Raw genomic sequence first — 56,562 nt, 5'->3', positions numbered from 1 at the left:
GGCGTCGGTGACGCCACGCGATGATCGCGGTTCAAGAGCTTCACGCCCATCTCGCGCTCGAGCTGGGCGATGCGCTGGGAAATCGCCGGCTGGGTGGTGTTGAGCCGTTGCGCGGCGCCGCGGAAGCTGCCGAGCTTCACGACCCATAGGAACGTCTCGATCGACCTGAAGTCCAGCATTGGAAGGATTTTCCCGATCGATAAATCAGATTTATCGATATTGATTAGAAACGAAGATTAGACTTTATAGCACGCTTGGTGTTGGCTTGTCTTTGTCGAGTTTATAGGCAGGTCGATCACATGACTGTTTTGGTGGCAGCGCAGCAAACTGAAACACCCGACAACCTCCCGAGCCGCAAGGCCCGGCTCGCCTATCGCGAAGGGCTGGTCGCCTCCACCGCCGGCGTCGCCCCCGGATACGTCCAGGGCAATCTGGCGATCCTGCCGGCGGAATATGCCGGTGCCTTCCACCGCTTCTGCCAGCTCAATCCCAAGCCGTGCCCGATCATCGGCATGTCCGACGTCGGCAGCCCCTTCATCCCCTCGCTCGGCGCCGATCTCGACATCCGCACCGACGTGCCGCGCTACCGCGTCTGGCGCGACGGCGAGGTCGTGGACGAGCCGACCGACCTGAAGAGCTACTGGCGCGACGATCTCGTCACCTTCGTGCTCGGCTGCTCGTTCTCGTTCGAGGAGGCGCTGCTCGAGGAGGGCATGCCGATCCGGCACATCGAGAAGAACGTGCGCGTGCCGATGTATCGCACCAACATCGCTTGCGGCGAGGCCGGTCCATTCGCCGGCCCCATGGTGGTGTCGATGCGTCCATTCAAGCCGGCCGATGCGATCCGCGCGGTGCAGATCACCTCGCGCTATCCGGCCGTGCACGGCGCGCCCGTGCATCTCGGCCATCCGCACCTGATCGGCATCAGGGACATCGCCAAGCCCGACTACGGCGATCCGGTGCCGGTCGCCGACGACGAGATCCCGGTGTTCTGGGCCTGCGGGGTGACGCCGCAATCGGTCATCAACGCCGCCAAGCTGCCGTTCGCGATCACGCATTCGCCCGGCCTGATGCTGGTGACCGATCTCAAGAACAGAAACATGGCCGTGATTTAGTGGGCAGCGTCTGCTGCTTCTTCAGGCTTTACCGCATCCACCAATCGCTTCATTCGATCAGCCAAATTCAGGAACAGGGGACTTTGCCATGACGATCACTCGCCGCGACGTGTTGTTGGGAGCCACCGCCACTGCCGCCCTCGTGCCGCTGGCAGCGCGCGCACAAACGACGGAAGTCGTGATCGGCGTGATCTATCCGTTTTCGGGCGGCAGCGCGCAGCAGGGCGTCGACGCGCAGAAGGCCTATGAGACCGCGCTCGAAGTCATCAACAAGGACAGCGATTTCGACCTGCCGCTGGCAAAGGGCGAAGGTCTGCCGGGCCTCGGCGGCGCCAAGATCCGTCTCGTGTTCGCCGACCACCAGGCCGATCCGCAGAAGGGCCGCGCCGAAGCCGAGCGCCTGATCACGCAGGAGAAGGTCTGCGCCATCATCGGCACTTATCAGAGCGCGGTGGCCGTCACCGTCAGCCAGATCTGCGAACGTTACCAGGTTCCGTTCCTGTCCGCCGACAATTCCTCGCCGAGCCTGCACCGCCGCGGCCTGAAATATTACTTCCGCGCCTCGCCGCACGACGAGATGTACTCGGCCGCGATGTTCGACTTCTTCGACGCCATGAAGAAGAAGGGCACCAAGATCGAGACGCTGTCGCTGTTCCACGAGGACACCATCTTCGGCACCGATTCCGGCAATGCCCAGACCAAGATCGCCGGCGAGCGCGGCTACAAGATCGTCACCGACATCAAGTATCGCGCCAACTCGCCCTCGCTCTCGGCCGAGGTGCAGCAGCTCAAGACCGCCAATGCCGACGTGCTGATGCCGTCGAGCTACACCACCGACGGCATCCTCCTGGTCAAGACCATGGCCGAGCTCGGCTACAAGCCGAATGCGATCGTGGCGCAGGACGCCGGCTTCTCCGAGAAGGCACTGTACGATGCCGTCGGCGACAAGCTCGAGGGCGTGATCTCGCGCGGCACCTTCTCGCTCGACCTTGCGCAGAAGCGTCCGATGGTCGGCAAGATCAACGAGATGTTCAAGGCGAAGTCGGGTAAGGACTTCAACGATCTCACCTCGCGCCAGTTCATGGGCCTGATCATCCTCGCCGACGCCATCAGCCGCGCCAAGTCGACCGATGGCGAGAAGATCCGCGATGCGCTGGCCGCGACCGACATCCCCGGCGAGAAGACCATCATGCCCTGGAAGCGCGTCAAGTTCGACGAGATGGGTCAGAACAACGACGCCGATCCGGTGCTGCTGCAATATGTCGGCGGCAAGTTCGTCACCATCTTCCCGCCGCAGGCCGCGATCGCCGAGGCGATCTGGCCGATGAAGTGAGCGGGCAGGGATCAAGCACTTTGGCGGTATAGCCAATCGACCTGCCTCCCCGCGACGTCATTGCGAGCGAAGCGAAGCAATCCAGAAATGTATCCACGGAGACAGTCTGGATTGCTTCGTCGCAAGGGCTCCTCGCAATGACGGAGGAGGTGGCTTCGGCTCTCATTCTCAGCGCATTTCGGGGGACAGACTTTTGACAGCCCAAGCCATCATTCAGAGTCTCGCGAGCGGCCTTCTGATGGGCCTGCTCTACGGATTGATCGCGGTCGGCCTCGCGCTGATCTTCGGCCTGATGGACGTCACGAACTTCGCCCATGGCGAGTTCCTGATGATCGCGATGTATCTGTCTTTCTTCCTGTTCGCGTTCTTCGCCATCGATCCGCTGCTGTCGGCGCCGCTGGTCGCAGCGGCGCTCTTCATATTCGGAGCGGTCGTCTACCTGCTCCTTGTACGCTTCGCCATGCGGGCCAAGGCCAATGCCGGCATGGTGCAGATCTTCACCACCTTCGGGCTCGCCATCGTCATGCGCGGGCTGGCGCAGTATTTCTTCACGCCAGACTATCGCAGCATCCCGCAGTCCTGGCTCGGCGGCAAAACCATCTCGATCGGCGGCATCTTCCTGCCGGAGCCGCAGCTGGTCGGCGCGCTGGTCTCGATCGCGGCTTTTGCGGGTCTCTACTTCTTCATCCACCGCACTGATTTCGGCCGCGCGATCGAAGCCACCCGCGAAGATCCCGGCGCGGTGGCCCTCGTCGGCATCGACAAGAACCGCGTCTTCGCGTTCGGCTGGGGCCTCGGCGCCGCGCTGGTCGGTCTCGCCGGCGCGATCATGGCGGTGTTCTTCTACATCTATCCCGACGTCGGCGCATCGTTCGCGCTGATTGCCTATGTCACGGTGGCGCTCGGCGGCTTCGGCAGCGTGTTCGGCGCCTTCGCCGGTGGCATCATCGTCGGTCTCGTCGAGGCGATCACCGCGCTGGTGCTGCCGCCATCGCTGAAGTCGGTCGGCATCTACTCGGTCTATCTGCTGGTCGTCTTCATCCGGCCGCGCGGCTTGTTCGGATCGATCTGATGGACAAGGAATTTGCAGCGCGGCGCCGCCGCGATCTCATCATCGCCGCAGCGCTCGCCGCGATTGCCGCGCTGACGCCGTTGTTCGTGAAGGACGTCGTCGTCCAGAACATCCTGATCCTGACGCTGATGTATGCGGGACTGTCGCAGAGCTGGAACATCCTGTCCGGCTATTGCGGCCAGATCTCGCTCGGGCACGCGCTGTATTTCGGCCTGGGTGCCTACACCACCGAGCTGCTGTTCACGAAGTTCGGCGTGCTGCCCTGGTTCGGCATGCTCGCGGGTGGGGTGGTGTCGGCGCTGATCGCGATGGGGCTCGGCTATCCCTTCTTCCGCCTGCGGGGCCACTATTTCGTCATCGCGACGATCGTCATCGCCGAAATCGGTTTGCTTCTGTTCCACAACTGGGAATGGGCAGGTGCCGCGATGGGCATCACCATTCCGATCCGCGGCGACAGCTGGCTGAAATTCCAGTTCCTGCGCACCAAGCTGCCATACTTCTATTTCGCGCTGGCGCTGTGCTGCCTCGCCTGGTTCGTGACGTGGTGGCTGGAAAACTCCAAATGGGGCTTCTGGTGGCGCGCGGTCAAGGACAACCCGGAGGCGGCCGAGAGTCTCGGTGTCGACGTGTTCAATTCCAAGATGGGGGCGGCTGCGGTCTCCGCCTTTCTTGTCGCCGTCGGCGGCAGCTTCTACGCCCAGTTCGTCTCCTACATCGATCCGGAAAGCGTCATGGGCTTCCAGTTTTCGCTGCTGATGGCGCTGCCGGCCGTGCTCGGCGGCATCGGTACCCTGTGGGGGCCGGTGCTGGGGGCCGCCATTCTGATCCCGTTGACCGAGCTGACGCGCTTCAAGTTCGGCGGCTCGGGGCGCGGTGTCGACCTCATTGTCTACGGCACGCTGATCGTTCTGATCTCGCTGGCTCTGCCGCGCGGCCTGCTCAGCCTGTTTTCACGCCCGAAGAAGACGGGAGCTGCCCGATGACCGCGCTGCTCGAAACCCGTGGCGTCTGGCAGCGCTTCGGCGGCCTCGTCGCCAACAGCGACGTCTCGATCTCGGTCGGCCGCGGCGAGATCGTCGGCCTGATAGGTCCCAACGGCGCCGGCAAGTCGACGCTGTTCAATCTCATCGCCGGCGTGCTGCCGCCGACACAAGGCTCGATTCTGTTCGACGGCGAGGACGTCACCAAACTGCCGGCGGCCGAACGCTGCCGGCGGGGCATCGGCCGCACCTTTCAGGTCGTGAAGAGCTTCGAGACCATGACTGTCATCGACAACGTCATCGTCGGTGCGCTCGTGCGCACCACCGTGATGCGCGAGGCCCGCCGCAAGGCGCATGAGGTGCTGGAATTCACCGGCCTTGCCGCGCGCGCCGACGTGCTCGCCAGCGACCTCGTGCCAGCCGAGAAGCGCCGGCTCGAAGTCGCGCGGGCGCTTGCGACCGAACCGAAGTTGCTGCTGCTCGACGAGGTCCTCACCGGCCTGACGCCGACCGAGGCGCAGACCGGTGTTGCGCTGGTGCGCAAGGTGCGCGACGCCGGCATTACCGTCTTGATGGTCGAGCATGTCATGGAGATCGTGATGCCGCTGGTGGACCGTGCCATCGTGCTCGACCTCGGCAAGGTGCTGGTCGAGGGCAAGCCCGCCGACGTCGTGCGCGATCCCAAGGTGATCAAGGCATATCTGGGAGATCGTCATGCTGTCGGTGCGTGAAGTCACCACCGCCTATCAGGGCCTGGTCGCGATCTCCGCGGTCTCGATCGAGGTCGAGAAGGGCGAGATCGTCTGCGTCGCCGGCGCCAATGGCGCGGGCAAGTCAACGCTGCTGAAATCCATCGCCGGCGCCGAGCGCCCGCGTTCGGGCACCGTGACGTTCGACGGCAAGCGCCTCGACGGCATGGCGCAACATCACATCACCGCCACCGGCATCGCCTACGTGCCGGAGAACCGCCGCCTGTTTCCGCGCCTGTCGGTGCGCGACAACCTTCGCCTTGGCAGCTATCTCTACAGGGGCGAAGCGAACCGCGAAGAGCCGCTCGATCTCGTCTTCAAGCTGTTCCCGCGTCTTCAGGAACGTCTGGAGCAGCGCGCCGAGACGCTCTCCGGCGGCGAGCAGCAGATGCTCGCGATCGGCCGCGCGCTGATGACCCGTCCGCGCCTCTTGATGCTGGACGAGCCCTCGCAAGGCATCATGCCGAAGCTGGTCGACGAGATTTTTCAGGCGGTGAAGCTCATCCGTGACTCCGGCATGACTGTCCTGATCGTCGAGCAGCGCATGGCCGAGTGCCTCGAGATCGCCGACCGCGCCTACATCCTGCAAACCGGCCGCGTGCTGATGCAGGGCTCGGCGGTGGAGATCAAGGGCAATCCCGACGTGCGGAAGGCGTATCTGGGGCTGTAACTGCAGAGAACATTTCGTAGGGTAGGCAAAGCGAAGCGTGCCCACGCCTTCCAAAGACGTGGGCACGGCGCTGGCGCGCCTTTGCCCACCCTACGGTATGATCGCAACGGTGATGTACGTGGCCTAATGCCGGTGCCCGTGCTCCGGCAACGCCACCCCGAACACCTTCACGAGATCCTTCACCTGCTCCGGCGAGAGATAGCGCGGGTTCACCCCGCGCAGCAGCAGGTACAGCTTCGCCGTTTCCTCCAATTCCTCCGTCGCGAACACCGCGGCTTCCAGCGTATCGCCGGCGACGACAGGGCCGTGATTGGCGAGCAGCACGGATGAATATTTCCCGGCCAGGCCCCTGATCGCATCCGCGACCGCGGGATCGCCGGGACGGTAATAGGGCACGAGCGCGGTAGCGCCGCATTTCATCAAATAATAGGCCGTCATTGGCGGCAGCGCGGCGCGTGGGTCGATCTCGGGTAGCATCGACAGCGCGACCGAATGCGTGGAGTGCAGATGCACGATCGCCCGCGCACTCCCCCGCGTGTCGTAAAGCGCATTGTGTAGTGGAACTTCCTTGGTCGGCGCGTCGCCCGACACCAGCCGGCCCTGGCTATCCAGCCGCGACAGCTTCGCCGGATCGAGGAATCCGAGCGAGGCATTGGTCGGCGTCACCAGCCAGCCGCCGTCGTCCAGCTTGACGCTGATATTGCCCGAGGAGCCCGGCGTCAGCCCACGCTCGAACAGGGATCGTCCGAAGCGGCAGATATCCTCGCGCAGCAATGTCTCATTGCTCATGGCCGTCATGCCTGCTTGTCTCACGCTTTGGCAGCGCGGCCAAGCCGTGTTATTCGGTTGCCAAGCTGCCGCGAAGGGCGGCTATTTGGGAAACGTTCGCAAGGGTCAGTTGCATATGTCCGCCTCCACGTCACAAAGTCAGCGTATCGCCGTTGTCGGGCTCGGCTCGATGGGCTTTGGCATGGCGACCTCGCTCAGGCGCGCCGGGCATGTCGTGACCGGCTGCGACGTCTCGGCGGATGCCGTCGCGCGTTTCGTGAAGGACGGCGGCGCGGGGGCCAAGACGCCGGCCGAAGCGGCCAGGGACGCAGACATCGTCGTCAGCGTGGTCGTCAATGCGGCGCAGACCGAAACCATCCTGTTCGGCAAGGACGGCGCCGCCGAGACCATGCCGAAGGACAGCGTGTTCGTCTCCTCGGCGACCATGGACCCGGACGTGGCGCGGCGTCTTGCCAAGCAGCTGGAGGCGACCGGCCGGCACTATCTGGATGCGCCGATCTCCGGCGGAGCGCAGCGCGCTGCGCAAGGCGAATTGACGATCCTGGCGTCCGGCAGCTCCGCCGCCTTTGCCAAGGCGCGGCCGGCGCTCGATGCCATGGCGGCAAAGCTCTACGAGCTCGGCGATGCCGCCGGCCAGGGCGCTGCCTTCAAGATGATCAATCAACTGCTCGCCGGCGTTCACATCGCCGCCGCCAGCGAAGCGATGGCGTTCGCGGCCAAGCAGGGCCTCGACATCCGCAAGGTCTACGAGGTCATCACGGCCTCGGCCGGCAATTCCTGGATGTTCGAGAACCGGATGCCGCACGTGCTCGACGGCGATTACACGCCGCGCAGCGCGGTGGAGATCTTCGTCAAGGATCTCGGCATCATTCAGGACATGGCGCGCAGCGCCCGATTCCCCGTGCCGGTCTCCGCCGCCGCGCTCCAGATGTTCCTGATGACGTCGGCCGCCGGCATGGGCCGCGACGACGACGCATCGGTCGCGCGCATGTATGCGCAGGTCACCGGCGTCAAGCTGCCCGGCGACAAGTAACAGAGGATCTCCAATGCCCCGTTTCGCCGCCAATCTCTCGATGATGTTCACCGAGGTGCCGTTCCTCGACCGCTTCGACGCCGCCGCGCAAGCGGGCTTCACCGCGGTGGAATTCCTGTTTCCGTACGAGCATCCCGCCGAGGCCGTCGGCGAACGGCTCAAGCGCAACGGCCTGACCCAGGCGCTGTTCAACCTGCCGCCGGGCGATTGGAACGCCGGCGAGAAGGGCTTTGCCGCGCTGCCATCGCGCTTCTCCGATCTCAAGGCGAGCCTGGAGACGGCGCTGCCTTATGCCAAGGCGACCGGGGTCAAGCGCCTGCACCTGATGGCCGGCATCGCCAACCGCGGTGAGCGCGCCGCGATCGAGGCCTTCTACAAATCGGTGGCCTGGGCCGCCGAGTTCTTTGCGCCGCACGGCATCGATATCGTGATCGAGCCGATCAATGCGCGCAACGTGCCCGGCTATTTCCTCAACGATTTCGGCTTCGCGCGGGATCTGATCCAGGAGCTGAGGCTTGCGAACCTGAAGCTCCAATTCGACATCTATCACTGCCAGATCATCCACGGTGACGTCACCATGCGGCTGCGCGAGATGATGCCGATCGTCGGCCACGTCCAGATCGCCAGCATTCCCTCGCGCAACGAGCCCGACGGCGAGGAGCTGAACTATCCGTTCCTGTTCGAAGAGCTCGATCGGCTCGGCTATGCCGGCTTCGTCGGCTGCGAATACAATCCGCGCGGCAAGACCACCGAGGGCCTCGCCTGGTTCAAGCCCTATGCGGGAGTGAAGCCGTGACCCTTGCAGCAAGAATCTCTCTTGGCTGCATCGCCGACGACTACACCGGCGCGTCCGATCTCGCCAACACGCTGACCCGCGCTGGCCTGCGCACCGTCCAGACCATCGGCATCCCTGCCGACGATCTGGCGCTGCCCGAGGTCGATGCCGTCGTGGTGTCGCTGAAGAGCCGCTCGATCGAGGCCGGCCTTGCCGTGTCGCGTTCGCGCGCGGCGGAAAAATGGCTGCGCGGCCGCGGCGCGGGTCACGTCCTGTTCAAGATCTGCTCGACCTTCGATTCCACCGACGCCGGCAATATCGGCCCGGTCATGGACGCGCTGCGCGCCGATTGCGGCGAGGGAGCCGTGCTGGTGACGCCGGCCTTTCCGGAGACCGGGCGCACCGTCTATCAGGGCAATCTGTTCGTCGGCGCCGTGCCGCTCAACGAGAGCCCGCTGAAGGACCATCCGCTCAACCCGATGCATGATTCCAACCTGGTGCGCGTGCTGGCACGCCAGAGCGGGACGCAGATCGGCCTCGTCGATCTCGCCACCGTCGCGCGCGGCGCGGAGGCCGTGCGGGCACGGCTGGCCGAGCTCGCCGCCAGGGGCATCGGTGCTGCGATCATCGACGCCGTGTTCGATCGCGACCTCGAGACCATCGGTCTCGTCGCCGCCGAACATCTTCTGTCGGTCGGCGCGTCCGGCATGGGCCTCGGGCTTGCGCGCGCCCTGGTGTCGACGGGCAAGGTGAAGCCGGCGCCGAGCGGCGAAACCGGCGCGGCCGTCGGCGGCCTGGCGGCATGCCTTGCCGGCAGCTGCTCGCAGGCGACGATTCAGCAGGTCGCCAGCGCCGAACGCATCATGCCGGTGCTTCATCTCGATCCGGAGCGGATCGTCGCGGGCGCCGCCGAAGCGGAGCGTGCGCTGGACTGGGCAAGGCCGCGGCTTGCGGAAGGTCCGGTGCTGATCGCCTCGAGCGCGACGCCGGACGCCGTTGCCGCCGTGCAGGCCCGCCATGGCCGCGATGCCGCCGGACACGCCATCGAGCAGGCCATGGCCGGGATTGCGGAGGGGCTGGTGCAGGCCGGCGTTCGGCGCCTGATCGTCGCCGGTGGCGAGACATCCGGCGCCGTGGTCGATCGGTTGAAGATTCCCGGATTTCTCGTCGGAGTAGAAATCGCGGCGGGAGTTCCGGTGCTGCACGCGGTTGGCGCAAGCTCCGGCGAGATGTTGCTCGCCCTGAAGTCCGGAAATTTCGGCGGTGCCGAGTTCTTCACGGATGCGCTTAGGCTCATGCGCTGAGCGCAGGGCATTTTTAGCTGCCTGTTCATTTGTTTCGGGCTCCGTACTTCGCACGGAGTCGTCGCTGACACCTGCACGGGTGCTCTGCTGTCGGATGTCGGTGCTGCTCCCCTTTGGTTGATTCGTAAAACTTCTGGGCGCGGCACCGCCGCCAGCACAAAGAGATCCGATTATGCTCGCCAACATTTCCATCCGCGCCAAGATCATCAGTGTCGTGGCGTTCCTGCTCGTCGCGATGGCCGGCATGGGCCTGCTCGCCGTCATGAAAATGCGGTCGATGAACGCCAATACCGCCGACATCACGATGAACTGGATGCCCAGCGTGCGGGTGCTCGGCGAGCTTCGGGCGAGCGTCATCACTTATCGCAACGTGGTCCGCCAGCACATGCTTTCCGAGACGCTGGACGAGAAGCTCGCCAACGAAAAGACGGCCGTGACAGTGCTCGAGGCGCTTGCCAAATTCCGTAGCCGCTACGAGCCGATGATCACCTCGCCGGAGGAGCGGGCGCTCTACACCCAATGGGCAAAACTCTGGGACGATTATAAGAAGGGCACCGAAGAGGTGATGGCGCTCTCGCGCAAGGAAGCGGGCAAGATCCCGCACGAGGCCCGGGAGCTGAATACGAAGACGGTCAACAAGCTCGGTCTTCAGGCAGACGAAGTCCTGACCAAGGACATCGAGCTCAACACCAAGGGCGGAGAGCAGGCCGCTCAGGACGCCGCCGACAGCTACGCCTATGCCTTCATGCTGGTCTCGACCATTCTCGGCGCTGCCATCGTCGTCGGCATCGGCGTCGGCTTCTATCTCGTCCGCGACGTCTCCAGCGGCATCAACTCGATCACCCTGCCGATGCAGGCGCTGGGCCGGGGCGACCTCTCCGCCGAAGTCCCGCATCGCGGCGAGAAGACCGAGATCGGCGCCATGGCCGACGTGCTCCAGATTTTCAAGGAGGCGCTAATCGCCAAGAAGGCGGCCGACGAAGCCGCCGCGGCCGATGCCGCGGCCAAGATCGAGCGTGGCCGCCGCGTCGACGACATCACCCGCGAATTCGAAACCATGATCGGCGAGATCGTCCAGACCGTGTCGTCGGCCTCGACCCAGTTGGAGGCCTCCGCATCGACCCTGACTGCGACCGCCGACCGCTCGCAGCGGCTGGCGACCACGGTGGCCGGCGCTTCGGAGGAAGCCTCGACCAACGTGCAATCGGTGGCCTCGGCGACCGAGGAGATGGCCTCGTCGGTCGGCGAGATCAGCCGTCAGGTGCAGGAATCGGCGCGGATGGCGGGCGATGCCGTCGGCCAGGCGCGCGCCACCACCGAGCGCGTCAGCGAGCTTTCCAAGGCCGCCTCCCGCATCGGTGATGTCGTCGAGCTGATCAACACCATCGCCGGCCAAACCAATCTGCTGGCGCTGAACGCCACCATCGAGGCGGCGCGAGCGGGCGAGGCCGGCCGCGGCTTTGCCGTCGTCGCCTCCGAGGTGAAGGCGCTCGCCGAGCAGACCGCGAAGGCGACCGGCGAGATCGGACAGCAGATCTCCGGCATTCAGGCGGCGACCAACGATTCCGTCGGCGCCATCAAGGAGATCTCCTCGACCATCGAGCGCCTGTCGGAGATCTCGTCGGCCATTGCGGCGGCGGTGGAAGAGCAGGGCGCCGCGACGCAGGAGATTGCCCGCAACGTGCAGCAGGCCGCGCAGGGCACCCAGCAGGTGTCGTCCAACATCACCGACGTGCAGCGCGGCGCCACCGAGACCGGCACGGCCTCCTCGCAGGTGCTGTCGGCAGCGCAGATGCTGTCGAACGATTCCGGCCGGCTGAAGAGCGAGGTCGGCAAGTTCCTGACCAGCGTTCGGGCCGCCTGAACTCTCGAATATCCGTTGCGATAAAAAGAGCGGCGCCGCATAGCGCTTCTCTTTTTCTTTTTCAGGGTCGGTAGCCCAGTGTCGCCTAAAGGTAGCATCATGAGGGTGGCCCGTATACTTACGGGCGGCACGTTTCACCGATAGTTAAAGTCGCTTTACGAGAATCGCGCAAAGACGACTCCAACAGTGGCCGTCCGAATTGGAAATGAACAGATAATCAATTCATCTGGGGCCCAGGATGCGCAAGAACCTCCCTGTCACCGCAGTCGAATATCCCGTCAGCGACGAGACGTTGATCGTTTCGCGGACCGATCTGAAGGGCAAGCTCACCTACTTCAACGAGGACTTCCTCGCTGCCGCCGGATTCACCTCGGCGGAACTGATGGGCCAGCCGCACAACATCGTCCGCCACCCCGACATGCCGCCAGAGGCATTCGACAATCTCTGGGACACGCTGAAGGCCGGCAAGCCCTGGCTCGGCGCAGTCAAGAACCGCCGCAAGAACGGTGACTTCTATTGGGTGCTGGCGACGGCCTCTCCGATCCGCGAGAACGGCGAGGTCAAGGGCTACACCTCGATCCGCACCAGGCTGCCGGCCGATCAGCGCAAGCTCGCCGAAGAGGTCTATGCCGCCATCCGCGAGAAGAAGCCGCATGGTTATCGCATCGACGCCGGCATCATCCGTCGCCGCTCTTGGCTCGACCGCTTCGGCATCTTCACCGGGACGCTGAAGGCGCGCCTGGTCACGATGATGGTGCTCCAGACGCTGTTCATGCTCGCGCTCGGCGTCGGTGGCGCAGTCTCCACCGGCGGTTCGACCAGCCTGATCTTGTCGCTGCTGGCCGTCGCTGGGGCCGCAATCGCCGGTTTCGCCGGCTTTGCGACCATGCGTGCGATACAGGGCCCGATGCGGCATCTCAACGACACGCTGGTCAACCTCGTGCAGGACAAGCTCGACAACCGCATCATCATCGACCGCGACGACGAGATCGGCGAGGCGCTGCGTAACCTTCAGACCGTGCAGACCATCATCCGCTTCAGCCGCGACGAGGTGCAAGCGGTGCAGCGCCGCGCCGAGGCGCAGCGCAAGGCCGACATGACCAAGCTCGCCGACGGTTTCGAGGCCGCAATCGGGGAGATCGTCGAGACCGTATCCTCGGCTGCAACCGAGCTCGAGGCTTCGGCCTCGACCCTTTCGACGACAGCGGGCCGGGCCCAGGAGCTGGCCATGGTGGTCGCGTCGGGCTCGGAGGCCGCCTCCAGCAACGTCCATTCCGTGGCTTCGGCTGCCGAGGAGATGTCGTCCTCGGTGCGCGAGATCGGGCGCCAAGTGCAGGATTCCTCCCGGATCGCGAGCGAGGCGGTCAGTCAGGCGCATGCCACCACCGAGCGTGTCAGCGAGTTGTCGCGGGCTGCGGCGCGGATCGGCGATGTCGTCGAGCTCATCAATGCGATTGCCGGCCAGACCAACCTGCTGGCATTGAACGCCACCATCGAGGCGGCGCGCGCGGGCGAAGCCGGCCGCGGCTTCGCGGTGGTGGCCTCCGAGGTCAAGGCGCTCGCCGAGCAGACGGCCAAGGCCACCGGCGAGATTGGCCAGCAGGTCGGCGGCATTCAGGCGGCGACGCAGGATTCGGTCAGCGCCATCGGCGAGATCAGCGGCACCATCGCGCGTCTGTCGGAGATCGCCTCGGCGATTGCGGCGGCCGTGGAGCAGCAGGGTGCGGCGACGCAGGAGATCGCCCGCAACGTGCAGCAGGCCGCCCAGGGCACCCAGCAGGTCTCGTCCAACGTCGGCGACGTGCAACGCGGCGCCTCTGAGACGGGATCAGCGTCCACGCAGGTGCTGTCGGCGGCCCAGATGCTGTCCCGCGATTCCAACCGCCTCAAGCTCGAGGTCGGCAAGTTCCTGAACTCGGTTCGCGCCGCCTGAGGTAGACAGCGGACGGGACTGCGATGTCGTGCCCCGGACGCAGCGCAGCATGACATGATGCGTTGCTGAGCCGGGGCCCATCTCTCCTTCTGTGCCCGTATTGCTTTCCTGGGTCCCGGCTCTGCGGAGCGGCACTTCGCGCCGCGGCGCGTCCGGGACAGGAGAGCGAGCTTATGCCACCCGCCACTCCGGCACGCCATCTTCTGCCATAGCGATTTCGCCGAGCGAGCCGACCGGAGTGCGATCCATGGCGAGCAGATGCGCCAGCGTCGCGCCATCGCTCGCCGGGATCCGCGCCAGCGTGCGGCGATCGTCCCGCGTCCGCAGCATCACGACGCCATGCTCGACATCGCCGCCGCGGCCGTAGAGCACGGTGAAGCTCTCGACCTTGCCCTTGCCCGTGGCCTCGTTAACGAACTCCGGCACCGCGCGCTTGTTGAGGTCCGCCTCGTCCTGCACGCTCGTCTCCTGGGCCAGCGCCTCGCGCGGCGGCGTCTTCGACACCACCAGCGCGTGGTGCTTGGTGACGAAGCCGCCCTGGCCATAGAGCAGGCCGAGCCTGCCGCCGTCGCGTAAACGACGCACCATCGCGCAGGCCGCATGCGTCATGTAGGTGTTGAGCGGCGCGCCGAAGAAGGTGAGGCCGCCCGTCACGGTCGGCTGCACATCGGGGCCCAAGCCCAGCGTCCGCCGCGCCATCTTGGGCACGCAGGGGAAGCAGCTGTAGAGCTCGATCGCGTCGAAGGTCTTGCCGTCGCCGCCGGCAAGGTCCAGCACCGCTTTCAGCACGGCGTTCTGCGGGTGGCTCTCGTAAAACTGGTCGCGCATCAGATAGTCGCGCGGCTCTTCCGCGGAGGCGCCGCCGAGCGGGTAGACCAGTTTGTCTTCGGCGATCCCGGCCGCGCGTGCCTTGGCGAGACTGGTGAGCAGCAGTGCGCCGCCCATGTTGACGCTGGGGTTGGCCACCATCAGCTTGTTGTAGGGCCAGGCGATCAGCCGGTTGTCCGCGGTCGGCGTCGTGATCTCCTCCGGCGCATAACGCCGCTTCAGCCAGGCGTTTGGATTCTGCGCGGCGGCTTCCGAATAGCGCGACCACAGCGTGCCTGATTCCGACATGGCCTCGCGCGGCGTCTGCCCCCAATGCGCGGAGGAGGCCGCTTCATAGAACGGATAGACGGTCACAGGCCGAAACACACCGAGCTTCACCGCTAAGGGCTTCTGGAACGCCGCGCCGCGCTTTGGCTCCTCGACGTCATGGGCGAACGGCGTCCACGTCAGCTTGACGCCGGCGCGTTCCGCCTTGGTCGCGGTCGACTGCGCCTCCGCGCCGCACACCGCCGCCACGCTGCACTCGCCGCGCGCGATGCGCTTGGCCGCCTCGTGGATGAAGCGGATCGGGCTCTCGCCGCCGACCGGCCCGTAATGGCAATGCGCGGGCGAGATGCCGAGGCGCTGCGCCAAAAGCTGCTCCGGATCGCGATAGCGCCAGCTCAGGAAGTTGACGACGTCGAGCGACTGCACCTCGCCGAGCAGCTTTGTGCCGGCGTCCGCCTCCGCGCGCCTAAGTGCTTGTTCGAGCAGGTCGAGCGGTTCGAGACCCTCGGCGATCTCCTTCGGGCGATCGACGATCTCGCCGACGCCGACGATGACGGGGATGCGGTCTTCGGGGATATTGTTCTTCTCAGTCATAATCTCGATTCACGACGTTAGTTGCTTCGTCATTGCGAGGAGCGAAGCGACGAAGCAATCCAGAAATGGATCCGCGGAAGCAGCCTGGATTGCTTCGCTGCGCTCGCAATGACGACGTAGTGGCTACTCCGCCACCAGCGCGTTCATATGCTCGACGGCTTCGGCGAAATCCTGCTTGAACTCCTGTACCACGGCGCCCGCCGATTTCACGCTGTCGATCAGGCCGACGCCCTGGCCGACGAAATAGCTGACGAGATCGCGTGCCCTCGCGTTGCCGCTTGCGGCGGCTCGGTCGATCGAATGGAACGCGTCGCGGCTGATGATGCTTTGCAGCGGCATCGGCAGCGCGCCAGGGCTGTCCGGCGCGCGGTCCCACGCATCGGTCCAGACCGAGCGGAGCTGCCGCGCCGGCTTGCCGGTGCGGCCCTTCGAGCGTACCGCATCGCGCGAGGAGGCCGCGATCATCTTCTCGCGAAAGATCTCCGTGGTCTCGGCCTCCACTGTCGCGAGCCATACCGAGCCGGTCCAGGCGCCGGCCGCGCCCATCGCCATGCAGGCCGCCATCTGCCGCCCCGTCATGATGCCGCCGGCCGCCAGCACCGGCACGTCGCGGATCTCTTTGATCGCCTTGATCACCTCCGGCACCAGCACCATGGTCGAGACCTCGCCGCAATGGCCGCCGGCCTCGGTACCCTGCACCACGAGGATGTCGACACCGGCCGCGACCTGGCGCAGCGCATGCTCCTTGGCGCCGACCAGCGCGGCGACCGGTACGCCATGCTTCTTGCCCATCTCGATCATCGCCTTCGGCGGCACGCCCAGCGCATTGGCGATCAGCCGGATCGGATGATTGAAGGAGACCTCCAGCAGCTGAAGCGCGGTCTTCCCATCGAACGGCTGCGGCTGGTTGTCCGCCACTTCAGTCGCGGTCAGCTCGATGTCGTACTTCTTCAGGAGGTCACGCGTGTAGTTGCGGTGCTGCTGCGGAACGCGCGCTTCCAGGCTCTTCCAGGTGACGTCCTTCTCGCCCGCGGTCGAGATGTTTTCCGGGATCAGCACGTCGATGCCGTAGGGCTTGCCGTCGACGTGATCGTCGATCCACTTCAGCTCACGCTCGAGCGTATCCGGCTTATGCACGGTCGCGCCCAGCACGCCGAAGCCACCGGCGCGGCTGACGGCGGCAACGACGTCACGACAATGGCTGAAGGCGAGCAGCGGGAATTCGATCCCCAGCATGTCGCAGATCGGCGATTTCATGGTTGTCTCCCGGCGGCCTTCGCATTGCTTCGCTGGTGAAGCATAGCCGCGCTCGTCGATCGATGACATGCCGAATTCGACAAGGCATCTTGTGTGTAGGCGTCGCACTTGGCGTCCCAGGCGACGCCGTCATTCCGGGGCTCGCGCCAGCGAGAACCCGGAATCCATCTTTCTGGGCATTCCGGGCCGAGGGATGGATTCCGGGTTCGCCCTGCGGGCGCCCCGGAATGACGAGGGGGCGCCATGACAAAACGTGAAGTTGCCACGCCCTGCAATGCGTGCGGCGCCCTTGTCATCGGCCGTTTGCGGGCTAATTAATGCAGACGCATCTTTTTCCCGGAGTCCCGCATGACCGACGCCCCCGCCTACGTGCCGCCCAAAGTCTGGACCTGGAACAAGGAGAATGGCGGGCAATTCGCCAACATCAACCGCCCGATTGCCGGCCCCACCCACGACAAGGAGCTGCCAGTCGGCAAGCATCCGCTCCAGCTCTACTCGCTGGCGACGCCGAACGGGGTCAAGGTCACCGTGATGCTGGAGGAGCTCCTGGCGCTCGGCTACAAGGGCGCCGAATATGACGCTTGGCTGATCAAGATCGGCAATGGCGACCAGTTCGGCAGCGGCTTCGTCGACATCAATCCGAATTCCAAGATCCCGGCGCTGATGGACCGCTCCGGCCCCGAGCCCATCCGGGTATTCGAGTCAGGCTCGATCCTGTTCTACCTCGCGGAGAAGTTCGGCGCCTTCCTGCCGAAGGACGTCAAGGCCCGCACCGAGGCGATGTCCTGGCTGTTCTGGCAAATGGGCAGCGCGCCCTATCTCGGCGGCGGCTTCGGCCACTTCTACGCCTATGCGCCGACCAAGATCGAATATGCGATCGACCGGTTCGCGATGGAGACCAAGCGCCAGCTCGACGTGCTCGACCGGCGTCTCGCCGACAACGAATATCTCGCGGGCAGGGATTACACCATCGCCGACATGGCGGTGTGGCCCTGGTATGGCGCGCTCGCCAAGGGGCTGGTCTATGGCGCCGGCGAATTTTTGTCGGTGCAGGACTACAAGAACGTGCAGCGCTGGACCGACCAGATCGCGCAGCGCCCCGCCGTGAAGCGCGGCCGCATGGTCAACCGCGTTTCCGGCGACCCCGCCAGCCAGCTCCACGAGCGCCACGACGCGAGCGACTTCGAGACCAAGACGCAGGACAAGCTCGCGCCGGCGACGTAGGCGCTTTCCTTAACCTCTCTCCGCTTGCGGGGAGAGGTCGAATTCGATCGCAGATCGAATTCGGGTGAGGGGGTACAGATCCCTCGACAGTCTCACGCGTGGAGAAAGGCCCCTCACCCCAACCCTCTCCCCGTAAGAACGGGGAGAGGGGGAGGAGAGAGTCCTCACGCCATGCTCAGCTCGTGGCGGCCCACCACCATCCAGTGCACCTCGTCCGGACCGTCGGCGAAGCGCAGGTGCCGCACGTCCTGGTACATCTCGGCGAGCGGGGTCCAGTGCGAGATGCCGGTGGCGCCGTGCATCTGGATCGCCTGATCGATGATCTTGCAGGCGCGCTCGGGCACCATGGCCTTGACCATGGAGACCCAGACGCGGGCTTCCTTGTTGCCGAGCACGTCCATCGCCTTCGCCGCCTTCAGCACCATCAGGCGCATCGCCTCGATCTCACAGCGCGCCTGTGCGATGATCTGCATGTTGCCGCCGAGATGGGCGATCTTTCTGCCGAAGGCCTCGCGGGTGAGGCCACGCTGCACCATCAGGTCGAGCGCCTTCTCGGCCTTGCCGATGGTGCGCATGCAGTGATGGATGCGGCCCGGGCCGAGGCGGAGCTGCGAGATCTCGAAGCCGCGGCCTTCGCCGAGCAGGATGTTCTCCTTCGGCACCCGCACATTGTTGAAGCGCATGTGCATGTGGCCGCGCGGGGCGTGGTCCTGGCCGAACACGTACATCGGACCGAGCACCTCGACGCCGGGCGTGTCGCGCGGCACCAGGATCTGCGACTGCTGCTTGCTCGGCGCCGCGTCCGGATTGGTCTTCACCATCACGATGAGGATCTTGCAGCGGGGATCGCCGAGGCCCGAGATGTAGTATTTCTCGCCGTTGATCACCCATTCGTCGCCGACCAGCTTTGCGGTGGTCGAGATGTTCTTGGCGTCGGAGGAGGCCACGTTCGGCTCGGTCATGACATAGGCCGAGCGGATCTCGCCGTTGAGCAGCGGCTTCAGCCACTTCTCCTTCTGCTCCTTGGTGCCGACGCGTTCCAGCACCTCCATGTTGCCGGTGTCGGGCGCCGAGCAGTTCATGGTCTCCGAGGCCAGCGGGCTCTTGCCGAGCTCGGCGGCGATATAGGCGTAGTCGAGATTCTTCAGGCCCTGGCCGGTCTCGTCATCGGGCAGGAAGAAGTTCCAGAGGCCTTCCTGCTTGGCCTTGTTCTTGGCTTTCTCCAGCACCTCGAGCTGCTTCGACGTAAAGCTCCAGCGGTCTTCCTTGCCTTCGCCGGCCTTGGCGAACTCGATCGACATCGGCTCGACGGTATCGCGGATGAACTTCTTGACGTGGTCGTAAAGCGGCCGGACCTGGTCCGACATCCGCAAGTCGTTGAGCTCGTCGCCGGGATTGAGCGTGTAGTTGGTGGTGCGGGGAATGTAGGTGTGCTTTGTCATTGGTCCTCCCGGAGGTCGCTACAATTGCGTTGAGCGCAAGAATAGTCGCAGCGCCGCCAAAGTGCGAGCGCGCATTTTTACAAGCGGGGGCCGTGCCATGCGATGGAATATCGCAAGGCCGTTTGAAATGTTGTTTGAATGGGGGCGGCGCGCAAGTAGATGGAGCCTCGTCCGATCCAGACTCCGTCATTGCGAGCGCAGCGAAGCAATCCAGTATCTTACCGCGACGGCAGTCTGGATTGCTTCGTCGCAAGAGCTCCTCGCAATGACGAGGAGAGACCGACCGGCCTCAAGCAGGCATCCGGTGCATCGCGCAGATCTTGTTGCCATCGAGGTCGCGCAGGTAGGCCAGATAGAGCTTGCCGCCCGGGCCCTGGCGAATGCCAGGCGGATCCTCGATCGATTTTGCGCCGGCCGCGACGCCCGCCGCGTGCCAGGCATCGACCTGTTCCGGCGAATTGGCGGCAAAGCCGATCGTGCCGCCATTCGCGCAGGTCGCCGGCTCGCCGTTGATCGGCTTCGACACCGAGAACACGCCGGTCTTGGTGATGTAGAAGATGCGGTGGCCGTCGACCCTGGCCGGCCGCACCTCGAGCGTGCCGAGCAGCTTGTCGTAAAACGCCTTGGCCTTGTCCAAGTCGTTGGTGCCGATCATGACGTGCGAGAACATTTGCCCATTCCCTCAGTGTTGTAGCCCGGATGGAGCGCAGCGGAATCCGGGTCTTGCTTGCTTTTGGCCGTCCCGGATTGCGCTGCGCTCCGTCCGGGCTGCGAAAATCAAAACGCGGTATAGCCGCCGTCGATCACGAACGTATCCGCGGTGTGATACGACGACGCCTTGCTCATCAGATACACCGCGATGCCGCCGAAATCGGACGCCTCGCCGAACCGCCGCATCGGAATCCGCGGCATCACGTTGGCGACGAACTTGTCGTTGGCCATGAGCCCTGCGGTCATGTCGCTCTTGATCCAGCCGGGCAGGATCGCATTCGCGGTGACGCCGTAACGTGCCAGCTCGACCCCGAGCGCGCGCACCAGTGCGTTGATGGCGGCCTTGGTCGCGGCATAATGCTCGTTGCGCGCGGTGCCGAAGATCGAGGCGAGGCTCGAGGTCGCGACCAGCCGGCCGAAGGGATCGCCGGCATTGGCGCGATCCGTCATGTGCCTTGCGGCCGCCTGGAACGCGTGGAACACGCCGTCGAGGTTGGTCGCGAACATCGTGCGCCATTCCTCCTCGGTGCGCTCGATGAAGGAACGTCGGCCGCCGCCGCCGATGCCGGCATTGGCGAAGCAGCCGTCGACCCGGCCGAAAGTGTCGAGCGTCGCCTTCATCGCTGAAGCGACCGAGGCGGGGTCGCTGACGTCGCAGACGCGGCTGTCGACCTTGCCCGACAGGCCCGCCATGCTCGCGGCAGCGGCCTTGTTCTTGTCAGCATTGCGGCCCCAGATCGAGACGTTGCAGCCCTGGCCCGCGAGCGCCTGCGCGATGCCGAGCCCGATGCCGCCATTGCCACCGGTGATCACGGCCACGCGGCCGGTGAGGTCGAAGAGGTTCATGGCGCGTTTCCTGTTTTTTGGTCTGCGACCTCTCAGCCGCTGCGCACAAGATTGCTTGCTATGCTCCGATCACCATGGACAAGACCGCGCCAAAAATCAAATATGCGCCCCGGCAAAACGAATTCCGGCCTGCGAAACTGGCGCGGGCCGCAACCGACGAGGAAACCATGCAGTTCAAACACGTCACGCTCGACTTCGATGGCTCGGTCGCGATCCTCAAGCTCGATCATCAGGAGGTGATGAACGCGGTCTCCGTCGACATGTTGGGCGGTCTTTCCGAGGCGCTCGATGCGATCGAGGAGAAGAAGGACGAGGTGCGCTGCGTGGTGCTGACCGGCGCGGGGCGGGCGTTCTGCACGGGCGCCAATCTGCAAGGCCGCAACAACCAGGCGAAGAAGACCAAGGCCGGCCTGACGCTGGAGACCGGCTTTCATCCCTTCCTGCGCCGCATCCGCAACCTGCATTGCCCGATCGTCACCGCGGTCAATGGCCCGGCCGCCGGCGCCGGCATGAGCTTCGCGCTGCTCGGCGACATGATCCTATGCGCGCGCTCGTCCTACTTCCTGCAGGCCTTCCGCCGCATCGGCCTCGTGCCGGATTGCGGCTCGACCTGGCTGCTGCCGCGCCTCGTCGGGCGCGCGCGCTCGATCGAATTGTCGCTGATGGGCGAGCGGCTGCCAGCCGAGAAGGCGCTGGAATGGGGCCTCGTCAACCGCGTCTATGATGACGGCGTCTTGATGGAGGAAGCGATGAAGCTGGCGCGCGATCTCGCCAGCGGGCCGACCGTGGCGCTGTCGCTGATCCGCAAGCTCTATTGGGACAGCCCGGAGAATTCCTTCGAGGATCAGCTCAATCTCGAATTCCAGTGCCAGCTCCGCGCCGGCGACACCGAGGATTTCCGCGAGGGCGTCGGCGCCTTCCTCGAGAAGCGGCCCGCACAGTTCAAGGGCAAATGATCGAGGCGGCGCTTTCACGCAGCGTTCAGCGCTGGTGCGAGGGGGCGACCGGCGCGACCTCTGCGGCAAAGCTCTCCGGCGGCGCCAGCCAGGAAACCTGGCGCTTCGACATCACCCATCCCGACGGACCGATCGGCGCGATCCTGCGCCGCTCGCCAAAGGGCTATGGCGCCGCGCCGACCCGTGCGGCTGGCCTTGGCGCGGAAGCGCAGCTGATGCAGCTCGCCTATGAGGCCGGCGTGCCGTCGCCGCGCGTCCTGCATGTCCTGGTGCCGGAGGACGATCTCGGCACCGGCTTCATCATGCAGCGCGTCGAGGGCGAGACCATCGCGCGCAAGATTCTGCGCGATGAGGAGTACGCGTCGGCGCGGCCACTGCTCGCGCGGCAGATCGGCGGCATTCTCGCCGGCCTGCACAGGCTGCCGCTGGACAGACTGCCCGAGCTGCGCAGGAGGGGCGCGACCCAGGAGATCGCCGAGTTCGAGCGCGACTATCGCAGCCTGAACTGGCCCAAGCCGGTGTTCGAGCTGGCGCTGCGCTGGCTGCGCGACCGCGATCCCGGTCCCGCGGCCGAGACCACGCTGGTGCACGGCGATTTCCGCAACGGCAATCTCATCATCGGCGCGGACGGCGTTCGCGCGGTGCTGGACTGGGAGCTCGCCCATCTCGGCGATCCCATGGAGGATCTCGGCTGGGTCTGTGTCAACTCCTGGCGCTTCGGCGAGATCGACAAGCCCGTCGGCGGTTTTGGCACACGCGAGGAATTGTTTGCCGGTTACGAGGCTGCGGGCCGCAAGGTCGACCCCGAGCGCGTGAAATTCTGGGAAGTGATGGGCACGCTGCGCTGGGGCATCATGTGCGGCGGCATGATGCAGCGCTTTCGCGAGGGGCCCGACCATTCCATGGAGCGCGCCATGATCGGCCGCCGCGCGTCCGAGACCGAGATCGATCTGTTGCGGCTGCTGGCGCCGCGCGGGAGCTGACACATGCAGGACGAGCCGACCCCGATCGAGCTGACCAAATCAGTCGCCGATTTCCTCCGCAACGACATCACGCCGCTGATCTCCGGCCACCAGGCCTTCAAGCTGCGCGTTGCGATCAACATTCTCGACCTCGTCACGCGGCAGCTGACGCAGGAGGCGGGGAGTGATGCGAAGGAGGTCGAGCGCCTGCGCGCTCTGCTCGGCATCGACGGCTCGGTCATGGAGCTGAACCGCGCGCTCGCCGAGCGCATCGCCAGGGGCGAGGTCGATCTGGCAACGCCCGGTCTCGCCGAGCATCTCTGGGCGACCACGCTGGACAAGCTGGCGGTGGATCAGCCGAACTATGCGTCCTATAAGCGGGAGCTGGGGCGGGGCGGGTAGGGCGGTCGCGCTCCATACTCGGTGTCATCGCCCGCGAAGGCGGGCGATCCAGTATTCCAGAGACGGCAGAGATTGAACCGAGAAGCCGCGGCGTACTGGATGCCCCGGTCAAGCCGGGGCATGACAGCGGTGATTTGCGCGTACACCTTCCGGGACGGCCGAGAGCGCCCTACCTCCCCACCCATTTCGGCGGCCGCTTCTCGGAAAATGCCTTCGGGCCCTCGATGTAATCCTGCGAGGCGACCATCGCCTGCACGGCCGGATAGTCACGCTGCTCCGCGATCGCCTGCTCCAGCGACACGCCGAGCCCCTTCTGGATCGCCTGCTTGGAGGCCCGGATCGACATCGGGGAATTCTTGGCGATCGTCTCGGCCCAGCGCAGCGCGGCGGAAAGCGCCTCGCCCTGCGGCACCACCTCGTTGACGAAGCCGAGCTCGAGCCCTTCCTTGGCGCTGACATGGCGCGCGGTGAGGATCATGCCCATGGCGCGCTTCAGCCCGATCTGCCGCGGCAGCCGGTGCAGGCCGCCGGCGAGGGCGGCAAGGCCGACGCGCGGCTCGGGCAGCGCGAAGGTCGCGTTCTCCGCGGCGATGATGAGGTCGCAGGCGAGCGCAATCTCGAAGCCGCCGCCCATCGCGACGCCGTTCACCGCGGCGATAACAGGCTTGTCGCAGTCGAAGCGTGAGGTGAGACCGGCAAATCCGCCCTTGTCCCAGCCGCGTTTTCCGCCCGCCGCCTGCCACTTCAAATCGTTGCCGGCGCAGAATGCCTTGTCGCCGGCGCCTGTGACGATTGCGATCCACTGCTCGGGATCTGCGGAGAAATCGTCGAACACCTTCTGAAGCTCGAAATGCGCATCGGTGTGCAGCGCGTTGTAGACCTCGGGCCGCGACAGCGTCACGATCGTGATCGGCCCCTTGCGTTCCACCTTTGAAAACTTCAGCTCCATCGCGCGCTCCCGCATTTTCTCGTGAAGGAATATTGGCGCCATACTACCGTGCGGGTGCGCCACAGCACCATCGAATTGCGCAGGCGCGCCTTGCGCTCCTCACGTCTCGGTTTGCTTGACTTGCACGCGCTCTTCTCACCTTAATCGTGCCAAGCAAGAACGCGCCCAGCGCCTTAACGCAAAACGATAAAATCGATCCGGGAGAGAACCTGTGGATTTCTCATTGCCTGCCGATCTCGTCGCCTATCTCGGAGAGCTCGACCGCTTCATCGAACGCGAGATCAAGCCGCTGGAACAGGCCGACGACAATATCCGCTTCTTCGACCATCGCCGCGAATGGGCGCGCACCGATTTCGAGAATGGCGGCCTGCCGCGCCATGAATGGGAAGCGCTGCTGCGCAAGGCCAAGGACCTTGCCGACGCCGCCGGGCATTTGCGCTTTCCGGTGCCGAAGCAATATGGCGGCAAGGACGGCTCCAACCTCTGGATGGCCGTGATCCGCGAGCATTTTGCCGCAAAGGGCCTCGGCCTGCACAACGACCTCCAGAACGAGCATTCCATCGTCGGCAACTTCCCGGTCGTCACCATGCTCGACCGCTACGGAAGCAACGACCAGAAGGCGATGATCGACGGCTCGATCAGGGGCAAGTATCGCATCACCTTCGGCCTGACCGAGCCGCATCACGGCTCCGATGCCACCCACATGGAGACGCGCGCGGTGGCAGCCACGCGCGACAACGTCAAGGGTTGGATCATCAACGGCGAGAAGATGTGGACGACAGGCATGCATGTCGCCACGCACTGCGCGCTGTTCGCACGCACTGGCGGCAATGACGGCGACGCCCGCGGCATCACCTGCTTCCTGGTGCCGGCCAAGAGTCCGGGCGTCAAGGTCGAGGAGTACATGTGGACCTTCAACATGCCGACCGACCATCCCCGCGTCAGCTTTACCGACGTCTTCGTGCCGGAGGATGCGCTGTTCGGCGAGGTCGGCCGCGGCCTGTCGCTGGCGCAATGCTTCGTCCATCAGAACCGGATCCGTCAGGCCGCCAGCTCGCTCGGCGCCGCCGTCTATTGCATCAACGAGAGTGTGAAATACGCGCGTGAGCGCAAGCCGTTCGGCAAGGCGCTGGCCGAGAACCAGGCGATCCAGTTCCCGCTGGTCGAGCTTGCCACCCAAGCCGAGATGCTGCGCCTCTTGATCCGCAAGACCGCCTGGGAAATGGACCAGCTCAACGAGGAGCAGATCGAGCGCACGCTGTCCGACCGTGTCTCGATGTGCAATTACTGGGCAAACCGCCTCTGCTGTGAATCCGCCGACCGCGCCATGCAGGTCCATGGCGGTATGGGCTATTCACGCCACAAGCCGTTCGAGCACATCTACCGCCACCATCGCCGCTACCGCATCACCGAAGGCAGCGAAGAGATCCAGATGCGGAAGGTCGCGGGGTTCCTGTTCGGCTATATGGGGCCGGGGAAGCATTAGAGGCTCGCAATGCTCTCGTAGGGTGGGCAAAGCTGAAGCGTGCCCACCACCTCTATCCGCAAGCATCAAGCGTAGAGAGATGGTGGGCACGGCGCTTTGCGCCTTTGCCCACCCTACGGCACCGCGGATCAATTCACCCGCCGATCCTTGCCCGCCCAATACGGCTCGCGCAGCTGCCGCCGCAGGATCTTGCCTGACGGATTCCGCGGCAGCGCCGGCAGGAATTCCACGCTCTTCGGCGTCTTGTAGCCGGCGATGCGCGTCCGGGTGAAGTTGATGATGTCGGTGGCGCTCGCCTGCTTCCCCGGCTTCATCACCACGACCGCCTTCACCGCTTCGCCCCATTTTTCGTCGGGCACGCCGATCACGGCAGCTTCCGCGACATCGGGGTGATCGCACAGCGCGCTCTCGACCTCGGCCGGATAGATGTTCTCGCCGCCCGAGATGATCATGTCCTTGATGCGGTCGTGGATGTAGAGATAGCCGTCCTCGTCCATGTAGCCGGCATCGCCCGTGCGCAGCCAGCCGTCGCTGCGCAGCGTCGCGGCGGTGGCTTCCGGCAGGTTCCAGTAGCCCGCCATGTTGGAGCCCGAGCGCGTTGCGATCTCGCCGACCTGCCGCGGCGGCAGCGGCTTGCCGTCAACATCCAGGATCGCGATCTCGACGCCCGGCAGCGCCTTGCCGGCCGAGCGCATCCGCTCAAGTCCCTCGATGTGATCCTCCGGCGGCAGCGCGACGATGGTGCCGGTGGTCTCGGTCATGCCGTACATTTGCACGAAGCCGCATTTGAACACCTCGATGCATTCCTTCAGCAGCGCTGCGGGAATCGGAGAGGCGCCATACAGCATGTATTTCAGCCGCGAGAAGTCCACCGTCCTGGCGCGCGGTTGCCGCACCACGAACTGCATCGCCGCCGGCACCATGAACAGCTTTGTGATGCCCGACTGCTCGAAGAAATCCAAAACCTTGGTCGGATCGAACTCGCGCGCGATCACGCCGCGGGCGCCGTGATAGAGCCCCATCACACCCCACCCCGAACCGCCGATGTGGAAGATCGGCATCGCCACCAGCGAGACGTCGTCGGTCGTCCACCGGTTCCACTCAGGCTTGTCCTCGGCGTTGCCGGTCTGCACCAGGTTCAGGAAGTTTGCATGCGACAGCATCGCGCCCTTCGGCTTGCCCGTCGTGCCCGACGTGTAGAGCTGGATCGCGATGTCGCGGGTAGCGATCGGCACCTTGGGATCATCTCCGCTCTGGGCATCGCGCCATGCGGTGAGGTCTTGCCATTCCGGCGCGCCGCCCTCCGTCGTGATGATCGTGCGCACGCCCGGGATCTGTTCCCTGATCTGGCGCACTTGAGTGATGAATTCCGGCCCGACGAACAGCACCGGCGCGTTGCAATCCGAAACGATAAAGGCGACCTCGGGCCCTGCCAGCCGCCAGTTCACCGGCGCCATCACGATTCCGGCCTTCATCGCGCCCATCAGGAGCTCGAAATAGATGTCGCTGTTCTTGCCGAGATAGGCGATGCGGTCGCCGGATCTGACGCCCATTGCGAGGAGCGCATTCGCGACCTTGTTGGTCTTGACATCGAACTCGGCGAAGCTGGTGGTGCGGCCCTCGAATTCGAAGGCAATGGCGCCGCCGCGGCTCTTCGCACGCTCGCGCACCATGTCGGCGAGGTTCGCCAATGGCTGTGTGGACATGTTTCTCCCGTGGCGTCTTGTTTTTATGCTCGGGAGTGTGGCGGCATCCGCGGGTGATGACAAGGTGGTGCTGTCGTCCCGGACAAGCGCAGCGCAGATCCGGGACCCATAACCACAGGAAGTTGTTTGGCGAGGACTCGTGGTTACTAGCCTCTCCCCACGATTTTCTCCCTGGGGTTATGGGTCCTCGCCTTCGCGGGGACGACAGGTGAGCGCATGGTGACAGCGCTCGCCCCTTACGCATCCTCGCCTTTGCAAACGATATATCACCCCCGTTTCGCGCGATCCTTCTCGTTCTGCGCCATGATGCTCTCGCGCGCTGTCTTCCAGTCGTCGTCGCTCCAGTCGCGGAGCTGGTAGAAATTGCCGCCCATGGCGAGCGCCTGGGCGCCGTCCATGGCGATGGTCTCGCCGTTGATCCAGTCGCAGCCGCCGGAGATCAGGAACACGGCGACGTTCTGCAGTTCCTCCATGGTGCCGACGCGGCCCATCGGGTTAATCGCCTTGGTGCGCGCGCCGGCTTCGTCACCGGGCTTGATGCGCTTGCTCATGCCCTCGGTCGGGATCTCGCCCGGGGCGATGGTGTTGAGGCGGATGCCGTGTCGTCCCCATTCGGTGGCAAGCGACATCGTCATAGCGTGGATCGCCGACTTGCTCATCGCCGACGGCACCACGTAAGGCGAGCCGTTGCGCACCCAGGTGGTCGTGATCGAGACGACGTTGCCGGGCTGCTTCAACGCGATCCAGCGCTTGCCGACCGCATGGGTCACGTAGAACGTGCCGTGCATGACGATGTTGGCGACCGCATCGAAGCCGCGTGGCGACAGCTCCTCGGTGCGCGAGATGAAATTGCCGGCCGCATTGTTGATGAGATCGGTGAGGGGACCGTCGCGGAAGATGGTCTCCACCATCTCCTCGACCGCGAGCGCGTTGCGGATGTCGACGCCGTGGCTGGTGACGCGGCCGCCGTAGAGATCCATCAGTTCGGTTGCGGTCTCGTCGCAAACGATCTTGCGCCGGCCGCAAATGTGCACCTCGGCGCCGAGCTGGAGGAATCGCGCCGCCATCGACTTGCCGAGGCCGGTGCCGCCGCCGGTCACGAGAATGCGCCGGCCGGCCAGAAGATTTTCCTTGAACATGGCTGTTTCCTCTGTCGCGATTGTCAGTTAATTGGTCGATTGACTAAATCCGGCCGCCAGCGTCCTGTAAAGCGGCACTGAACAAGAACAGGCAAGAACCAGGGGAGAATTCGTCCATGGACGATCGCGTCTCGATCTCGATCTCGGAAGGCGTTGCCGACGTGCGCCTGGTGCGCGCCGACAAGATGAACGCGCTGGATCAGCCCATGTTCGAGGCCCTCGTCGCCGCAACCGACCGGCTCTCGAAGGAGAAAGGCGTGCGCGCCGTCGTGCTCTCGGGCGAAGGCCGCGCCTTCTGCGCCGGGCTGGACATGGGACGTTTTGCCGCCATGAAGGAGAAGGGCGGCAACGGAATTCCGGGTGGCGAAAATCGCGATCTCACGGTGCGCACCTATGGCAAGGCCAACTTCGCGCAACAGGCGGTGTGGGGCTGGCGCCAGCTTCCGATGCCCGTGATCGCCGCCGTGCACGGCGTCGCCTTCGGCGGCGGCTTCCAGCTCTCGCTCGGTGCCGACATGCGCTTTCTCAGCTCGGACGCGCGGATGTCGATCATGGAGATCAAATGGGGCCTCGTGCCCGACATGGCGGGCACGCCGATCCTGGCCTCGCTGGTGCGCGACGACATCCTGCGCGATCTCACCTACACCGGGCGCATCTTCTCCGCGCAGGAGGCGATGGCCTACGGCCTCGCCACGCGCATCTGCGACGACCCGCGCGCTGCGGCGCTGGAGGTCGCGCGCGAGATCGCAGGGAAGAGCCCCGATGCGGTCCGCGCCGCCAAGCGGATGCTGAACAACCTCTCGGTCGATCCGGGCCCGGCACTGCTCGCCGAGTCCGTCGAGCAGCAGAAGCTGATCGGCAGCCCCAACCAGACCGAGGCCGTGCGCGCCAACCTGGAGAAGCGCGCGCCGAATTTTGCGGATTGAATTTCGCTGTCGTTCCGGGGCGGTCCGCAGGACCGAACCCGGAACCTCGAGATTCCGGGTTCGATGCTTTGCATCGCCCCGGAATGACGGCAGATAGCAACAAAGAAAAACAACAATGACCGAAGCGTCCCACTTCCTCGGCATCGTCTCCGGCGAGCGCCACCGTTCCCACTTCGAAGTCGCCGACCGCGCCGACCGCATCGCGTCCGGCCTTGCCAAGATCGGCGTCCGCCAAGGCGATTGCGTCTGCATGCTGATGCGCAACGACATCGCCTTCCTCGAAGCCGCCTATGCCGCGATGCGGCTAGGCGCCTATGGCGTGCCGATCAACTGGCACTTCAAGCCGGAGGAGATCACCTACATCCTGAAGGATTCCGGCACCGCGGTCCTGATCGCCCATGCCGACATGTTGCATGGTTTGCGCGATGCGATTCCAGAGGGAGTGACCGTGCTCAGCGTGCCGACGCCGCCGGAGATCCTGTCCAGCTACAGGATCGATCCCGATCATCCGACGACGCCCGGAATCGCCATCGACTTCGAAGCCTGGCTCGCGCAGCATCCGCCCTATGACGGCCCGGCCGTGCCGCAACCCATGAACATGATCTACACGTCGGGAACGACGGGCCATCCCAAGGGCGTCCGCCGCAACGCGCCGACGCCGGAGCAGCAGGCCGCGGGCGAACGCATGCGCGCGATGATCTATGGACTCAAGCCGGGCGCCCGCGCATTGCTGCCGGGCCCGCTCTATCATTCCGCACCGAACTCGTTCGGCATCCGCGCCGGTAAGCTCGGCGGGGTGCTGGTGCTGATGCCGCGCTTCGAGGCGGAGGAATTTCTGCAGGCGATCGAGCGCTACAAAATCGACACCATCTTCATGGTGCCGACCATGTTCATCCGCCTGATGAAGCTGCCCGAGGAGGTGCGCAGGAAATACGACGTCTCGTCCTTGCGCCACGTCATCCATGCCGCCGCGCCGTGCCCGGCCGACGTCAAGCGCGCCATGATCGAATGGTGGGGGCCGGTGATCTACGAGTTCTACGGCTCGACCGAATCCAGCGCCGTGACCTTCGCAACATCGGAGGATGCGCTGAAGAAGCCCGGCACCGTCGGCAAGATCTCGCCCGGCGCCGAGCTGCGCTTCATCGGCGAAGACGGCCGCGTGCTCGGCGTCGGCGAAATCGGCGAGATCTATTCCCGCATGGCCGAGATGGCCGACTTCACCTATCACAACAAGCCGGAGAAGCGGGCCGAGATCGACCGCGACGGCTTCATCACCTCCGGCGATGTCGGCTATATCGATGAAGACGGCTACGTCTTCATCTGCGACCGCAAGCGCGACATGGTGATCTCGGGCGGCGTCAACATCTATCCGGCCGAGATCGAATCCGTGCTGCACGCGGTGTCAGGCGTGCATGATTGCGCCGTGTTCGGCATCCCCGACGCCGAGTTCGGCGAGGCGCTGATGGCCGTGGTGGAGCCGCAACCAGGCGTCACGCTCGCTGCGTCCGATGTCCGCGCCGCGCTGAAGGCGCATCTGGCCGACTACAAGGTGCCCAAGCACATCGAGATCCGCACCGGCCTGCCGCGCGAAGATTCCGGCAAAATCTTCAAACGCCGCCTGCGCGATCCCTATTGGGAGCAGGCGGGCCGGAAGATCTGAACGCCTTGTAGCCCGGATGGAGCGAAGCGCGCAATCCGGGGCGGTGCATCCAGCAAGGACCCCGGATTACGCTTCGCTCCATCCGGGCTACGCACTATCGTACGTTGGGCAACGCGGAAGAGACGGTAGCGGCCACCGAGCGGTGCGCGCTGGAGTAGCAATCGCCGACGGGCTCGGCTAGATTGGCGTACCCACGTCAACCCGCTGCGATCATCCATGCCCCCGTACCGTGCCAGTCCTGGTTTCTTCGAAGTCCCCCATGCCGCCGTCTACGTGCTGATGACGGTCACTGTCCTCGCGTCGGGTTTCTGCTTCATCCTGGCGGGCGGCGCGTCGGCGCCAGCGGACTTGCTGTATCGGTCCGGCGGCATGTATGCGACCGCAATCGCGAGGTACGAGTACTTTCGGCTCGTGGCGTATGGCTTCCTGCACGTTGATTTCGTCCACCTCACCATGAACATGTTGTGCCTGGTGTTGTGGGGCGCGCATCTCGAGCGGCGGGTCGGGCCGGCCTATTTCCTCATCATCTATCTGTGTGCGATGGTGTTCGGTGCCATCATCGGAAATGTCATCCATTCCACGCCTTATTTGACAGTCGGGGCGTCCGGCGCCACGTCGGGCATCCTCGGCGCGCTGCTCTGCCTGTGGATACTCGGCAAGCTCGACGTCGGGTTCGACTTCTTCGCTATCAACATCGGATTGAACATTGCGTTCGCGCTGGGCAATTCGAGGGTCGACTGGGGCGTCCATCTCGGCGGTTTTGCAGCCGGCTTGATCACTTGCGCATTGCTCGACCTTGTCGAGAAGGCGAATGCCTGGACGCTTCGTTGCAAGTTTCCCGAGATCGTCAAGGTTAATCTGACCCTGCTAGCCTGCGTCATCGCGTTGTGGGCCTGGAGCGGTCCGGCTCAGAGCATCGCTACCGGCACTTCCGCATGGGGGCTGATGGTCGTCATCGCGGTCGCATGCTGTGCCGTCGTGAAGATGGTCGATCTCGCGCTCTCCATGAAGAAGGGCCTCGCGGTCGTCGTGCCGGCCCTCGCCGGCGCGAACGCTGCTGCAGCGCTATTGTGCGGCTGGGCGTTGGCATTTGCTTGCTGGCCGCATATGCCAATTGGATACATTCCGCTCGACCTGTTTCTTGTCACATTCTGCCCGAATTCCATTCTCATCTCGGGACTTGCCGCGGTTGGCGTCGCCGCGCTGACGCTTTGGCTCGGTGCGAAGGAGATTTTGCGAGGGATCGCGGATGCTGGATTCGTCGGCACGTCACTGCGAGCCGAACGCAGTCGTCGCTACGGTCTTTGATTCCGGCGATCGCGCCTATATATGCCTGCTTGTTGAACGCGGATATCTCAAGGCTCCTGAATCCCATGACACCCGTATCGATTCTCCTCAACATCCTCTGGATCCTCTTCGGCGGCGCCTGGATGGCGTTCGGCTGGGTGATCGCCGCGGTCGTCATGGCGATCACCATCATCGGCCTGCCCTGGGCGCGGGCGGCGTTCAACATCGCGGTCTACACGCTGCTGCCGTTCGGCTCGCGCGCGGTCAACCGCTACGACGTCACCGGTGTCGAGGATATCGGCACCGGCCCGCTCGGGGTGATCGGCAACATCATCTGGTTCGTGCTCGCCGGCTGGTGGCTGGCACTCGGCCACCTCCTGACCGCCTTGGCGCTCGCGATCACCATCATCGGCATCCCCTTCGCCTGGGCCCACCTTAAGCTCGCCGGCATCGCGCTGTGGCCGATCGGCAAGGTGATCGTGCCGGCCTAAGGGTGTAGGATGGGTTGAGCGCCAACGAAACCCATCAGCTCGTTGACGTTGTTACACGTGCGGCATAGCCCGCCTCGAAACCGTGATGACCGTCTCGACCAGGCTCGATGTTGCACCGGTCGAGGTCGACGCGGCATTCGATCGTCTGCTTGAAGAGCGCGGCATCGGCGTCGTGGACATCACCGACGCCATTGCGCGCGAGGCCGTGGCGGCGTTTGCGCGATACGGCAAGGGGCGGGGGCATCCGGCGCGGCTCAATCTCGAAGATTGTCTGATCTACGCCAGTGCGAAGGCCCATCGTGAGCCGCTGCTCTACAAGGGCGCCGACTTTGCCAAGACCGACATCAAGCCGGCGCGCGGGTCGAAAGGCGGCGAATAACCTGCGCTTGCGGTGAGAGAGCCGGGCAGTTCGTCGGATGGGTCGAGGGCCAGCGAAACCCGTCAACCCGTCGGCCTTTGACGCAACGGCACGTGTTTCGCTTGGCTCATCCCATCCTACGTGCTTTCTTGCCATTAACCCGCAAGCGTCACCACCCCGGGGTCAGAGGACGAAGCGCGATGGTCTGGGGAATGTATCTTCCGCGCGCCGGCGGTCCTTACGGGCCATACGGCGATGAGGAGGGGCCCGTCGATCAATACGGCGATGGCTGGAGGCATCGACTCGTCAAATACTATCGAGAGCAAATGCCGGAAGCGCAAAAAGGCTTCTATCGCGACGCATCGACATATGCGTACTGCGTTTCCGAAAAATTTCTTTATGAATGTGGGCACAGGCAGCCGGGTCCTGATGACCTGACAGTTACACCGATTGAAAGTCATGAACCGCCCCGATTTTTTCAGACCGCCAGGGGTTACAAGGAACTGGCCTCGGTCATCAGCCTGAGTAGCCGCATGTGGGCCGTTGACGCGGCCGTCAAGCAAATCGTCGAGCAGTTCGAACCTGACTTGCACCGGTTCTACCCCCTCGAAATACGGTCGCCGAAAGGGACGGTCTATCCGGTTCAGTACTATCTACTGGTTGTCGGTCAATGGCTTCAAAGCTTCTCTCCGGAAGAAAGCAGCCAGGAATCTTTCACGCCGCAGGAAGCGAACGGGGTGAAATGGTACAGCATTTCCGGTTACAAGAATGATATCGTCGGATTGGCCCTTCGTTCGTCCGTCGTTGACGGCGCACACCTCTGGCGCGAGCGCGGCCTTAACGAATGGCTTCTCTGCTTTTCAGATGAGCTTGAGGCGGAGCTTGCCGGTTCGAAGCTCATGTTGCCGAAGTACTACCGAATGAGAAGCGTTTGATCCTGCCTTCGCAGAATGGCAGGGCTGGCAAACTCCGTGAGACATTCGAATCCGCGCAATCGACCCGGCGCGGTCACAGCGTCTCTTTTCGGCTTTGGGGCGAGCGCGCGCGAGCCTCCGATGGTGCGGGGAGAGACGTCTGCGGACGGCAAAAGCGTGTGGCCCTGACGCCCGGGGTCTGTGCGTCGCGTGCGGACCTTGGGTGCCAGCCGTCGCCCAGCCTTCCCTGCGCTTTCTTCTCGATGAGGGCGATACGGACAGCAAAACTTCGGGCGCCTGCGCCGCCAGCTCGACAAACTGTGTGCTGCCATGAAGTCGCCGCCCTGCTGCGCCGCCCCCAACTTCATCTTGCACTGCAGTAGAAAAATATCGCACACTCCGCCGGACCGGGCCGCCAAGGGCGCGAGCAGGGGAGCGAGCCATGTCCCTCCAGACCGTACCATCCGACGCCAGTGAGCAGCGCCCCAACCGCCCTGAGGATGTCCAGGCGATGGAGGCCGATGCCCGGCTGCGGGACGACATCCGCCTGCTCGGGCGCATTCTCGGTGACACCGTGCGCGACCAGGAGGGGGCCGACGCGTTCGACCTGGTCGAGCGTATCAGGCAGACCTCGATCCGGTTCCACCGCGACGAGGACCGGCTCGCCCGCCGCGAGCTCGAGCAGATCCTCGACAGCATGTCGACCTCCGAGACGGTGCGGATCGTCCGCGCCTTCAGCTATTTCTCGCACCTCGCCAACATCGCCGAGGACCAGAACAACATCCGCCAGATGCGCGCGCGCGCGGCGGCGAAGAACGGCGGCTCCGGCGTGCTGGCGGAGACACTGGCGCACGCCAAGGCGGCGGGCATCGGCCCCGACCAGCTCCGCACCTTCTTCAAGTCCGCGCTGGTCAGCCCGGTGCTGACCGCGCACCCGACCGAGGTCCGCCGCAAGAGCACCATGGACCGCGAGATGGAGATCGCAGCCCTGCTCGACCGCCGCGAGCGTGTCGCCCTGACCGCGGAGGAGCTTGAAGCCGGCGACGAGCAGCTTCGCCGCGAGGTGCTGACGCTGTGGCAGACCAACCTATTGCGCCGGACCAAGCTTACCGTGCTGGACGAGGTCGCCAACGGCCTGTCGTTCTACGACTACACCTTCCTGCGCGAGGTGCCGCGGCTCATCAACGCGCTGGAGGACCGGCTGGAGGAGGGCGGCGAGCAGGCGGCCGGCGAGCTCGCCTCGTTCCTGCGCATGGGCAGCTGGATCGGCGGCGACCGTGACGGCAACCCCTTCGTCACCGCCGACGTGATGCGCGGCACGCTGCGGCTGCAGTCGAGCCGGGTGATGCAGTTCTATCTGAATGAGCTGCACGTGCTCGGCGCAGAGCTGTCGATCGCAGCCCACCTCGCCGACGTCTCCGAGGAGCTGCGAACGCTTGCCGAGCGCTCGCCGGATACCTCGCCGCACCGGAGCGGCGAGCCCTATCGTCTGGCAGTCTCAGGCATCTATGCCCGTCTGACCGCGACGGCCGAAAAGCTCGAAGTCGAGATCACGCGCCGGCCGGTCGGCAAAGCCGCGCCCTACGAGAGTGTCAGGGAGCTGCAGGCCGATCTCGACGTGCTGCATCGCTCGCTGATCTCCAACAACGCCCGCGTCATCGCGCGCGGCCGTCTGCGGCTCTTGCGCCGTGCGGTGGACTGCTTCGGCTTTCACCTCGCCCGGCTCGACATCCGCCAGAACTCGGCCATCCACGAGCGCACCATCGCCGAGCTGATCGACGCCGCCAATCCCGGCATGTCCTATCTCGCGCTCGGCGAGGACGCCCGCATCTCGCTGCTGACCAATGAATTGCGCTCGACGCGCGCGCTGGTCTCGCCCTTCGTCAAATACAGCGACGAGACCATGGGCGAGCTCAACGTGTTCCATGCCGCCGCGGAAGCGCATGCGAAATTCGGCTCGGACGCCATTCCCCAATGCATCATCTCGATGTGCAAGGGCATGTCCGACATGCTCGAGGTCGCGGTGCTCCTGAAGGAGGTCGGCCTCGTCCACCCTTCCGGCCGCAGCGCGATCAACATCGTGCCGCTGTTCGAGACCATCGAGGATCTGCAGGCCTCGAGCAGCATCATGGACCGCATGCTGTCGCTGCACGATTACCGCCGCCTCGTCGACAGTCGCGGCAGCGTGCAGGAGGTCATGCTCGGCTATTCCGACTCGAACAAGGACGGCGGCTTCGTCACGTCGGGCTGGGAGCTCTACAAGGCCGAGATCGGCCTCGTCGAGGTGTTCGAGCGGCACCACGTGCGCTTACGCCTGTTCCACGGCCGCGGCGGCTCCGTGGGGCGCGGCGGCGGGCCGAGCTATGACGCGATCATCGCCCAACCCGGCGGCGCCGTGAACGGCCAGATCCGCATCACCGAGCAGGGCGAGATCATCTCGTCGAAATATTCCAATGCCGAGGTCGGCCGCAACAATCTGGAAATCCTCGCGGCTGCAACGCTGGAGGCGAGTCTGCTGCATCCGCGCCAGAGCGCGCCGCGCCGCGAATACCTGACCGCGATGGACGAATTGTCGAACCTCGCTTTCAAGGCCTATCGTGGCCTCGTCTACGAGACCGAAGGCTTCGTCGACTATTTCTGGTCGTCCACCGTCATCAACGAGATCGCGACGCTGAACATCGGCAGCCGGCCGGCCTCGCGCAAGAAGACCCGGGCGATCGAGGATTTGCGCGCCATTCCCTGGGTGTTCTCCTGGGCGCAATGCCGCCTGATGCTCCCGGGCTGGTACGGCTTCGGCAGCGCGGTCGAGCAGTGGATCGCGGAGCATCCGGAGCAGGGCATGCCGTTCCTGAAAGAGCTCTACCAGGAATGGCCGTTCTTCCGCATGCTGCTGTCGAACATGGACATGGTGCTGGCGAAAAGCTCGATCGCGATTGCCTCGCGCTATGCCGAACTGGTGCCGGACGAAGCCTTGCGCGAGAAGATCTTCGGCCGCATCCGCCGCGAATGGCACGCCTCGATCGAGACGCTGCTCGACATCATGGGCCAGGACCGATTGCTCCAGGGCAATCCGCTGCTGGAGCGCTCCGTGCGCCACCGCTTCCCCTATCTCGATCCGCTCAACCATGTGCAGGTCGAGCTCTTGAGAGAGCACCGCGCGCAGAATCCCGACGAGCAGGTGCTGCGCGGCATTCAGCTGACGATCAACGGCATCTCGGCGGGCTTGAGAAATACGGGGTAGCTGCAACGCGACGTGGTGTTCGGATCAGTCGTCATGCCCGGGCTTGTCCCGGGCATCCACGTTCTTGGTGCCGCGGCGCAAGACGTGGATGGCCGGGACAAGCCCGGCCATGACGTGGAGAGTATGTGTCCTCACACCGGGTCCCAGGTGAAGATGTCGGCCGAACGATCCAGCTTGTAGAACGAGCCCTTCAGCGCCGGCATGCCGTGTTCCGCGATCGACTGCGGCGTCCAGCCTTCGCTCCGCTGCACCGAGCGGATCGGGCGGTTCTGGCTGAACAGGAAGATCTCGTTCATGCGCACGCCAAAGATCTGGCCGGTGACGTCCTTGGCGGTATCGGAGATCAGATAGCCGCACAGCGGGGCGATCTTCTCCGGGCCCATCTGCTTGATCTTTTCGACGCGCGCCTTCTCCGCGTCGGTCTCGGTCGGGATGGTGCCGATCATGCGGGTCCAGGCGAACGGCGAGACGCAGTTGGAGCGAACGTTGAAGCGGCCCATGTCGAGCGCGATCGACTTCGACAATCCGACGATGCCGAGCTTGGCCGCCGCGTAATTGGCTTGGCCGAAGTTGCCGATCAGGCCGGAGGTCGAGGTGAAGTGCACGAACGAGCCCGACTCCTGCTCGCGGAAGATGCGCGCCGCGGCGTGGCTGACGTAGAACGAGCCCATCAGATGCACCTTGATGACGGCCTCGAACGCCTCCACGCTCATCTTGTGGAAGATCATGTCGCGCAGGATGCCGGCATTGTTGACGACGCCGTCGAGCCGGCCGAAATGATCGGTCGCGGTCTTCACGATTTTGCTGGCGGGAATGGCTTCCGCGACGCTTTCGAAATTGGCGACGGCCGTGCCGCCGCGCTTCTTGATCTCCTCGACCACCTCCTCGGCGGGCGCCGCGTTCGCGCCCGCGCCGTCGGCGGCTCCGCCGGGATCGTTGACGACGACCTTGGCGCCCTCGGCCGCGCACAGAAGCGCAATCTCGCGCCCGATGCCACGGCCTGCGCCGGTGACGATGATGACCTTGTCCTGCAGTGATTTTGTCATGTGGGTTCTCCTGGTTTTCTTACCTCGCCCCGCTTGCGGGGAGAGGTCGGATCGCATCGAAGATGCGATCCGGGTGAGGGGGACTTTCCGCGAGTCCGAGTGTGTGGAAGCAGCCCCTCACCCCAACCCTCTCCCCGTAAGAACGGGGAGAGGGAGAAGCAAGCAGCTCGCTCATTTCTCGTTCGTAAACACGATCGTGCCACTGGCGGCGAACATGCCGCCGACGCCGTGGCACACCGAAATCTTCGCGTTCGGCACCTGCGCCGGTGCGATGCCGCGCATCTGGCGCACGCTCTCCTGCAGCGCGTACATGCCGTACATGCCGGAATGCATGTAGCTCAATCCGCCGCCGTTGGTGTTGAGCGGCAGCTTGCCGCCCGGCCGCGTATTGCCATCCGCGATGAATTGGCCGGTCGCCTCATAGGGCATGAAGCCGAGATCGCCGAGGCCGAACAGCGGCAGATGCGCGAAGGCGTCGTAGATCATGAGATGGTCGACGTCCGCGTGGGCGATGCCGGCTTCCTTGAAGGCGAGGGGTCCTGCGGTCTTGAAGGCGCGCGAGGAGTTGAACGTCTCCATCTGGCTGACCATTGGCGTTTCCACGCTCTCGCCGGTGCCCATGATGTAGACCGGCTTGCGCGGAAAGTCCTTGGCGCGATCGGCCGAAGTCAGGATCAGCGCGCCGCCGCCGTCGGTGACGAGGCAGCACTGCAGAAGCCGGAACGGATAGGCGATCATGCGCGAGTTGAGGACGTCGGCGACCGTGATCGGCTCCTTCATCATCGCCCGCGGATTCTTCGCCGCCCATTCCCGCTGCACGACTGCCACCGAAGCCAACTGCTCATGCGTGATGCCGTAGGTCTTCATGAAGCGCAGCACGGGAATCGGGAACATGCTGGGCGGTCCGTAGACGCCGAACGGCGCCTCGAACTGGCCCTGCAGGCTGTCGGCGGGGATCGAGCGCGGCGCCTTGCCGATCATCGACTTGCCGCTCTCGGCATGCGTGATCAGCACGGTCTTGCAGAGGCCGGCCTCGATCGCGGCGGCCGCATGGCGGACATGCAGCATGAACGAGCAGCCGCCGACCGAGGTGCCGTCCACCCACGTCGGCTTGATGCCGAGATAGTGGCAGACCTGCTGCGGCGTTTCGACCGCGGTGGCAAAGCCGTCGATGTCGGACAGCTTCAGCCCGGCGTCGGCAATGGCGTTGAGCGCGGCATCCGCATGCAGCTGGAGCTGCGAGGCGTTGGGGATGACACCGAGCTCGGTGGTCTCGGCCGCGCCGACGACGGCAACCTGGTTCTTGCGCATGGTCTACCCCTTCGCCGGGCGGAAGACGGGGAGGGTGATCTTGTCGTCGAGCTCCTGGAACGCGACCTCGAGCTTCATGTCGAGCGCGAGCGCCTCGGGCGTCTGCGGGCAGTCGATGATGTTGCTCATCATCCGCGGGCCCTCGTCGAGCTCGACCACCGCGATGGCGTAAGGCGGCGTGAAGCCCGGCGCGGCGGGGCGGTGGTTGATCACGTAGCTGTAGAGAAAGCCTTTGCCGCTGGCCTTGAAGACGCTGACCTTGCGCGAGGCGCAGGAGGGGCAGAACGGGCGCGGTGGGAAGTAGACATGGGCACAGGCATCGCAGCGCTGCAGGCGCAATTCGCCGGCCTTGGTGCCGTCCCAGAAGTGCTGGGTCTCCGGCGTCGGTTTCGGTCGCGCGCGCTGCGGTTCGGCCATGTGGGCGGCTCCTCCCAAAAGACAGGCCTCGCGCCCGCCGGTTTCGAACTTGATGCGACAATCGACCATGGCGCGTCAACGGTCCAGCAATGCGCATGCATGCCATCATGCGCACAATGCTTGTGTCGAGCGAAGCCAGCGCTATAGATTGCGCGCGAAATATTCCGTGAGACAGACATGCCCGATTTTCCGACACTGGCGCAGCTCGCCGAAGACCTCGAAAGCGGCCGCACCACCTCCCGCAAGTTGGTCGAGGCCTGCCTCGCCAGGATCGCCGACCCCACTGGGGAGGGCCGGCGCGCCTTCATCCATGTCGACAAGGACGCCGCGCTCGCGGCGGCCGATGCGATGGATGCCTTGCGCAAGGCCAAGGCGGCGCCGTCGCGCTTTGCCGGCATCCCGATCTCGATCAAGGATCTGTTCGACATCAAGGGCCAGGTGACGCGCGCCGGCTCGCGCGCGCTGGATGACTCAGCCCCGGCCGAGCACGATGCCGCGACGGTGGCGCGGCTACGCGCGGCCGGCTTCGTCGTGATCGGCCGCACCAACATGACCGAGTTCGCCTATTCCGGCATCGGCATCAATCCGCATTATGGCACGCCGAAGGGGGCCTGGAACCGGTCCGAAGGTCACGTGCCCGGCGGCTCGTCCTCCGGCGCGGCGGTGTCGGTGCTCGACGGCATGGCGCATGGCGCGCTCGGCACCGACACCGGCGGCTCCTGCCGGATTCCGGCCGCCTTCAACGGCATCGTCGGCTACAAGCCGACGCAGCGCCGCGTGCCGCTCGACGGCTCGGTGCCGCTGTCGTTCTCGCTCGACAGCATCGGGCCGCTGGCACGATCGGTCAGCTGCTGTGCCATACTGGATGCCGTGCTCGCCAATGAGCCGATCGTCGCGTTGAGGCCGCGGCCGATCCAGGGAATGCGCCTCGCGGTGCCCACCACGATCGCGCTCGACGACCTCGACGCAGAGGTGGCCAACAGCTTCGAGCGCGCGCTGAAATCGTTGTCCGATCACGGCGCCATCGTCGAGCGCATCGAGATGGCGGAGTTCCACGACGTCGGCCCGATGAACGCCAAGGGCGGCTTTGCCGCGTCCGAAAGCTATGCCTGGCACCGCTATCTCATCACGGCCAAGGGCGACGTCTACGATCCCAGGGTCGCCGTGCGCATCATGCGCGGCGAGGCGCAGAGCGCGGCCGACTACATCGACCTGCTCAACGAGCGCCGTTCGCTGATTGCGCGCGTCAATGCGCGCATCGCGCCCTATGACGCCCTGGTGCTGCCGACCACGCCCAACACGCCGCCGAAGATCGCCGACCTCGCCGACGATCAGGCGTTCGCCCGCGAGAACATCCGCGCCTTGCGCAATTGCAGCCTGATCAACCTGATCGACGGTTGCGCCATCTCGCTGCCCTGTCATCGCGGGGGCGATGTTCCCGTCGGCCTGATGCTGGCGGGCGCCGGCGGCTCCGACCGCCGTATCTTCGAGCTTGCTGCCGGCATGGAGGCCGTCATTCGTGTTTGACCTGACTTTCACCATCGACGCCAAGGACACCACCACGCCGCTGACGCTGCCGATCGACCAGCTGGTCATCGCCGGCTGGACCGGCCGCGACACGGTCGCGCGCGACAAGCACATCAAAGAGCTGGAGGAGATGGGCATCGCCCGCCCGGCCTCGACGCCGATCTATTATCGCGCCTCGGCGCGGCGGCTGACCCAGGAGGACGGCATCGAATGCACCGGTGACGATTCCTCCGGCGAGGTCGAGTTCGTGCTGATCGGCTGGCAGGGCCGCATCTTCGTCGGCTGCGGCTCCGATCACACCGACCGCAAGGTCGAGGCCTACAACGTCACGGTCTCCAAGCAGATGTGCGACAAGCCGATCGCCTCGACACTCTGGGAGCTCGAGGACGTCATCGGCCATTGGGACAGGATGATCCTGCGCTCCTACGCCACCATCAAGGGCGAGCGCGTGCTCTACCAGGAGGGCACGCTGGATGCGATGCTGCCGGTCGCCGATCTCATCAAGCGCGGCTTTGACGGTGGCAAGTTCCCCGACGGTTGCGCCATGTTCGGCGGCACGTTCGCCGCAAAGGGCGGCATCCGTCCGGCCGACCGCTTCGATTTCGAGCTCGAAGACCCCGTGCTGAAGCGGACCATCAGGCATGGCTACGACGTGCTGACGTTGCCGGTGCGGGGCTGATCTCTCACCCCGCCGTCATTGCGAGCGAAGCTCTCTCCGCGTCATTGCGAGGAGCCCTTGCGACGAAGCAATCCAGAGTCTCTCCGCGGAGGGATTCTGGATTGCTTCGCTGCGCTCGCAATGACGGGGAGAGAGTCATCGGAAATCGGGTGGCGGAGTGAACGTCCGGCTGCGAAGGTGATTGTCATGACAATGACCGCACGAAAATCAGCCCAGCCCTCCGTTCCCGACCTCGCCGCCCATGTCGACGCCATCGACTGGCCGCAGATCGCCGCCGAGCTCGACGTCCAAGGTTCCGCCGTCCTGAAAAGCCTGCTGACGCCGGACCAATGCCGCGCCGTCGCCGCGCTCTACCCGGACGATGCGCAGTTCCGCAGCCGCATCGTCATGGGCCGCCACGGCTTTGGCCGCGGCGAGTACAAGTATTTTTCCTACCCACTGCCCGACCTGATCGCGCGATTGCGCCCGGCGCTCTATGCGCATCTGCAAGAGGTCGCCAATCGTTGGAACGAGGCGATGGGGATCGACATCCGCTATCCCTCCACACACGCGGCGTTCCTGAAGCGCTGCCACGATGCCGGGCAGGCGCGGCCGACGCCGCTGCTGCTGCAATATGAGGCCGGCGACTACAATTGCCTGCACCAGGACCTCTATGGCGAGCACGTGTTCCCGCTCCAGGTCGCGATCCTGCTCTCCGAGCCCGGACGCGATTTCACTGGCGGCGAGTTCGTGCTGACCGAGCAGCGTCCGCGCATGCAGTCTCGGGCCGAGGTGGTGCCGCTGGCGCAGGGCGATGCGGTCGCCTTCGCTGTGCATCATCGGCCGGTGCAGGGGACACGCGGCACCTACCGCGTTAATCTCCGCCACGGCGTCAGCCGGATCAGGTCCGGCCGGCGCCACACGCTGGGTGTGATTTTTCACGATGCCAAATGAGCGGAGCCGTTGACGGCTGATTTGTTCGATAGCGTCGCCGAAGCCCAACCGTCGCGCGAAAACATCGCCGATGGCGCCGTGCTGCTGCGCGGCTTCGTCAAGCCGATCGAGAGCGGGCTGGTCGACGCGGTGCGCGCCATCGTGGCGCAGTCGCCGTTCCGGCGGATGACGACGCCGGGCGGCCATCTGATGTCGGTGGCGATGACCAATTGCGGCGAGCGCGGCTGGATCACCGATCACACCGGCTATCGCTACGATCCCATCGATCCGCGCACCGGCGCGCCATGGCCGGCGATGCCGCCGCTGTTTTGCGATCTGGCCCGCCGCGCCGCGCAGCAAGGCGGTTTCGAAGACTTCGCGCCCGATGCCTGCCTCGTCAACCGCTACGAGCCGGGCACGCGGCTGTCGCTGCATCAGGACAAGGACGAGCTGGACTATTCCGCGCCGATCGTCTCGGTCTCGCTCGGCCTGCCCGCGACCTTCCTGTTCGGCGGCCTCGCACGGAGCGACAAGCCGCGCCGCTTCCGCCTCGTCCATGGCGACGTCGTGGTCTGGGGCGGGGCCAGCAGGCTCGCCTATCACGGCGTCGCGCCGCTCGCCGACGGCGAGCATCCGCTGCTCGGAGGCAAGCGGATCAATCTGACCTTCCGCAGGACGCGCTGACGCGTTTCCTCGCCGCCTTCGCTCGTCTAAGCTTGGGGCGGGGAGGCGGCGACATGACGACCACACAGAACCCGGTGGGCACGGGCACGGCGAACCGTACGGGGCTTTATCTCGCAGCCCTGCAATTGGTGTTCACGCTGGGCTGGACGACCTACGTCGTCTACCTGCCGAAGCTTGCCGCCGAGGTCGGCATCGCGCCGTCCGCCGTGATCCTCATCCTGATGCTCGATCAGGCGATCTTCACCATTGCCGATACCGCGATGGGAATCGCCGCCGACAAGCTCGCGCCCCATCTCGGGCGGCTCGGGCTGTTCGTCGCCCTCGTGACCGCGATCTCCTGCGGCGCCTTCGTCGCGCTGCCCTTCGTTGCCGGCGCCGGCGCGGCGGCGCAGGGCTGGTTCATCGCGCTCATCGTGATCTGGTCGATCACGTCCTCCGCGCTGCGCGCGCCGCCGCTGACCTTGCTCGGCAAATACCGCGCCAAGCCGCAGGTGCCGTTCCTCGCGGCGCTCGCCATGCTCGGCTACGGCGTCGCCGGCGCGATCTCGCCCTATCTCGGCGTGGTGCTGCGCGAGCACGATGCGCGGTTGCCCTTCGTGATCTCCAGCGTGGTGCTGCTCCTGACCGCGCTGGGGCTGTCGCGGATCGAGCATGACGTAGCGCGCGACACCGTGCCGCCCACACCGGACGAAGCGGCAAAGCCGCTCGGTCTCGTTCCCATCGCCTTCATTGTCGCGATGATCGCGCTCGCCCTCGGCTACCAGCTGCACTTTGCCATGAACAGCGCGCCGTCCTATTTGCGCTTTGCAGCTCCCGGCGACCTGCAATGGCTGATGCCGGTGTTCTGGATCGGCTTCAACATCGCGATGTTTCCGGCAAGCCTCGTCGTCAAGCACCGCGGCGGCCTCATCGTGATGGGCGCCGCCGGCCTGTTCGGTGCGGTGGCGATTGCGGTGGCGGAATTCGCCGGCAGCCTCGAGATGTTGATCGCCGCGCAATTTCTCGCCGGAGCCGCGTGGGGCTGCATGCTGATGAGCGCGGTCTCGGCAGCGCTCGCGATCGGCTCGACCGGCGCGGAAGGCAAGGTCATGGGCCTCGTCTTCTCCGCGCTCGCCCTCGGCACCTTCGCGCGGATGGCGGCGGTTGCCGGTGGCCTGCAGAAGATGCCGGAATACGCGCCGCTGCTGCATTGGGCGCCGGTCGCCTGCTGGTCTGTCGCAGGCGCTGGTCTGCTGGTGATTGCTGCCGCGCGGCTGCAGGGAAGATCCGGCCTCAAGGCTTCGGCGGGTGAATGAAGGCCCACGGGCTGACTTCCGAATCCCTGGTGACCTCGACCGAGATCAGATACGGCCCGCCGTGGCTCAGCGCCTTCTCCAGCGCCGTCTTGAACTGGTCCGGCGCGGTCACGCGTGCGGCGGCCACGCCGAAGGACTCCGCGAGCTTGACGAAATCGGGATTGACGAGATCGGACGCCACCACGCGGCCGTCGAAATGCTGGCGCTGGTCGCGGCGGACGTTGCCGTAGGCGTTGTTGTTGAACACCAGCGTCACCACGCCGATATTGAACTGCACGGCGGTCGACAGCTCCTGCACGCCGAACATGAAGCCGCCGTCACCGGTGATGGCCACCACCGGCTTGTCGGGATTGGCGACCTTGGCGCCGAGCGCGGTCGGGAAACCCGAGCCGAGCGTACCCTGATAGCCCGACGTGATGAAGGTGCGCGGTTCGTAGACTGGAAATCCATACCAGGAGGCGAAGCCGACCTGGGACAGCTCGTCGGTGACGATCGCGTTCGCCGGCAACACTTCGCGCAGGATGTCGAGATACGCCATCTGCGGCTGGATGCGCTGGATCTCGGCCTGCGCCGCCGCGGTGGCCTCGCGAATGTCCTCGCGCCGGCCGCGGCTCTTGGCATAGCCGGCCTTCTTCACGGCCGCGACGAGATCGGCGGTGCCGTCCCTGGCGTCGGCGACAATCGCAACGTCGGCGGCGAGGCGGCGCATCTCCACCGGATCGATGTCGATGCGAATGGATTTCAGACCGGTCGGCTGATACGGCCAGCGAAAGCCCGAAGCCGGCAGCTCCGCGCGCGTGCCGATCGCGATCATCAGATCGGTCTTGGGCCAGAGCTTGTAGGCGGCCGCCATGGTGAGGCCGAGCTCATGCGCGTTGGAGACGATGCCGCGGCCGCTGCGGAAGGCGACGACGGGCGCATCGATCATGTCGGCAAGCTCGAGGATCTCCTCGCCGGCCTCCATTGCGCCCCTGCCGACGAAGATCATCGGCGTCTTGCTGGCCTTGATCAGCGCCGCCGCCTGCTTGATGAGATCAGGATCGGGCCGCGGCGCGGGCAGTGGCTCCAGCACCTGTGCGGCGGCGGTGTCGGCGCGCCGGGTGAAGACGTCCCAGGGCATCTCGACCGACGCGGGGCCGCGCCGTCCCGACATCATCTCCTGGAACGCGCGCGCCACGATGGTCGGCGCGTTGCCGGGATATTCGATGCGCTCGGCCCATTTCACGTAGGTGCGCAAGGTCGCGAGTTGGTCCGGCATCTCATGCAGATGGCCGCGGCCCTTGCCGAGAAACTGCGTCGGCACCTGACCGGTGACGCATAGCACCGGCTCGTTGCAGCCGAACGCGGTGAGCAACGCGGCGCTGGCATTGAGCACGCCGGGACCCGGCACGACGCTGAACACGCCGGGCCGGCCGCTGGAGCGCGCATAGCCGAACGCCATGTAGCCGCAGGCCTGTTCGTGCCGCGCGCCGATCACCTTGAGCTGAGCCTGGTGGAAAGCGTCGAACAGGCCGTAGACCTGCGCGCCGGGCAGGCCGAACACGGTGTCGACGCCGTGGGCGACAAGGCTGCTTACGATCGCTTCGCCGCCGGTGAGGTTGGTCATCTGGCTATCCACTTCGCTTGTAGTTCAGGCTTCGTCGATCACGCCGTTGCGCAAGCGCCCGATCCCCTCGGCCTCGACCTCGACGACGTCGCCGGGTTTGAGATATCGCGGCGGATCGAACCGCGCCCCCGCGCCGGTCGGCGTGCCCGTGACGATGATATCGCCGGGGACCAGGGTTGCGAAGGTCGAGATATAGTTCAAGAGATAGCGGAACGGAAACATCAGCCGGCTGGTGCGATCGTCCTGTCTGAGCTCGCCGTTGACATGCGTGGTGAGACGGATGTCCGCGATCTGCGCTTCCCGCGTGTAGGGCACCAGCCACGGACCGAGGCTGCCGCTGGCGTCGAAGTTCTTGCCCTGCGTGACGTTGAACTTGGCGTGGCGCAGCCAGTCGCGCACCGAGCCCTCGTTGCACAGCGTCAGCGCGGCGATGTGGTCGAGCGCGCTGCTTTCGGGAATGTGCCGGCCCGGCTTGCCGATCACGAGAACGATCTCGCCCTCATAGTCGAGCTGCGCGGACGCGCGCGGGCGCACCAAGGGCGTGTCGTGGCCGACGAAGGAGCGCGGCGAGCGCATGAACATGCTCGGATATTTCGGCGCGTCCTGGCCATCCTTGTATTCGGCATTGCGGTCGGGATAGTTGACGCCGATGCAGATGATCTTTTCCGGCGTGGGGATCGGCGGCAGCCAGGTGATCTCAGTGAGCGCGTGATCCGCCGCGCGGCCGGCGGCCTCTTCGGCAAAGCTGATGAGCTTTCCGGCTGCGATCACCTCGCGCAGCGTCGGATAGTCCTTGGCATAGCGGGCGGAGAGATCGACGATGCCGCCCTCAAGGACGGCGCCGTAACGTGTGTCACCCTTGACGGAATAGGTGGCGAGGCGAGGGAGTTTCATCGCTCAATCCGCCACCAGCACATCGGCTACGAATTTCGGCTCGCGCACGGCCTGGCCCGCAAATGGCGAGCCCTGCTCGAACCAGGACCGCGGGGCAGGCGCGCCCCACAGCGTCTGCCGGCGCGGATCGCGCAGCGACCAGCGGAGCGGCTCGTGGTCGTGATCCCCGGTGAAGTAATCGCTGGTGTAGAGCTCGAGGCGGTGTCCGTCGGGATCCCGGACATAGAGGAAGAACGCGTTCGAGATGCCATGGCGCCCCGGGCCGCGTTCGATGTTCTTCACGAAGCCCTGCGAGGCCATGACGTCGCAGAGATGAATGATGTTCATCGCCGTCGGCGTCCAATAGGCGAAATGGTGCAGCCGCGGACCCTTGCCGTTGGTGATCGCGAAATCGTGGACATTGCCCTTGCGATGCATCCAGGCCGCGGCGATGCGCCCGTTGGGCCCGTCCTCCTCGGCATATTCGGTGAGGCGAAAGCCGAGCCGGGCGTAGAATTCGATGGTGTCCTGCACCTCGGCGGCGAAGACGTTGAAATGATCGAGCCGCTGCGGGTGGCAGCCCCGGTAGAGATCGTAGCGGCGCAAGAGGTGCGGCCGCCGCTCCATCGCAGCATAGAGCTCGATTCTAAAGCCGAAGGGATCGGTGAACTGAAGGGTGCGGCCCTGGAAGGCCTGGTCGACGAAGGCGTAGGCGAGGCCGTTCTCGGACAGGAACGCGGCGGCCTTGTCGAGATCCCCGTCATTGCCGACCTTGAAGCCGAGCCGGGCGCAAGCCGGCACCGTGGCTTTCCGCAGCACCAGCGAGTGATGCTGGTGCTCCTCGGCGGCGCGCAGGTAGACGGCGTTGTCGTCGGAATCCTCGACATGGAGGCCGACAATGGTCTCGTAGAACTCGCGGCTCAGCTTCAGGTCTGTAACGTCGAGCACGACGTGGCTGGAGCGGATGATGTTGAACGGCGGCTCGAAGATATGTTGCGGTACCGGCATTGGCGTTTCCCCTCTCTCGGCTTCGTCATTCCGGGCGCGCGAAGCACGAACCCGGAATCCATTCATCCACCAACTCTGCTGCTCGATGGATTCCGGGTTCGGCTCTTCGAGCCGCCCCGGAATGACACTGCCGTTAAACTCCCAGCTTCTGAATCTTGTGCGTGCCCCGCGCCAGCGAGACGTGCTTGGTTTCCATGTAGAAGTCGAACGAGTAATCGCCGCCGTCGCGGCCGATGCCTGAGGCCTTCATGCCGCCGAATGGCGTCGGCAAATGGCGGACGTTTTCCGAGTTCAGCCAGATCATGCCGGCCTCGAGCGCATCGGCTACGCGCAGTGCGCGGCCGACGTCGTTGGTCCAGACATAGCCGGTCAGACCGTAGCGGATGTCGTTGGCGATCTCGATCGCGTCCTTCTCGTCCTTGAAGGGCAGCACGGTGAGGAACGGCCCGAACACCTCCTCCTGCGCCACGCGCATCTTGCCATGCGCGCCGGTGACCAGCGTCGGTTCGACATAATGCCCGCCGCCCGGCCCGTCATGGGCCTTGCCGCCGACAGCAATGGTCGCGCCGTCCTGCCGCGCCACGTCGAAATAGGAGCAGACCTTCGCCAGATGCCGCTCGTGGATCAGCGGTCCGATCTCGGTTGCGGGATCGAGGGGATGGCCGACCTTGAGCGCCTTCACGCGCGCGGTCAGCTTCTCGGTGAACTTGTCGGCAATGCTGGCTTGAACCAAAAGGCGGCTCGACGAGGTGCAGCGCTCGCCATTGAGCGAGTAGATCATGAACACGACGGCATCGAGCGCCCGGTCGAGGTCGGCATCGTCGAACACGATCACCGGGTTCTTGCCGCCGAGCTCGAAATGCACGCGCTTCAAGGTCGGCGCGCCCTGCATCATGATGGCCGAGCCGGTCGCGCTCTCGCCGACGAAGCCGATCGCCTTGATGGCGGGATGCTCGGTCAGCGCCTTGCCCGCTTCCTCGCCAAAGCCGTGCACGGTGTTGAGCACGCCGTCGGGGACGCCGGCTTCCTTGACGAGCTTGGCGAGAATGGAGGCCGTTACCGGCGACCATTCGGCCGGCTTGTGCACGACCGTGCAGCCGGCCGCGAGCGCTGGCGCGATCTTCCAGGTCGAGAGCATGAACGGCGTGTTCCAAGGCGTGATCACGCCGACGGGGCCGATCGGCACGCGCGTGGAGACGTTCCAATGCTCGTCGCTCGGTGTGTTGAGGCCGTCGCGCGCCTCGGTGCATTTGTCGGCGAAGAAACGGAAATTCTCGGCGGCGCGGATCGCGGCCTTGGCCATGAAGCGATAGGCCTGCCCGGTGTCGATGCATTCGAGCACGGCGATGTCGTCGGCATTGTCCTCGATCGCGTCGGCCACGCGATGCAGCAGCTTCTTCCGCATCGCCGGCCCCATGTCGCGCCAGGACTTGAAGGCAAGCGCAGCGGCCGTCGCGGCGCGGTCGATGTCCCCAGCGGTGCCGCGCGCGACGCTCGCGAGCGTCGTGCCGTCGACCGGCGATTTCGTCTCGAACGTCTCGCCCGAGATCGAGGCGACGGTCTTGCCGTCGATGAAATGACCGATGCCGTCCACGCGCAGCTTTTTCAGCAGCGGCGCGACGCGGTCGCGGTTGGCCTGGAACACATCGGTTTTCGGCGTGGGCTTATCCATGAGCGGCCTCCGCTTTCAGGGCGTCGTGAATGTTGTTGCGCTTCCAGCTCGTATCCTTGTCGTTGATCTGCATGTCGAACGATAGGGCGAATTTGCTGGCGGCGAAGACGGGATCCAGATGTCTTGAGAGCGCCTGGAAGACGTGCTCGCCGGCCTTCTGGCGGGTGGCAAGGTCGCGGCCCTCGCCGATGCGCAGCACCATGTCCAGGAAGCCGTAATCCTGCCGCGCATCCGCTATCGCATAGTGTTCGCAGCGGATGGCACGGACGCGGATGCCGCCGAGCGGGAAGATGCCGGTCTCGCCAGCCGCCTTGCGCACGACCTCGCACACCGCGGCGATGTCGAGACGGCCGTCGAGATTGGCCGAATATTCGATGGTGAAATGCGGCATCGCGGTTTCACTCCCTGTCTTCAGGCGAAGTAGCAGCTCACCGAGCCGTAGGCGCCATAATCGGCCTGGATTGTGTCGCCCTTGCGGGTCTCGATCGGACGGATGAACGAACCGGCGAGCACGATCTGGCCCGGCTCGAGCGCGTGTCCCAGCGGGGCGATCTTGTTGGCGAGCCAGGCCACTGATGTCGCGGGATGGTTGAGCACGCCAGCGGCAAGGCCGGTCTCTTCCAGCTGGCCATTCTTGAAGCAGAGCGCGCCGATCCAGCGCAGGTCGGCGTCCAGCGGGCGGATCGGCCGCCCCCCGAGCACGATGCCGGCATTCGCCGCATTGTCGGCGATGGTGTCGAAAATCTTTCGCGTCGCCTTGGTCTTGGGATCGACGCGCTCGATCCGAGTATCCAGAATCTCCAGCGCCGGCACCACGAAGTCGGTGGCGTTGAGCACGTCGAATAGCGTGCAATTTGGCCCTGAAAGGCGCTTATTCATGACGAAGGCGAGCTCGGCCTCGACGCGCGTCGCGATGAAGCGCTCGGTCGGAACGAGGCCGCCATCGGCGAAGAACATGTCGTCGAGCAGCACGCCGGAATCCGGCTCGTCGATGCCAAGCGCGCTCTGCATCGCCTTCGAGGTCAGGCCGATCTTGTGGCCTTTCACCACGCGCCCCTCGGCGATCTTGACGTCGACCCAGGCCTTCTGAATCGCGTAGGCATCCGCGATGCTGATGTCGGGAAATTCCTGCGAGAGCTGCCGGATCTGCGTGCGGGTCTTCTCCGCCTGGTGCAGACGCCTCGCACAAGCTTGGATATCGTCGTTGGAAAGCGCCATTGGTGATCTTACAAATCGTGGTGCCGGGAGATACTTAACATGTTAAGTGAATGCGTCAAACACAAATTCGGCTTGCTGCAGTGCAAACGTTTTGCGGCTTGAAAGGGCGTCATGACGAAGAAATCCGCCGATCCCGTCAATGGTCACCCGCCTGCCGCGCGCCAGGTGCCGATGCGCGATTTTTCGCGCTCGCTGCCGATGTCGCTGCTGCGAGCCCGGGAAGCGGTGATGCGGCAGTTTCGTCCCTCGCTGCGCGAGCACGGCCTGACCGAGCAGCAATGGCGCATCCTGCGGGCGCTGGCGGCGATCGAGGCGGTGGAGGTCACGGAACTCGCGCGCACCGCGTTCCTGCTCGGGCCGAGCCTGTCCCGTATTCTGCGCGACCTCGAGGCGCGCAATCTGATCGAGCGCAGAATCGCGAAAGCCGATCAGCGCCGCAGCATGGTCTCGATCTCGAAGGAGGGGCTCAAGCTGATGGCGTCGGTCGCGCCGAATTCGGAAGCGATCTATGCCGAGATCACGCGGCGCTTCGGTGCCCGCAAGCTCGCCGAATTGCAGGAGATGCTCGGCGAGCTCGAACGGAGCCTTGCGGGGCTCGGCGGCGCGGACGAGACAATAGCCGGGGAGTGAAACCAGATATGCGTGCGTGCGCGGCGAGAGCCATGGACATTCACGCTTTTTTTCGCTCAAAGTGCGGCCAACCCGATCCGCGGCGAGTGAGAGCAACAGGGAAGGAAAGGCAACGTGGCCAATAAAGTCAAAGAGATCTGGAAGTCGGGCAAGGCGGTCGTCAACGCGTGGCTTGCCATTCCCTCCGGCTTCTCGGCCGAGATGATCGCCCAATGCGGCTTCGACAGCGTCACGGTCGACATGCAGCACGGCGTGCAGGATTATCTGTCGATGGTGCAGTGCTTTCAGGCCATGGACAAGCATCCGGTCACCCCGATGGTCCGCGTGCCCTGGAACGAGCCCGGCATCATCGGCAAGGTGCTCGACGGCGGCGCCTATGGCGTGATCTGCCCGATGGTCAACACGCCGCAGGAAGCCCGTAACCTGGTCTCCTATGCGAAATATCCGCCCAAGGGCACGCGCTCCAACGGCCCGATCCGCGCCGGCATGTACGGCACCGCGGGCTCCTATCAGAAGACGGCCAACGACGAGATCGTGCTGCTGCCGATGATGGAGACGCGGACCGCGGTGGAGAACATGGAAGCGATCCTCGACGTCGAAGGCATCGACGGCGTCTATATCGGCCCCTCCGATCTCGGCTTCTCCTACGGTCTCGAGCCCAAGCTCGACCGCAGCGAGCCCGAGATCCTCGCGATCTACGACAAGATCATCAAGGAGTGCGGCAAGCGCGGCCTCAACCCCGGCATCCATTGCAGCGGCGCCGAAGGCGCAGCGCGCGCCATCAACATGGGCTTCAAGCTGGTGACGCTCTCGAACGAAGTCGGCCTGATGACGACCTACGCCAAGATGCAGGTGAACGCCACCCGCAAGGATTCGGGCGGCAAGGCCTGAGCTCTTTCCCTCTCCCCGTTCTTACGGGGAGAGGGTCAGGGTGAGGGGCCTCTCTCGACACGACCAATCTAACGATCGAGCGCGCCGCTTGCCCCTCACCCGGATCGCTGCGCGATCCGACCTCTTCCCCGTAAGAACGGGGAGAGGTGAAGTAAGACCCAAGGAGACCCGCCATGACCATCAGCCCCGTCATCCGTCTGCATCCCGATGATGGCGTGGTGATCGCGCGCGCGAGCCTGCCGCCGGGCACGGTGGTCGCCGACGGCGTGACCACGGTCGAGCGCATTCCCTCCGGCCACAAGGTCGCGATCAAGCCGATCGCCTTGGGCGAGCCGGTCAGGCGCTACGGCCAGATCATCGGCTTTGCCACGCAAGCCATCGCGCCAGGCCAGCACGTGCACGTGCAGAACTGCGGCATGGGTGATTTCGCCAAGGACTACGCCTATTGCGCCGACGTCAAGCCGACGCCGAATTTCGACCTGCCGGCGACCTTCGAAGGCATCCGCCGTCCGGACGGCCGCGTCGCCACGCGCAACTATATCGGCATCCTCACCTCGGTGAATTGCAGCGCGCATGTCGCGAGCCTCGTCGCCGACGTCTTCAAGAAGAATCCCTTCACCGGCGACAATCCGCTGGCCGAGTTCCCCAATGTCGACGGCGTCGTCGCGCTGACCCACAAGACCGGCTGCGGCATGACGCAGAACGAGCCGCTGGCGCTGCTCCGCCGCACGCTCGGCGGCTACGCGCGGCACGTCAATTTCTCCCACGTCATCGTGCTTGGCCTCGGCTGCGAGGTGAACCAGATCGGCGGCCTGATGGAAGAGCAGAAGCTCGCCGGCCGCCTGCGCGCGATGGACATCCAGGAGGTCGGCGGTACCCGCAGGACGGTCGAGGCCGGCATTGCCTTCGTGCGCGAGGCGCTGACTGATGCCGACAAGGTCCAGCGCGAAACGGTGCCGGCGAGCGAGCTCACGGTGGCGCTGCAATGCGGCGGCTCGGACGGCTATTCCGGCGTATCGGCCAACCCTGCGCTGGGCGCGGCCAGCGACCTCATCGTGCGTCACGGCGGCACCGTGATCCTGTCGGAGACGCCGGAGACCTACGGCGCCGAGCATCTCTTGACGCGCCGCGCCGTCAGCCGCGAGGTCGGCGAGAAGCTGGTCGACCTCATGCGCTGGTGGGACGAATACACCGCGCGCGAAGGCGCCGAGATGAATGCCAATCCGAGCCCCGGCAACAAGGCCGGCGGCCTTACCACCATTCTGGAAAAGTCGCTCGGCGCGATGGCAAAGGCCGGCACCACCAACCTCGTCGAGGTGCTGCGCTACGCCGAGCCCGTCACCAAGAAGGGGTTCGTGTTCATGGACACGCCCGGCTACGATCCGGTAGCTGCGACCGGGCAGGTCGCCGGCGGCGCCAACCTCGTCTGCTTCACCACGGGCCGCGGCAGCGTGTTCGGCTGCAAGCCGGCGCCCTCGATCAAGCTCGCCACCAACACGCCGATGTACAAGCGCATGGAAGAGGACATGGACGTCAATTGCGGCACCATCCTCGAAGGCGAGGAGAGCGTCGAACAATGCGGTCAGCGCATCTTCGAACTCATCCTCAAGACCGCCTCGGGCCAGCCGACCAAGAGCGAGAGCTTTGATTTCGGCGGCGCCGAGTTCGCGCCCTGGGTGCTGGGCGCGACGATGTAGTCGCGCCGGGCGCACGGCGCAATCGCAACGCAGTCGTAAGTGAAAAGCCGATGACGTCGCCGCGTGTAGTTGCGCCCGATGCAACGATCCCTCGCTAAGTATTGGTACGGAGGCCCGGATCTCTTCCGCAAGTTCCCGAACTTACACCTGATTAACATTGTTGCCTTAGACAGGGGGATGCGGCTCCACAGCGTGGTGGGGCCGGCCGGCTTTGTTCGAGGATCAGACGATGCAAGCAATACGTCCCACTGGGGTGGAAACTCTCCTCGGCGACGAGGAGCTGATCGTATCGAAGACCGATCTCAAGGGACGCATCACCTACGCCAATGACGTCTTCATCCGGATGGCGAAGTATTCGTGGAAGGAGCTGATGGGCGCGCCCCACAGCCTGATCCGTCATCCCGACATGCCGCGCGCCGTCTTCAAGCTGCTGTGGGACACGCTGCAGTCCAAGCAGGAGATCTTCGCCTACGTCGTCAATCTGGCGAAGGACGGCAGTCATTACTGGGTGTTCGCCCACGTTACGCCGACATTCGACGAGCGCGGCAACATCGTCGGCTATCACTCCAACCGTCGCAAGCCCGAGCCCGCGCAGATCGAGCGCATCAAGCCGATCTACAAGACGCTGTGCGCCGAAGAAGCGCGGCATGCCAATGCCAAGGAGGGCATGCAGGCGAGCTTCGAGGCGATGGTCGGGCTGCTCAAGCAACAGGGTGTCGGTTACGATGAATTTGTGCTCTCTCTCTAAGGCGCAGGGAGCGACCGCGCTCGCCTGTGGTCTTGCCGTCGTTGCGCTCGTTTTCTCGCTGCTCGGTATGACCGGAATCGTGAGTGCCGCTTCTCTTGGCGCGACGATCGCGCTCTCCGGCTATGCCGTCTGGTGCCAGCACCGCACGGCGGTCGCCGTCGACGAGGTCGCCGATGTCTGCCGCAAGGCGGCGGGCGGCGATCTCGAGGCGCGCATCCTCAGCGAGCGGCAGGCCGGGCGCATCGGCGCCATCCAGAAATCCGTCAACGACATGCTCGACATCACCGATGCGTTCCAGCGCGAAGCTTCGGCGTCGATGGAGTATGCCAGCCGCGGCAAGTATTTCCGCAAGATCCTGGCGCGCGGATTGCCCGGCTCGTTCCGCCGCTCGGCGACCGTCATCAATGCCGGCACCGACAGCCTCGGCCGCAGGGTGGTCGAGATCGCCGACCTCGCCAGGCAGTTCGGCACGCATCTCGACCAGGTTGCGGGCACGCTGATGGGCGCGGCGACCGATCTCGAATCCGATGCCGGCCAGATGGCGTCGGCGGCGGAGAAGACCAGCCTGCAGACCTCCGGCGTGCTCAGCGCGTCCGACCAGGCCTCGCGCAACGTCGCGACCGTCGCCAGCGCCGCCGAGCAGCTCGCATCGTCGATCGCCGAGATCAACCGCCAGGTGGCCGGCTCGACCGCGAGCACGGGGCGGGCGGTGAACGAAGCCAATCGCGCCGGCAGCGAGATCCGCAGCCTTGCGGAGGCCGCGATGCAGATCGGCGACGTCGTCAAGCTGATCAGCGAGATCGCCTCGCAGACCAACCTGCTCGCACTCAATGCCACGATCGAGGCGGCCCGCGCGGGCGACGCCGGTCGCGGCTTCGCGGTGGTGGCCTCCGAGGTCAAGAGCCTCGCCAACCAGACCGCGAAGGCGACCGAAGAGATCAGCGCCAAGGTCGGCGAGATGCAGCAATCGACCGGCAATTCGGTCGCGGCCGTCGAGGCAATCGCGCAGACCATTGCCGAGATCAACGGCATCACCGCCTCGATTGCAGCATCGATCGAGCAGCAGGGCGCGGCGACGCGCGAGA

Annotated in this window: 52 protein-coding genes (2 of these 52 running past the window's edge); 33 read left to right on the top strand and 19 right to left on the bottom strand. The window is 65.1% G+C overall.

What is annotated here, in order from left to right:
- A protein-coding gene (locus tag AC24YW_RS05870) for a LysR family transcriptional regulator (protein ID WP_487481818.1) crosses the window boundary here: on the bottom strand, window positions 1-179 show its 5' portion. Its footprint begins 739 nt before the window's first position; the window shows 179 of its 918 coding nt (coding positions 1-179); it begins with the start codon at window positions 177-179; the stop codon falls past the left edge of the window.
- 120 nt (window positions 180-299) lie between these two features.
- Here AC24YW_RS05870 and AC24YW_RS05865 point away from each other — a divergent pair, with 120 nt between their 5' ends.
- The 6 genes from AC24YW_RS05865 (at window position 300) to AC24YW_RS05840 (ending at window position 5,919) form a co-directional block, all read left to right on the top strand.
- Window positions 300-1,115: a putative hydro-lyase gene (locus AC24YW_RS05865; RefSeq protein ID WP_487481817.1), complete on the top strand. Its 816-nt coding sequence runs from the start codon at window positions 300-302 to the stop codon at window positions 1,113-1,115.
- An 88-nt stretch (window positions 1,116-1,203) separates the two neighbouring features.
- Entirely contained in the window at window positions 1,204-2,448 is a 1,245-nt protein-coding gene (locus AC24YW_RS05860; protein WP_487481816.1) for an ABC transporter substrate-binding protein, read from the top strand.
- Between the two features lie 193 nt (window positions 2,449-2,641).
- Window positions 2,642-3,520, top strand: coding sequence for a branched-chain amino acid ABC transporter permease (locus AC24YW_RS05855; protein ID WP_487481815.1), 879 nt, complete (start codon window positions 2,642-2,644; stop codon window positions 3,518-3,520).
- A complete protein-coding gene (locus AC24YW_RS05850; RefSeq protein WP_487481814.1) occupies window positions 3,520-4,503 on the top strand; it encodes a branched-chain amino acid ABC transporter permease in 984 nt (327 codons plus the stop codon). The genes AC24YW_RS05855 and AC24YW_RS05850 overlap by 1 nt, the downstream gene beginning before the upstream one ends.
- Window positions 4,500-5,231 carry an ABC transporter ATP-binding protein gene (locus AC24YW_RS05845; protein ID WP_487481813.1) on the top strand — a complete coding sequence of 244 codons (732 nt, stop codon included), beginning with the start codon at window positions 4,500-4,502 and terminating at the stop codon, window positions 5,229-5,231. The genes AC24YW_RS05850 and AC24YW_RS05845 overlap by 4 nt, the downstream gene beginning before the upstream one ends.
- Window positions 5,215-5,919: an ABC transporter ATP-binding protein gene (locus tag AC24YW_RS05840; protein WP_487481812.1), complete on the top strand. Its 705-nt coding sequence runs from the start codon at window positions 5,215-5,217 to the stop codon at window positions 5,917-5,919. Before AC24YW_RS05845 ends, AC24YW_RS05840 begins: the two co-directional genes overlap by 17 nt.
- A gap of 123 nt (window positions 5,920-6,042) precedes the next feature.
- Here the strand turns inward: AC24YW_RS05840 and otnC are convergent, their stop codons facing one another.
- A complete protein-coding gene (gene otnC, locus AC24YW_RS05835) occupies window positions 6,043-6,717 on the bottom strand; it encodes a 3-oxo-tetronate 4-phosphate decarboxylase (protein ID WP_487481811.1) in 675 nt (224 codons plus the stop codon).
- Here otnC and ltnD point away from each other — a divergent pair.
- The 5 genes from ltnD to AC24YW_RS05810 all read left to right on the top strand — a co-directional run bounded on the left by ltnD (window position 6,707) and on the right by AC24YW_RS05810 (window position 13,617).
- Window positions 6,707-7,741, top strand: coding sequence for an L-threonate dehydrogenase (gene ltnD / locus AC24YW_RS05830; RefSeq protein WP_487481810.1), 1,035 nt, complete (start codon window positions 6,707-6,709; stop codon window positions 7,739-7,741). The genes otnC and ltnD overlap by 11 nt on opposite strands.
- 13 nt (window positions 7,742-7,754) lie before the next feature.
- Entirely contained in the window at window positions 7,755-8,537 is a 783-nt protein-coding gene (gene otnI, locus AC24YW_RS05825; protein ID WP_487481809.1) for a 2-oxo-tetronate isomerase, read from the top strand.
- A complete protein-coding gene (gene otnK, locus AC24YW_RS05820; RefSeq protein ID WP_487481808.1) occupies window positions 8,534-9,820 on the top strand; it encodes a 3-oxo-tetronate kinase in 1,287 nt (428 codons plus the stop codon). Before otnI ends, otnK begins: the two co-directional genes overlap by 4 nt.
- Window positions 9,821-9,992: 172 nt before the next feature.
- Complete coding sequence (locus AC24YW_RS05815; RefSeq protein ID WP_487481807.1) at window positions 9,993-11,684, top strand: methyl-accepting chemotaxis protein; 1,692 nt, start codon at window positions 9,993-9,995, stop codon at window positions 11,682-11,684.
- A 238-nt stretch (window positions 11,685-11,922) separates the two neighbouring features.
- Window positions 11,923-13,617 carry a methyl-accepting chemotaxis protein gene (locus AC24YW_RS05810; RefSeq protein ID WP_487481806.1) on the top strand — a complete coding sequence of 565 codons (1,695 nt, stop codon included), beginning with the start codon at window positions 11,923-11,925 and terminating at the stop codon, window positions 13,615-13,617.
- Window positions 13,618-13,788: 171 nt separating this feature from the next.
- Here the strand turns inward: AC24YW_RS05810 and AC24YW_RS05805 are convergent, their stop codons facing one another.
- Entirely contained in the window at window positions 13,789-15,306 is a 1,518-nt protein-coding gene (locus AC24YW_RS05805) for an acetyl-CoA acetyltransferase (RefSeq protein ID WP_487481805.1), read from the bottom strand.
- Window positions 15,307-15,429: 123 nt separating this feature from the next.
- Complete coding sequence (locus AC24YW_RS05800; protein ID WP_487481804.1) at window positions 15,430-16,563, bottom strand: nitronate monooxygenase; 1,134 nt, start codon at window positions 16,561-16,563, stop codon at window positions 15,430-15,432.
- 348 nt (window positions 16,564-16,911) lie between these two features.
- Here AC24YW_RS05800 and yghU point away from each other — a divergent pair, with 348 nt between their 5' ends.
- On the top strand, window positions 16,912-17,787 hold the full coding sequence (gene yghU, locus AC24YW_RS05795) for a glutathione-dependent disulfide-bond oxidoreductase (protein WP_487481803.1): 876 nt from the start codon (window positions 16,912-16,914) through the stop codon (window positions 17,785-17,787).
- A 164-nt stretch (window positions 17,788-17,951) separates the two neighbouring features.
- On the opposite strand, the gene AC24YW_RS05790 is transcribed toward yghU, so the two are convergent.
- The 3 genes from AC24YW_RS05790 to AC24YW_RS05780 form a co-directional block, all read right to left on the bottom strand.
- Complete coding sequence (locus AC24YW_RS05790) at window positions 17,952-19,229, bottom strand: acyl-CoA dehydrogenase family protein (RefSeq protein ID WP_487481802.1); 1,278 nt, start codon at window positions 19,227-19,229, stop codon at window positions 17,952-17,954.
- A 289-nt stretch (window positions 19,230-19,518) separates the two neighbouring features.
- Entirely contained in the window at window positions 19,519-19,899 is a 381-nt protein-coding gene (locus AC24YW_RS05785; protein ID WP_487481801.1) for a VOC family protein, read from the bottom strand.
- Between the two features lie 107 nt (window positions 19,900-20,006).
- A complete protein-coding gene (locus AC24YW_RS05780; RefSeq protein ID WP_487481800.1) occupies window positions 20,007-20,786 on the bottom strand; it encodes an SDR family NAD(P)-dependent oxidoreductase in 780 nt (259 codons plus the stop codon).
- Between the two features lie 167 nt (window positions 20,787-20,953).
- Between AC24YW_RS05780 and AC24YW_RS05775 the strand changes: the two genes are divergently transcribed.
- Genes AC24YW_RS05775 through AC24YW_RS05765 form a run of 3 tightly spaced genes read left to right on the top strand, consistent with a single transcriptional unit; the run spans window position 20,954 to window position 23,106 of the window.
- Window positions 20,954-21,742: an enoyl-CoA hydratase/isomerase gene (locus tag AC24YW_RS05775; protein WP_036044702.1), complete on the top strand. Its 789-nt coding sequence runs from the start codon at window positions 20,954-20,956 to the stop codon at window positions 21,740-21,742.
- A complete protein-coding gene (locus AC24YW_RS05770; RefSeq protein WP_487481799.1) occupies window positions 21,739-22,725 on the top strand; it encodes a phosphotransferase family protein in 987 nt (328 codons plus the stop codon). Before AC24YW_RS05775 ends, AC24YW_RS05770 begins: the two co-directional genes overlap by 4 nt.
- Window positions 22,726-22,728: 3 nt before the next feature.
- Entirely contained in the window at window positions 22,729-23,106 is a 378-nt protein-coding gene (locus tag AC24YW_RS05765) for a DUF6285 domain-containing protein (protein ID WP_487481798.1), read from the top strand.
- Window positions 23,107-23,275: 169 nt separating this feature from the next.
- Here the strand turns inward: AC24YW_RS05765 and AC24YW_RS05760 are convergent, their stop codons facing one another.
- Window positions 23,276-24,055 (bottom strand): enoyl-CoA hydratase-related protein, encoded by a 780-nt coding sequence (locus AC24YW_RS05760; RefSeq protein WP_487481797.1) that lies wholly within the window; start codon window positions 24,053-24,055, stop codon window positions 23,276-23,278.
- Between the two features lie 211 nt (window positions 24,056-24,266).
- Between AC24YW_RS05760 and AC24YW_RS05755 the strand changes: the two genes are divergently transcribed.
- On the top strand, window positions 24,267-25,541 hold the full coding sequence (locus AC24YW_RS05755; RefSeq protein ID WP_487481796.1) for an acyl-CoA dehydrogenase family protein: 1,275 nt from the start codon (window positions 24,267-24,269) through the stop codon (window positions 25,539-25,541).
- Between the two features lie 128 nt (window positions 25,542-25,669).
- Here AC24YW_RS05755 and AC24YW_RS05750 read toward each other — a convergent pair whose 3' ends face one another.
- Window positions 25,670-27,247: a fatty acid--CoA ligase gene (locus AC24YW_RS05750; protein WP_487481795.1), complete on the bottom strand. Its 1,578-nt coding sequence runs from the start codon at window positions 27,245-27,247 to the stop codon at window positions 25,670-25,672.
- Between the two features lie 266 nt (window positions 27,248-27,513).
- Window positions 27,514-28,386 (bottom strand): SDR family oxidoreductase, encoded by an 873-nt coding sequence (locus AC24YW_RS05745; protein WP_487481794.1) that lies wholly within the window; start codon window positions 28,384-28,386, stop codon window positions 27,514-27,516.
- Between the two features lie 116 nt (window positions 28,387-28,502).
- Here AC24YW_RS05745 and AC24YW_RS05740 point away from each other — a divergent pair, with 116 nt between their 5' ends.
- The 7 genes from AC24YW_RS05740 (at window position 28,503) to ppc (ending at window position 37,263) form a co-directional block, all read left to right on the top strand.
- The gene (locus AC24YW_RS05740) at window positions 28,503-29,312 is read left to right on the top strand and encodes a crotonase/enoyl-CoA hydratase family protein (protein ID WP_487481793.1); all 810 of its coding nucleotides are present in this window, start codon (window positions 28,503-28,505) and stop codon (window positions 29,310-29,312) included.
- Window positions 29,313-29,427: 115 nt separating this feature from the next.
- The gene (locus AC24YW_RS05735; RefSeq protein WP_487481792.1) at window positions 29,428-30,972 is read left to right on the top strand and encodes an acyl-CoA synthetase; all 1,545 of its coding nucleotides are present in this window, start codon (window positions 29,428-29,430) and stop codon (window positions 30,970-30,972) included.
- A 216-nt stretch (window positions 30,973-31,188) separates the two neighbouring features.
- Entirely contained in the window at window positions 31,189-32,280 is a 1,092-nt protein-coding gene (locus AC24YW_RS05730; protein ID WP_487481791.1) for a rhomboid family intramembrane serine protease, read from the top strand.
- Window positions 32,281-32,345: 65 nt separating this feature from the next.
- Window positions 32,346-32,750, top strand: coding sequence for a YccF domain-containing protein (locus AC24YW_RS05725; protein ID WP_487481790.1), 405 nt, complete (start codon window positions 32,346-32,348; stop codon window positions 32,748-32,750).
- Between the two features lie 64 nt (window positions 32,751-32,814).
- Entirely contained in the window at window positions 32,815-33,129 is a 315-nt protein-coding gene (locus tag AC24YW_RS05720; RefSeq protein ID WP_487481862.1) for a PIN domain-containing protein, read from the top strand.
- Between the two features lie 179 nt (window positions 33,130-33,308).
- Window positions 33,309-34,043: an imm11 family protein gene (locus tag AC24YW_RS05715; protein WP_487481789.1), complete on the top strand. Its 735-nt coding sequence runs from the start codon at window positions 33,309-33,311 to the stop codon at window positions 34,041-34,043.
- A 421-nt stretch (window positions 34,044-34,464) separates the two neighbouring features.
- Window positions 34,465-37,263 (top strand): phosphoenolpyruvate carboxylase, encoded by a 2,799-nt coding sequence (ppc, locus tag AC24YW_RS05710; protein ID WP_487481788.1) that lies wholly within the window; start codon window positions 34,465-34,467, stop codon window positions 37,261-37,263.
- A 131-nt stretch (window positions 37,264-37,394) separates the two neighbouring features.
- On the opposite strand, the gene AC24YW_RS05705 is transcribed toward ppc, so the two are convergent.
- The 3 genes from AC24YW_RS05705 to AC24YW_RS05695 form a co-directional block, all read right to left on the bottom strand.
- Window positions 37,395-38,309 carry an SDR family oxidoreductase gene (locus AC24YW_RS05705; protein ID WP_487481787.1) on the bottom strand — a complete coding sequence of 305 codons (915 nt, stop codon included), beginning with the start codon at window positions 38,307-38,309 and terminating at the stop codon, window positions 37,395-37,397.
- Between the two features lie 171 nt (window positions 38,310-38,480).
- A complete protein-coding gene (locus AC24YW_RS05700; RefSeq protein WP_487481786.1) occupies window positions 38,481-39,620 on the bottom strand; it encodes a thiolase C-terminal domain-containing protein in 1,140 nt (379 codons plus the stop codon).
- 3 nt (window positions 39,621-39,623) lie between these two features.
- Window positions 39,624-40,037: a Zn-ribbon domain-containing OB-fold protein gene (locus AC24YW_RS05695; protein WP_025034962.1), complete on the bottom strand. Its 414-nt coding sequence runs from the start codon at window positions 40,035-40,037 to the stop codon at window positions 39,624-39,626.
- Window positions 40,038-40,214: 177 nt separating this feature from the next.
- On the opposite strand from AC24YW_RS05695, the gene AC24YW_RS05690 reads away from it, so the two are divergent.
- From AC24YW_RS05690 to AC24YW_RS05670, 5 genes are all read left to right on the top strand, one after another.
- The gene (locus tag AC24YW_RS05690) at window positions 40,215-41,564 is read left to right on the top strand and encodes an amidase (protein ID WP_487481785.1); all 1,350 of its coding nucleotides are present in this window, start codon (window positions 40,215-40,217) and stop codon (window positions 41,562-41,564) included.
- The gene (locus AC24YW_RS05685) at window positions 41,557-42,243 is read left to right on the top strand and encodes a DUF2848 domain-containing protein (protein ID WP_487481784.1); all 687 of its coding nucleotides are present in this window, start codon (window positions 41,557-41,559) and stop codon (window positions 42,241-42,243) included. Before AC24YW_RS05690 ends, AC24YW_RS05685 begins: the two co-directional genes overlap by 8 nt.
- Window positions 42,244-42,429: 186 nt before the next feature.
- On the top strand, window positions 42,430-43,176 hold the full coding sequence (locus AC24YW_RS05680; RefSeq protein ID WP_487481783.1) for a 2OG-Fe(II) oxygenase: 747 nt from the start codon (window positions 42,430-42,432) through the stop codon (window positions 43,174-43,176).
- A gap of 9 nt (window positions 43,177-43,185) precedes the next feature.
- A complete protein-coding gene (gene alkB / locus AC24YW_RS05675; protein WP_487481782.1) occupies window positions 43,186-43,839 on the top strand; it encodes a DNA oxidative demethylase AlkB in 654 nt (217 codons plus the stop codon).
- 53 nt (window positions 43,840-43,892) lie between these two features.
- Window positions 43,893-45,134: an MFS transporter gene (locus AC24YW_RS05670; RefSeq protein WP_487481781.1), complete on the top strand. Its 1,242-nt coding sequence runs from the start codon at window positions 43,893-43,895 to the stop codon at window positions 45,132-45,134.
- On the opposite strand, the gene AC24YW_RS05665 is transcribed toward AC24YW_RS05670, so the two are convergent.
- From AC24YW_RS05665 to hpaH, 6 genes are all read right to left on the bottom strand, one after another.
- Complete coding sequence (locus tag AC24YW_RS05665; RefSeq protein ID WP_487481780.1) at window positions 45,112-46,740, bottom strand: thiamine pyrophosphate-dependent enzyme; 1,629 nt, start codon at window positions 46,738-46,740, stop codon at window positions 45,112-45,114. The genes AC24YW_RS05670 and AC24YW_RS05665 overlap by 23 nt on opposite strands.
- A gap of 24 nt (window positions 46,741-46,764) precedes the next feature.
- On the bottom strand, window positions 46,765-47,634 hold the full coding sequence (locus AC24YW_RS05660) for a fumarylacetoacetate hydrolase family protein (protein WP_487481779.1): 870 nt from the start codon (window positions 47,632-47,634) through the stop codon (window positions 46,765-46,767).
- Window positions 47,635-47,637: 3 nt separating this feature from the next.
- On the bottom strand, window positions 47,638-48,621 hold the full coding sequence (hpaD, locus tag AC24YW_RS05655; protein ID WP_487481778.1) for a 3,4-dihydroxyphenylacetate 2,3-dioxygenase: 984 nt from the start codon (window positions 48,619-48,621) through the stop codon (window positions 47,638-47,640).
- 133 nt (window positions 48,622-48,754) lie between these two features.
- Window positions 48,755-50,293, bottom strand: coding sequence for a 5-carboxymethyl-2-hydroxymuconate semialdehyde dehydrogenase (gene hpaE, locus AC24YW_RS05650; protein WP_487481777.1), 1,539 nt, complete (start codon window positions 50,291-50,293; stop codon window positions 48,755-48,757).
- Window positions 50,286-50,684 (bottom strand): 5-carboxymethyl-2-hydroxymuconate isomerase, encoded by a 399-nt coding sequence (locus AC24YW_RS05645; RefSeq protein WP_487481776.1) that lies wholly within the window; start codon window positions 50,682-50,684, stop codon window positions 50,286-50,288. Before AC24YW_RS05645 ends, hpaE begins: the two co-directional genes overlap by 8 nt.
- A 20-nt stretch (window positions 50,685-50,704) precedes the next feature.
- Window positions 50,705-51,511 (bottom strand): 2-oxo-hept-4-ene-1,7-dioate hydratase, encoded by an 807-nt coding sequence (hpaH, locus tag AC24YW_RS05640; protein ID WP_487481775.1) that lies wholly within the window; start codon window positions 51,509-51,511, stop codon window positions 50,705-50,707.
- A 111-nt stretch (window positions 51,512-51,622) separates the two neighbouring features.
- On the opposite strand from hpaH, the gene hpaR reads away from it, so the two are divergent.
- The 5 genes from hpaR to AC24YW_RS05615 all read left to right on the top strand — a co-directional run.
- The gene (gene hpaR, locus AC24YW_RS05635; protein ID WP_487481774.1) at window positions 51,623-52,141 is read left to right on the top strand and encodes a homoprotocatechuate degradation operon regulator HpaR; all 519 of its coding nucleotides are present in this window, start codon (window positions 51,623-51,625) and stop codon (window positions 52,139-52,141) included.
- 114 nt (window positions 52,142-52,255) lie between these two features.
- Window positions 52,256-53,032, top strand: coding sequence for an HpcH/HpaI aldolase family protein (locus tag AC24YW_RS05630; RefSeq protein ID WP_487481773.1), 777 nt, complete (start codon window positions 52,256-52,258; stop codon window positions 53,030-53,032).
- Window positions 53,033-53,205: 173 nt separating this feature from the next.
- Window positions 53,206-54,729, top strand: coding sequence for a UxaA family hydrolase (locus tag AC24YW_RS05625; protein WP_487481772.1), 1,524 nt, complete (start codon window positions 53,206-53,208; stop codon window positions 54,727-54,729).
- 229 nt (window positions 54,730-54,958) lie between these two features.
- Window positions 54,959-55,477 carry a PAS domain-containing protein gene (locus tag AC24YW_RS05620; protein ID WP_487481771.1) on the top strand — a complete coding sequence of 173 codons (519 nt, stop codon included), beginning with the start codon at window positions 54,959-54,961 and terminating at the stop codon, window positions 55,475-55,477.
- Window positions 55,455-56,562, top strand: partial view of a methyl-accepting chemotaxis protein gene (locus tag AC24YW_RS05615; protein WP_487481770.1) — the 5' portion only. It continues 197 nt past the right edge of the window; only the first 1,108 of its 1,305 coding nucleotides appear in the window; it begins with the start codon at window positions 55,455-55,457; its stop codon lies off the right edge, out of view. The genes AC24YW_RS05620 and AC24YW_RS05615 overlap by 23 nt, the downstream gene beginning before the upstream one ends.

The sequence above is a fragment of the Bradyrhizobium sp. USDA3516 genome (assembly GCF_057651995.1).
This window is presented reverse-complemented; position numbering and strand designations above follow the sequence as displayed.

Coding starts and splice junctions, on each gene's coding strand:
- AC24YW_RS05865 (WP_487481817.1), top strand. CDS start 300: ATGACTGTTTTGGTGGCAGCGCAGCAAACTGAAACACCCGACAACCTC.
- AC24YW_RS05775 (WP_036044702.1), top strand. CDS start 20,954: ATGCAGTTCAAACACGTCACGCTCGACTTCGATGGCTCGGTCGCGATC.
- yghU (WP_487481803.1), top strand. CDS start 16,912: ATGACCGACGCCCCCGCCTACGTGCCGCCCAAAGTCTGGACCTGGAAC.
- AC24YW_RS05735 (WP_487481792.1), top strand. CDS start 29,428: ATGACCGAAGCGTCCCACTTCCTCGGCATCGTCTCCGGCGAGCGCCAC.
- AC24YW_RS05750 (WP_487481795.1), bottom strand. CDS start 27,247: ATGTCCACACAGCCATTGGCGAACCTCGCCGACATGGTGCGCGAGCGT.
- AC24YW_RS05805 (WP_487481805.1), bottom strand. CDS start 15,306: ATGACTGAGAAGAACAATATCCCCGAAGACCGCATCCCCGTCATCGTC.
- AC24YW_RS05705 (WP_487481787.1), bottom strand. CDS start 38,309: ATGACAAAATCACTGCAGGACAAGGTCATCATCGTCACCGGCGCAGGC.
- AC24YW_RS05850 (WP_487481814.1), top strand. CDS start 3,520: ATGGACAAGGAATTTGCAGCGCGGCGCCGCCGCGATCTCATCATCGCC.
- otnI (WP_487481809.1), top strand. CDS start 7,755: ATGCCCCGTTTCGCCGCCAATCTCTCGATGATGTTCACCGAGGTGCCG.
- AC24YW_RS05765 (WP_487481798.1), top strand. CDS start 22,729: ATGCAGGACGAGCCGACCCCGATCGAGCTGACCAAATCAGTCGCCGAT.
- AC24YW_RS05625 (WP_487481772.1), top strand. CDS start 53,206: ATGACCATCAGCCCCGTCATCCGTCTGCATCCCGATGATGGCGTGGTG.
- ppc (WP_487481788.1), top strand. CDS start 34,465: ATGTCCCTCCAGACCGTACCATCCGACGCCAGTGAGCAGCGCCCCAAC.
- hpaE (WP_487481777.1), bottom strand. CDS start 50,293: ATGGATAAGCCCACGCCGAAAACCGATGTGTTCCAGGCCAACCGCGAC.
- AC24YW_RS05780 (WP_487481800.1), bottom strand. CDS start 20,786: ATGAACCTCTTCGACCTCACCGGCCGCGTGGCCGTGATCACCGGTGGC.
- AC24YW_RS05645 (WP_487481776.1), bottom strand. CDS start 50,684: ATGCCGCATTTCACCATCGAATATTCGGCCAATCTCGACGGCCGTCTC.
- AC24YW_RS05840 (WP_487481812.1), top strand. CDS start 5,215: ATGCTGTCGGTGCGTGAAGTCACCACCGCCTATCAGGGCCTGGTCGCG.
- AC24YW_RS05815 (WP_487481807.1), top strand. CDS start 9,993: ATGCTCGCCAACATTTCCATCCGCGCCAAGATCATCAGTGTCGTGGCG.
- AC24YW_RS05845 (WP_487481813.1), top strand. CDS start 4,500: ATGACCGCGCTGCTCGAAACCCGTGGCGTCTGGCAGCGCTTCGGCGGC.
- AC24YW_RS05760 (WP_487481797.1), bottom strand. CDS start 24,055: ATGGAGCTGAAGTTTTCAAAGGTGGAACGCAAGGGGCCGATCACGATC.
- ltnD (WP_487481810.1), top strand. CDS start 6,707: ATGGCCGTCATGCCTGCTTGTCTCACGCTTTGGCAGCGCGGCCAAGCC.
- AC24YW_RS05715 (WP_487481789.1), top strand. CDS start 33,309: ATGGTCTGGGGAATGTATCTTCCGCGCGCCGGCGGTCCTTACGGGCCA.
- AC24YW_RS05700 (WP_487481786.1), bottom strand. CDS start 39,620: ATGCGCAAGAACCAGGTTGCCGTCGTCGGCGCGGCCGAGACCACCGAG.
- AC24YW_RS05690 (WP_487481785.1), top strand. CDS start 40,215: ATGCCCGATTTTCCGACACTGGCGCAGCTCGCCGAAGACCTCGAAAGC.
- AC24YW_RS05695 (WP_025034962.1), bottom strand. CDS start 40,037: ATGGCCGAACCGCAGCGCGCGCGACCGAAACCGACGCCGGAGACCCAG.
- hpaD (WP_487481778.1), bottom strand. CDS start 48,621: ATGCCGGTACCGCAACATATCTTCGAGCCGCCGTTCAACATCATCCGC.
- otnC (WP_487481811.1), bottom strand. CDS start 6,717: ATGACGGCCATGAGCAATGAGACATTGCTGCGCGAGGATATCTGCCGC.
- hpaR (WP_487481774.1), top strand. CDS start 51,623: ATGACGAAGAAATCCGCCGATCCCGTCAATGGTCACCCGCCTGCCGCG.
- AC24YW_RS05785 (WP_487481801.1), bottom strand. CDS start 19,899: ATGTTCTCGCACGTCATGATCGGCACCAACGACTTGGACAAGGCCAAG.
- AC24YW_RS05800 (WP_487481804.1), bottom strand. CDS start 16,563: ATGAAATCGCCGATCTGCGACATGCTGGGGATCGAATTCCCGCTGCTC.
- AC24YW_RS05860 (WP_487481816.1), top strand. CDS start 1,204: ATGACGATCACTCGCCGCGACGTGTTGTTGGGAGCCACCGCCACTGCC.
- AC24YW_RS05745 (WP_487481794.1), bottom strand. CDS start 28,386: ATGTTCAAGGAAAATCTTCTGGCCGGCCGGCGCATTCTCGTGACCGGC.
- AC24YW_RS05730 (WP_487481791.1), top strand. CDS start 31,189: ATGCCCCCGTACCGTGCCAGTCCTGGTTTCTTCGAAGTCCCCCATGCC.
- AC24YW_RS05790 (WP_487481802.1), bottom strand. CDS start 19,229: ATGACAAAGCACACCTACATTCCCCGCACCACCAACTACACGCTCAAT.
- AC24YW_RS05665 (WP_487481780.1), bottom strand. CDS start 46,740: ATGACCAACCTCACCGGCGGCGAAGCGATCGTAAGCAGCCTTGTCGCC.
- AC24YW_RS05770 (WP_487481799.1), top strand. CDS start 21,739: ATGATCGAGGCGGCGCTTTCACGCAGCGTTCAGCGCTGGTGCGAGGGG.
- hpaH (WP_487481775.1), bottom strand. CDS start 51,511: ATGGCGCTTTCCAACGACGATATCCAAGCTTGTGCGAGGCGTCTGCAC.
- AC24YW_RS05680 (WP_487481783.1), top strand. CDS start 42,430: ATGACAATGACCGCACGAAAATCAGCCCAGCCCTCCGTTCCCGACCTC.
- AC24YW_RS05670 (WP_487481781.1), top strand. CDS start 43,893: ATGACGACCACACAGAACCCGGTGGGCACGGGCACGGCGAACCGTACG.
- AC24YW_RS05725 (WP_487481790.1), top strand. CDS start 32,346: ATGACACCCGTATCGATTCTCCTCAACATCCTCTGGATCCTCTTCGGC.
- AC24YW_RS05660 (WP_487481779.1), bottom strand. CDS start 47,634: ATGAAACTCCCTCGCCTCGCCACCTATTCCGTCAAGGGTGACACACGT.
- AC24YW_RS05810 (WP_487481806.1), top strand. CDS start 11,923: ATGCGCAAGAACCTCCCTGTCACCGCAGTCGAATATCCCGTCAGCGAC.
- AC24YW_RS05620 (WP_487481771.1), top strand. CDS start 54,959: ATGCAAGCAATACGTCCCACTGGGGTGGAAACTCTCCTCGGCGACGAG.
- AC24YW_RS05740 (WP_487481793.1), top strand. CDS start 28,503: ATGGACGATCGCGTCTCGATCTCGATCTCGGAAGGCGTTGCCGACGTG.